A 56,746-nucleotide genomic window follows, 5' to 3' on the forward strand; every position below is an offset into this window, starting at 1 on the left:
GGCGCAGGGGGTGCCTCCGGCTCCGCGACCTGTTCGGGCGCTGCGGGTTCCGGCTCGGGCTCAGGCTCGGGCGCGGCGGCAGCGGGCCTGGGTGCCTCGACCGGCTTCTCGGGCCTGCTGGAGGCGGACAGCGTGCCGACCAGGCGGCCGCCGGCGTCGATCGCCAGCGCGCCGTAGGCGATCTCGCCCTCGACGTCGCCGGTGGCACGGACTGCGAGCTGGCCGGCGACGGTCAGGACGCCGCGGACGGTGCCGTGGATCTCCGCCGTCTCGGCGTGCGCGGTTCCGGTCAGCGTGCCGCCGCTGCCGACGACGAGATGCCCGGCGGCGAGGTCGCCCTCGAAACGGCCGTCGACCTGCGCGGTGCCCTCAACGCGGGTGCGCGCGTTCTCGACGGCGGTTTCCACTCCGACCAGAAACTGGATTGTGTCGCGGGGTGCCATGCCTTCATCCTATGAGCCAGTGGAATCGCCTTCAAGACGCGCTTCCAAGCGTGGTTAAGCCGAAATCACGGTGCGGTCGGCCGCCGCACCCGGTCGCCCGCCGCAGCATCGCACGCCTGGCGCGATTGTTCATGGCAGGTTCAGGATGAGCACGGTACTTCCAGTCCCATGAAGCGGTTTCGAGCCTTCCTCATTGCCCTGACCCTGTCGATCGCCGCGGTGCAAGCGGCCGACGCGGCCTGCCTGTCGCCGGGCGAGCAGCGCGACGCCGTGCAGAGCGGCGCCGCGGTGCGCCCCGCCGCCGTCCAGGGCCAGGTGCAGGGCGAGCTGGTGCGGCTCGACCTGTGCCAGGACGGCGGGCGCCTCGTCTACGTTGCCACGGTCCTGATGCCGGGCGGACAGGTCGACCGGGTCGTGTTCGACGCCCGCTCCGGCGCCAGGCAGTAGGGACGTCGTCATGCGCATACTCGTCGTCGAAGACGATCAGGATCTGTCGCGCCAGCTCAAGCAGGCCCTCAGCGACGCCGGCTACGTGGTCGATCTCGCCCACGATGGCGAGGACGGCCACTTCCTGGGCGACACCGAACCCTACGACGCGGTGGTGCTCGACATCGGCCTGCCGGTGATGGACGGCATCTCGGTGCTGGAGCGCTGGCGGCGGGACGGGCGGACCATGCCCGTGCTGGTGCTGACGGCGCGCGACCGCTGGAGCGACAAGGTGGCCGGCATCGACGCCGGCGCCGACGACTACGTGGCCAAGCCGTTCCACATGGAGGAGGTGCTGGCGCGCCTTCGCGCGCTGGTGCGCCGCTCCGCCGGACACGCCAGCAACGTGGTGACCTGCGGGCCGGTGGAGATCGACACCCGCTCGGGGCGCGTCGCGGTCGACGGCCAGAGCATCAAGCTGACCTCCCACGAATACCGCCTGCTCGCCTACCTGATGATGCACAAGGACCGGGTCGTCTCGCGCACCGAGCTGATCGAGCACCTGTACGACCAGGATTTCGATCGGGACTCGAACACCATCGAGGTGTTCGTCGGCCGGCTGCGCAAGAAGATCCCGGCGCCGATCATCGAGACCATCCGCGGGCTCGGCTACCGGATCGCCGAGCCGGGCGAAGGCGAAGGGGCGGATGCGGCCGGCTCCTAATTCCCTCGCCAGACGCCTCTTCTTCATTTCGGCGGTCTGGAGCGTCGCCGCGATCCTGATCGCCGGCGTCATCCTGGTCGCGCTCTACCGGCAGTCGGTGGAGCGCGCCTTCGACGAACGGCTGGACGTCTACCTGAAGACCGTGGTGGGCGAACTGGCCGCCGACCAGCAGGCGGGCGAGGGCGCGCCCACGGCGATCTCAGTAGGCGGCCTCGGCGAACCGCGCTTCGCGCTGCCGCTCTCCGGCTGGTACTGGACCGTCGCCGACGCCAAGTCGGGCACGGTGCTGGCGGCCTCGCCATCGCTGGCGGGCGACCGCCTGGCGCTGCCGGCGGATCAGGAGCAGCCGCAGGACTGGCGGCAGCCGATGACTGCCTCGATCACCGGGCCGGACCGCGAGCCGCTGCGCGTCGTCAGCCGCAACATCCGCCTTCCCGGCGGCACCCGCTATCTCGTTTCCATCGCCGGCGACACGACCGAGGTCCGCAAGGATGTGGTCTCGTTCGGGACGCGCGTGGCGGCGACCCTGTTCGCGATGGCGGCGGGGCTGGTGCTGGCGATCGTGCTGCAGGTGCGGATCGGCCTCAAGCCGCTCGACCGGATCAGGGCCTCGCTGCAGGCCATCCGGGTCGGCGAACGGGAACGGCTGGAGGGGGATTTTCCCCGCGAGATCGCGCCGCTCGCCAGCGAACTCAACGCGCTTCTCGACAGCCACCAGGAGGTGGTGGAGCGGTCGCGGACCCACGTCGGCAACCTCGCCCACGCCCTGAAGACCCCGCTGAGCGTGATCCTGAACGAGGCGCGCGAGGCCGACGGCCCGTTCGCCCACAAGGTGGCCGAACAGGCGGGCGCCATGCAGACCCACATCGCCCACCATCTCGACCGGGCCCAGATCGCAGCACAACGCCGAGTGATCGGCGTGGTCACGCCGGTGGAGCCGGTGCTCGAATCGGTCGTGCGCGCCATGCGCCGGCTCTACGAGGAAAAGGGCATCTCGATCGAGGTGGCCGACGGCACCGGCTTCCGATTCCGCGGCGAGAAGCAGGACCTGCTCGAGGTGCTCGGAAACCTCCTCGACAACGGCTGCAAGTGGGCCGAGCGCGAGGTGCGGGTGCTCGTGCGGCCGTCGCCGGACACCTCCGGCGCGCTGCCGTTCTTCGACATCGTCGTGGAGGACGACGGGCCCGGCCTGCCGCCGGAAGAGCGGCTGCGGGTGATCGAGCGCGGCCGGCGGCTGGACGAGACCAAGCCGGGAAGCGGGCTCGGCCTGTCGATCGTGTCGGAACTGGTGCGGCTTTACGGCGGCGAACTCACGCTGGCCGCCTCCGCGGAGGGCGGCCTGCGGGCGGTCGTGCGCCTGCCAAGGATTTGATGGGGATCGTTTCGGTTCCTGCGTCGTTTTGGTGTACACGATGTCGAAACGCAATTCGGCCACCAAACCATGCCAACGACCCTTCGTCCCGCTCGTCCGTCCCTCGATTTCAAGTTTCCGGAACCCGAAATGAACCGCCCCTCCCGGCGTGCCCTCCGCGCTTCCGTGTTCCGCCTCGCCCCGGTGCTCGTGCTGGCGAGCGTCGTGGCCGCCTGCGTCTCGACGAACGGCGGCGGGACCACCGCCGCCGATGCCGCGGGGCGGGTGGAAGGATCGCAGATCTCGCGCAGCGACGCGCTGGGCCTCACACGCGAGGATCAGTCGGTGGCGCTCAAGGCGGAGTTCCGGGCGCTGGAGATGACGCCGGCCGGCGCCGCCGTCTCGTGGCGCAATCCCGCCACCGGCCACGCCGGCGACGTGCTGCCCGGGCCCGCCTATCAGGTGAACGCGCAGAGCTGCCGCGACTACACCCACAACGTGACCGCCGCCGACGCGGTGAGCTTCCAGGCGACCGCATGTCGCGGCGTCGACGGGGTGTGGCAGGTGGTGACCTGACGCCGGTCCTGCTAGAGCAGTCCGAGTTCAGTTCGCCTGTCCCCGCGCGCCGTGAAGGGGCGCGGGCACCCTGGCTCGATCCGAGCGAAGGGTGCTTGACGGGGCGGGCGTGCCACCCCCTTTTTCCCGGCGGGTCAATCAAGGGCCGTTTCCCGAGACGGGGAGATGGGCCGCGCGGGCTGCGGATGGAGACGGACGTCTCGTGATGGTGTTCTGGGTTTCGGTGGCGATCCTGACCGGGATGGCGGTGCTGGCGGTGCTGTGGCCGCTGTCGCGCCGGCAACCGGGTCCGGACGACGCCCCGCACGACGTCGCCGTCTACCGGGACCAGCTGGGCGAGGTCGACCGCGACGTGGAGCGCGGGCTGATCGCCCCCGGCGAGGCGGAAGCCGCCCGCGCCGAAATCGCCCGCCGCCTGCTGCGCGCCGACCGCGAGGCCGGCGCGGCCTCCACCACCAGCCGCAACCGGCGCAGGGTCGTGGCGCTGGCGGCGATCGTGGCGGTCCCGCTGATCTCGCTCCTCGTCTACGGCACGCTCGGCCGGCCCACCTATCCCGACCAGCCGCGCGCCGCGCGCCTGCAGGCGCCGGCCGGCGACGAGACGCTCTCGACGCTTGTCGCCCGCGTCGAGGACCACCTGTCCAAGAACCCCGACGACGGCCGCGGCTGGGACGTGCTCGGCCCGGTCTACCTGCGCCTCGGCCGTCCCGCCGACGCCAGCGCCGCCTTCACCAACGCCATCCGCCTGCAGGGCCAGAGCGCGGAGCGGCTGGCGGGCCTCGGCGAGGCGATCGTGCAGGCGAACGGCGGCGTGGTCACCGACGATGCGACGGCGGCGTTCCAGGCGGCGAACGATCTCGATCCGACGGCGGCCAATCCGCGCTTCTTCCTGGCGCTCGGCCTGAGCCAGGAGGGCAAGACCGAGGAGGCCATCGCGGCCTGGAACGCGCTGATCGCGTCGGCCTCCGGCGGCGAGCCGTGGCTCCCCGTCGCGCGGCGGCAGGTGGCGGCGCTGGGCGGCGAGCCGGCGGAGGCGCCGGCCGCGATGCCCGGACCGGGCCGCGCCGACGTCGAGGCGGCGGCCGGCATGACCGACGAAGACCGGCAGGCGATGATCGAGGGGATGGTCTCGCAGCTGGCGACGCGCCTCGATTCGAGCGGCGGCAGCGTCGACGAATGGCTGCGGCTGATCCGCGCCTACCAGGTGCTCGGTCGCACCGACGAAGCGAAGGCGGCGGCCGCGCGGGCGACCGAGGCCTTCTCCGAGGACCCTGAGGCACAAGCGCGCATCCGGTCCATCGAGGACGAAATTGGTCTAAATCAATAATCGTTCTATGTGAGCGAACTAGAAGATGCTGGCCGGTGGTCGCGGACGACGCGAACCGGATGGCACGGCAACCGGAGTGACGGGTCTTGCGGCGATGACGCGGAAACAGCGGCGTCTCACTTTCATCGGCGTGGTCGGTGGCGTGCTCGCGTGCGCCGTCGGGCTGGTGTTCGCGGCGATGGGCGACAAGGTGACCTTCTTCAAGACGCCGACCGAGCTTGCCGCGATGGCGCCGGTCGCCGGCCAGCGCATCCGGCTGGGCGGCCTCGTCGAGGACGGATCGCTGGACCGCGGCGCCGGCACCACGGTGACCTTCCGCGTCACCGACATGAACGACGAAGTGACCGTTTCCTACACCGGCATCCTTCCCGACCTGTTCCGCGAGGGGCAGGGGGTCGTCGCCGAGGGCACGCTTGCGCCGGACGGCACCTTCCGCGCCGACACCGTGCTCGCCCGCCACGACGAGAGCTACATGCCGAAGGAAGTCGCCGACGCGCTCAAGGAGCAGAACCACTATTTCGAAACGGAAACCCGCACCCAGTAGGGTCGGGCCTTCGCCACAACCGAACCGGCAGCGGCGGGAACGGCCTTCATGTTGAACGAGCTTGGACACTATGCGCTGGTGCTGGCCCTGGCGCTGGCGCTCGTCCAGTCCATCGTGCCGCTCTACGGGGCCCGGACCCGCGACAGCCAACTGATGCGCATCGCCGAGCCGGTGGCCGGCATGCTGTTCCTGCTGATCGGGCTGGCCTTCGCGATCCTGATGATCGCCTACGTGCGCTCCGACTTCTCGGTGCTCAACGTCTTCGAGAACTCGCACTCCGCCAAGCCGATGATCTTCAAGGTCTCCGGCGTCTGGGGAAACCACGAGGGCTCGATGCTGCTGTGGATCCTGATCCTGGCGCTGTTCAGCGGCCTCGTCGCGGCGTTCGGCGGGGCGCTGACCCGGTCGCTGAAGGCGACCGTGCTGTCGGTGCAGGCGTGGATCCTGAGCGCCTTCCTGCTGTTCATCCTGGCGACCTCGAACCCGTTCATCCGGCTGTCGCCGGCGCCGCTGGAGGGCCAGGACCTCAACCCGATCCTCCAGGACATCGGGCTCGCGATCCATCCGCCGCTGCTCTACGTCGGCTACGTCGGCTTCTCCATCGCCTTCTCGTTCGCGGTGGCGGCGCTGATCGAGGGGCGCATCGACGCCGCCTGGGCGCGCTGGGTCCGGCCTTGGACGCTGCTCGCCTGGCTGTTCCTCACGCTCGGCATCGCGATGGGCTCCTACTGGGCCTACTACGAGCTCGGCTGGGGCGGCTGGTGGTTCTGGGACCCGGTGGAGAACGCCTCGTTCATGCCGTGGCTCGCCGGCACCGCGCTGCTGCATTCGGCCATCGTCATGGAGAAGCGCGACGCGCTGAAGATCTGGACGGTGCTGCTGGCGATCCTGACCTTCTCGCTGTCGCTGCTCGGGACGTTCCTGGTGCGCTCGGGCGTGCTCACCTCGGTGCACGCGTTCGCCACCGACCCGACCCGCGGCGTGTTCATCCTGGCGATCCTGATCCTGTTCATCGGCGGATCGTTCGCGCTCTATGCGTGGCGCGCCCAGCGGCTGCGGCCCGGCGGCGTGTTCGCGCCGATCAGCCGAGAAGGGGCGCTGGTGCTCAACAACCTGTTCCTGACGGCGGCGTGCGCGACGGTGTTCGTGGGCACGCTCTATCCGCTGGTGCTGGAGGCGCTAACCGGCCAGAAGATCTCCGTCGGCGCGCCGTTCTTCAACCTGACCTTCGGCCCGCTGATGCTGCCGCTGCTGGTCGCCGTTCCGTTCGGGCCGATGCTCGCCTGGAAGCGCGGCGACTTCTTCGCGGTGGCGCAGCGGCTGTGGATGGCGATGGTCGCCGCGGTGGTGGCGATCGCGGTGGTCGCCTGGCTCGCCGGCAACCTCTACCTCCTCACCGCCCTCGGCATCGGGCTTGCGGTGTGGCTGATGGCGGGCTCGCTCACCGAGATCCTGATGCGCGCCAAGGTGGGCCGCGAACGGGTCGGCACCTCGATGCGGCGGCTGGTCGGCCTGCCGCGCTCGGCCTTCGGCACCACGCTCGGCCATTTCGCGCTGGGCGTGATGCTGCTCGGCATCGTCGCGAGCTCGGCGTTCCAGAGCGAGCGGATCCTGGTGATGGCGCCCGGCGACAGCGTCGAGATCGCCGGCTACACGCTCACCTTCAACGGCATGGAGCCGGAGCTCGGACCCAACTACCGCCAGGACGTGGCGCTGATGGAGGCCGCGCGGGGCGGCCGCGTGAGCAACCTGCGCCCGGCCAAGCGCCTCTACACGGCCCGCCAGATGCCGACGACGGAGGCGGCGATCCACACCAGCGGCCTGTCGCAGCTCTACGTGTCGCTGGGCGACCTGAAGGACGACGGCGCCATCGTCGTGCGCGCCTACAACAAGCCGCTGGTGCTGCTGATCTGGCTCGGTCCGGTGATGATGGCGCTGGGCGGGCTGGTGTCGCTGTCGGACCGACGCCTGCGGGTCGGCGCGCCGGCACCGACGGCCAAGCGCGCCCGCAAGGCCTCGGCGGCATGACCCGGCTGGCGCGCCTCGTCGCTGTCATGGCATTGGCGATCGGTCTGGCCGCGCCGGCGTTCGCGGTGCAGCCGGACGAGGTGCTGGCCGATCCGGTGCTGGAGGCCCGCGCCCGCGACCTGTCGGCGGAACTGCGCTGCATGGTCTGCCAGAACGAATCCATCGACGCCTCCAACGCGCCGCTTGCCCGCGACATCCGCCTTTTGCTGCGCGAACGGCTGCAGAAGGGCGACAGCGACCGGCAGGTGCTCGACTATCTGGTGTCGCGCTACGGCGAGTTCGTGCTGCTGAAGCCGCGCCTCAGCGCCCATACGCTGCTGTTGTGGCTGACGCCGCTCTTGGTGCTGCTGGCCGGCGGATGGATGGTGGTGAGCGGACTGCGCCGGCGGCGGCAGCCGGACACGGCGCCGCTGAGCGCCGCCGAGGAAGCCGAACTGCAGAAGGTATTGTCGGACGACGCGCGATCCTGATTGGCGGTTCGGCGCGAAGCCGCAGGGAGGGACCATGCGCAAGACCATCGAGAAGATCGAGTTCGAGGGCGGCTTCGGCGCCCGGCTGGCGGCCCGTCTCGACCGGCCCGCCGGCAAGCCCCGCGCCTACGCGCTGTTCGCTCACTGCTTCACCTGTTCCAAGGACATCATCGCCGCCCGGGAGATCGCTGGCGCGCTCGCCAGCGCGGGGATCGCGGTGGTGCGCTTCGACTTCACCGGGCTGGGGTCGTCGGAGGGAGAGTTCGCCTCGACGAACTTCTCCTCCAACGTCGCCGATCTCCTGAAGGCGGTCGAGTACATGCGCGCCAACCTGGAGGCGCCGCAGCTGCTGGTCGGCCATTCGCTGGGCGGGGCGGCGGTGCTGGCGGCGGCCGGCGACGTGCCGGAGGCGACGGCGGTGGCGGTGATCGCGGCGCCGGCGGAGGCCACCCACGTGGTGCACGCGTTCGCCGCCGACGTCGACAGGATCGAGGCGGACGGTGCGGCGGACGTGTCGCTGGCGGGCCGAAAGTTCACCATCCGGAAGCAGTTCCTGGACGATCTCAAGGACCACGCTCTGGTCGACCGGGTGGCGACCATGGGCAAGGCGCTCCTGGTGCTGCAGTCGCCGACGGACCAGACGGTGGGGATCGACAACGCCAGCCGGATCTTCGCGGCGGCCAAGCATCCGAAGAGCTTCGTCTCGCTGGACGACGCCGACCACCTGCTGTCGGACCCGCGCGACGCCACCTACGCGGCGCGGGTGATCGCGGCCTGGGCCGAGCGCTTCCTCTCCGTGGAGGACGAGGGCCGCGAACCTCCGGAGCCGTACGGCGTGCGGGTGGAGGAGACGGGCGAGGGGACGTTCCAGAACCGCGTCGTGGCCGGTCCGCACCGGCTGCTCGCCGACGAGCCGCTGGCGGTGGGCGGCACCGCGACCGGACCCTCGCCCTACGACTATCTCGCTATCGCCCTTGGCGCCTGCACCACCATGACGCTCAGGCTCTACGCCGACCACAAGGGCATCGCCGTCGACCAGTTCGCGGTCGAGGTGTCCCACGACAAGGTGCACGCCGCCGACTGCGAGGGATGCGCCGACGAGATTGCGAGCCGCGCCGGCAAGGTGGACCGCTTCGAACGCCGCGTGACGATCCGTGGCGACGTCGACGACGCGACGCGGGCGAGGCTCCTGGAGATCGCCGACAAGTGCCCCGTCCACCGGACGCTGAGCGAGGGCGCCGCGGTGGTGACCGTGGCGGTTCCGCCGTCCGGCGAAGCGCGCTGAAGGCGGCGGCTCGGCGCGGAAACGCGCCGATCAGGGCCGAAGCGGCCCAACATTACGAATTCGTCACGTAGCGGACAGAACCCTGTAAGGCGCGATCCATCACAAAGGGGGCCAGCGAAGGCGGCGATTCCTGCTGTCGCCTCGCCTTTACGCAATCTCTTCACGGAGAAGCCTTTCATGATGAAAGCCCCCAATTCAGCACGCGACACCGGCAAGAGCGCGTTTGCCAAGCGCCGCAAGGCGCTTGCCGCCGGCACCATCGCGCTCGGCGTCGCCGGCCTCCTCGCAACCGAGGCCTTCGTCGTCACGCCCACCCCGGCCAACGCGGAGAACCTCTCCGCCGGCGTGTCGCAGCACCAGGCCCCCGGCTTCGCCGACATCGTCGAGCAGGTCAGCCCGGCGGTGGTGTCGATCCGCGTCAAGTCCGACTCCGGCCCGGAACTCTCGTCCTTCCAGGGCATGCCGGAAGGAAGCCCGTTCGAGCGCTTCTTCAAGCAGTTCCAGGACCAGTTCGGCGACCAGCAGATGCCCCAGGGGCGCGGTGGCCCTGACGGCGGCGGCAAGCAGCCCCATCACTTCTCCATGGGGCTCGGTTCGGGCTTCATCATTTCGTCCGACGGCTACGTCGTGACCAACAACCACGTCGTCGACCACGCCGAGGAAGTCACCGTCGTCATGAGCGACGGCAAGACCTACGACGCCAAGGTCATCGGCGTCGACGAGAAGACCGACCTGGCGCTCGTCAAGATCGACGGCGAGGACAGCTTCCCGTTCGTCTCCTTCACCGACGGTGACGTGCGCGTCGGCGACTGGGTGGTCGCGGTGGGCAACCCGTTCGGCCTCGGCGGCAGCGTGACCGCCGGCATCGTGTCGGCCCGCGGCCGCGAGATCGGTGCCGGTCCGTACGACGACTTCCTGCAGATCGACGCGCCCATCAACAAGGGCAACTCGGGCGGCCCGACGTTCAACCTCGACGGCAAGGTTGTCGGCGTGAACACCGCCATCTACTCGCCCTCGGGGGGCTCGGTCGGCATCGGCTTCGCCATTCCGGCGTCGATCGCCCGCCAGGTCATCGAGGACCTGAAGGACGACGGCAAGGTCACGCGCGGCTGGCTCGGCGTGCAGATCCAGCCGATCACGCCGGACATCGCCGACTCCCTCGGTCTCGATGCCATCAAGGGTGCGCTCGTCGCGCAGCCGCAGGATGACAGCCCGGCCGCGAAGGCGGGCATCAAGGCCGGCGACGCCATCATCGCCATCGACGGCGAGACCATGGACAACCCGCGCGACGTCGCGCGCACCGTTGCCTCCAAGGCTCCCGGTTCGTCGGTGACGCTGACGCTCTGGCGCGACGGGAAGAAGGAAGACGTCAAGGTCGACCTCGGCACCCTCGATCCGAACCAGCAGGCCAGCATGACGCCGGGCGTCGAGCCGGGCACGGACATGTCGTTCGGGATGCGCCTGGCTCCGGCCAAGGAGATGGGCGTCGACGAGACGGGTGTCGCCGTGGTCGAACTCGATCCCGACAGCATCGCCGCCGAGAAGGGCCTCAAGGTCGGCGACGTGATCCTGAATGCCGGCGGCGCGGACGTTGCCACGCCCGCCGACATCAAGAAGAGCATCGAAGTCGCCGAGAACGAGGGCCGCAAGGCCGTCCTGTTCCGGGTCCGCTCCGGCGACCAGATCCGCTTCGTGGCCCTGCCCGTCGAGAAGGGCTGACCAGCCCGTCCCGACGCCAACTGCCGGGGCCGCCCTCGCGGCCCCGGATCGCCCGCCGCACCCGTCGGACCCTTCGGCGCCGGTCCGGGCACTCCGCCGGGCACCGCCCCTGGCGCTCCCGTTTCGATCACGGTCCCGGTCGTCCGACATCCGTCGATGCCGCCCGTGATCCACCTGATCGGTGTCGTCGTTGGCTTCCGTCGCCCCCGCCGACTCGGCACCGTCGGACGGCAGATCACCCAGCGTGGTCTGCCGTCCACCTCATTCGGCTTCCGCCAGCTTCCAGTTCATGCAAGATCAACCGGACTCTGCAAGATGACGGATGCCATGCGAATCCTTTTGATCGAAGACGACAGCGACGCGGCGGGCTTCCTGTCCCGGGGGCTGAAGGAAGCCGGCCATGTGGTCGACCTCGCCCGCGACGGGGTGGAGGGGGCCGATCTGGCCCAGGCGAGCGACTACGATGTGCTCCTGATCGACCGGATGCTGCCGCTGCGCGACGGCCTCTCCATCGTCGAGGAGCGCCGCGAGGCGGGCGACACCACCCCGATCCTGATACTGTCGGCGCTTGGCCAGGTCGACGACCGGGTGAAGGGGCTGCGCGCCGGCGGCGACGACTATCTCGCCAAGCCCTACGCCTTCTCCGAACTGCTCGCCCGGGTGGAGGCGCTGGGCCGCCGCCAGAAGCCGATCCAGGCCGAGACGGTCTACACCGTCGCCGACCTCGAGCTCGACCGCCTGTCCCACTCGGTGACCCGGGGCGGACGCTCCATTCCGCTGCAGCCGCGCGAATTCCGCCTGCTGGAGTACCTGATGCAGCACGCCGGCCAGGTGGTGACCCGGACGATGCTGCTGGAGAACGTCTGGGACTACCACTTCGACCCGCAGACCAACGTGATCGACGTGCACGTGTCGCGGCTCCGGGCGAAAATCGACAAGGACTTCGACCGGCCGCTTCTCCATACCGTGCGCGGAGCCGGCTATGTCGTTCGTGACGACGCTCGGTAGGCTCTTCCGCACCACAGCCGTCAAGCTGACCCTCGTCTACCTCGCGGTCTTCACGGCGCTGCTGGTCGGGCTGATCGTCTACATCTTCACGATGACGGACGATCTCCTCGACCGTCAGCTGCGCGACACCATCGACGCGGAGATCCGCGGCCTGTCCGACCAGTACCGGGTGCGCGGGCTGACCGGCCTCGTCAACGCGGTGGAACGGCGGTCGGTGGCGCCGGGCGCGAGCCTCTATCTCATCACCGATTTCGCAGGCAACCGCATCGCCGGCAACATCGACAGCCTGACCCAGTCGCTGCTGTCGAGCGCCGACGGCGAGGCGCGGCCGGTGTTCTATCAGCGGCTCGGACCGTCCGGCGCCGACGAGTCTCGTGCGCGCCGCGCGCTGGTGCGGGTGTTCGTGCTGCCGGGCGGGTTCCGTCTGCTGGTCGGACGCGACCTGGAGGAGCGCACCGAGTTCCGGGCGATCATCGGCCAGGCCGCCCAGTGGGCGCTGCTGGTGGCCATCGTGTTCGGCCTCGTCAGCTTCCTGGTGGTCTCGCGACGGGTGCTCCGACGCGTCGATGCGATCGCGGCAACCGGCAACCGGATCGTCGACGGCGATCTCACCCAGCGGCTGCCGGTGACCGGGACAGGCGACGAGTTCGATCGCCTGTCGGCCAGCCTGAACACCATGCTCGACCGCATCGTCGACCTGCACGAGGGGCTGCACCGGGTCTCCGACAACATCGCCCACGACCTGAAGACGCCGCTGACCCGCCTCCGGATGCAGGCGGAGGCGGCGCTGCGCCAGGCGCGCTCGGAGGAGGCGCTGCGCGACGCGCTGCAGGCGACGATCGAGGAGTCCGAGGCGCTGATCCGCACCTTCGACGCGCTGCTGATGATCGCCCGCAGCGAGGCCGGATCGGCGGTGGTGGCGCTGGCGCCGGTGGACCTCGCGCAGATCGCCCGCGACGTGGCGGAGCTCTACGAGCCGGTCGCCGAGGAAGCGGGCGTGAACCTCACCGTCGATGTGCCCGAGACGGTGGTGGTGGAGGCGAATCGCGAACTGGTCGGGCAGGCGCTCGCCAATCTCATCGACAACGCCATCAAGCACGGCGGGCTCGACGCCGAGGCGCCGGAGGTTTCGGTCACCCTGATCGTGTCGCAGATCGGCGCGCAGCTCAGCGTGGCGGACAACGGAGCCGGCATTTCGCCCGCCGATCGCAACCGGGTGACGGGCCGGTTCGTGCGGCTCGAGGCGAGCCGGTCGACGCCGGGCTCGGGTCTGGGGTTGAGCCTGGTCGAGGCGATCGCCAATGTGCACCGGGGCCAGTTCGTGCTCGGCGACGCCGAGCCGGGCCTGAAGGCCACGCTGGTCTTCCCGCATGACCTGAAGCACGCGCCACAAGACCGGAGCTGATGACCGCCACCGACGCCCGACCGCTCTATCGCCGGATCGACCGGACGATCCCGTCCGATCCCGCCCGCAAGGATGCGCTGGCCGACGATCTCGCCCGGCTGGCCGAGGCGGAGGGCGGCGCGGCGCTGCGCGAGCTCCTCGACGCGGAAGCGGGCCTCGCGCCGTTTCTCGTCGGGGTCTTCTCCAACAGCCCGTTCCTGCGCGACCTCGGCCTGCGCGACGCCGGCCGTCTGGCGCGCATCCTGTCCGCCGCGCCGGAGGCGGGGATCGCCGACCTGATCGCGCGGGTGTCCGCCTTCGTTCCCGACGAGGCGACCCTGATGCGGGTGCTGCGCGAGGGCAAGCAGGAGGCGGCGCTGCTGATCGCGCTCGCCGACCTCTCGGGAACCTGGGAGCTGGAAGCCGTCACCGGCGCGCTGACGGCGTTCGCCGACGCGGCGCTGCAGGCCGCCGTTTGCCATCTGCTGCGCGACCTCCACGCGCGCGGCAAGCTGGCGCTGCCCGATCCGGAACACCCGCAGGCGGGCTCCGGCTACATCGTGCTGGGCATGGGCAAGTACGGCGCGGCGGAGCTCAACTACTCCAGCGACATCGACCTGATCGTGTACTTCGATCCCGACCGCGCGCCGACGGCCGATCCCGACGAGGCGTCGACGCTGTTCGTGCGGATGACGCGCCGGCTCGTGCAGATCATGCAGGAGCGCACCGGCGACGGCTACGTGTTCCGGACCGACCTCAGGCTGCGGCCGGACCCGGGGGCGACGGCGGTGGCGCTGTCGGTGCCGGCGGCGCTCCACTACTACGAGGCGCTTGGCCAGAACTGGGAGCGGGCGGCGCTGATCAAGGCGCGGCCGGTGGCGGGCGACCCGGAGGCAGGTGCGGCGCTGCTCGCCGACATCGCCCCGTTCATCTGGCGCCGCTCCTTCGACTACGCGACCATCGCCGACGTGCATTCCATCAAGCGCCAGATCCACGCCGTGAAGGGCCACGGACGGATCGCCGTCGCCGGCCACAACATCAAGCTTGGCCGCGGCGGCATCCGCGAGGTGGAGTTCTTCGTCCAGACCCAGCAGCTGATCGCCGGCGGACGCAATCCGGGGCTGCGCGGCATCCGCACGCTGCCGATGCTCGAAGCGCTGGTGGAGGCCGGCTGGATCGACCAGGCCGCCCGCGACGAACTCGACGCGGCGTACCGGTTCCTGCGCTTCGTCGAGCACCGGCTGCAGATGATCGCCGACGAACAGACCCATACGCTGCCGAAGAGCGACGAGGGGCTGGCGGCGGTGGCGCGGCTGTGCGGCTACCCGGCGTTCGACGGGTTCGCCAACGACCTGCGCGGGCATCTGGAGCGCGTGCAGGGGCATTACGCCCAGCTGTTCGAGGATGCGCCGAGCCTGTCGACCGATCTCGGCAGCCTGGTCTTCACCGGTGACGAGGACGACCCGGAGACGCTGGAGACCCTTTTCGGCCTCGGCTTCGAGCGACCCAAGGACGTCACCCGCGCGGTGCGGGCCTGGCATTTCGGGCGCTACGCCGCGACGCGGTCGTCGCGCTCGCGGCAACTGCTGACCGAGCTGCTGCCGGTGCTGCTCGACGCCTTCGCCCACACCCGCAACGCCGACGTCGCCTTCGCCGCCTTCGACCGGTTCGTGTCGCAGCTTCCGGCCGGCGTGCAGCTGTTCTCGCTGTTGAAGTCGAACCCCGGGCTGCTGCAGCTCCTCGCCACCATCATGGGGGCCGCGCCGAAGGTCGCCCTGACCCTGACCCGGCGCCCGCGGGTGCTGGACGCGGTGCTCGACCCGGAATTCTTCGGGTTGCTGCCGGAGGCCGAGGATTTGCGACGCCTCCTCGACCGCTCGCTGGAGGAGGCGCGCACCTACGAGGAGGCCCTCGACCGCGCCCGGATCTTCGGCCAGGAGCAGGTGTTCCTGGTCAGCGTCCGCGTCATGTCCGGCACCGTCTCCGCCGCCGATGCAGGCCATGCCTACGCCCGGATCGCGGACGTGCTGGTCGACCGGCTTCTCGACCGGGTGCGGGCCGAGTTCGCCATCGCCCACGGCCACATCCCCGGCGGGGCGGTCACGGTGCTGGCGCTCGGCAAGCTCGGCGGCGGCGAGATGACGGCCGCCTCGGATCTCGACGTCATCCTGCTTTACGATCACGACGCCGACGTCGAGGGCTCTGACGGCGCCAAGTCGCTCGCGCCCAGCCAGTATTTCGCCCGGCTCACCCAGCGACTGGTCGCCGCGCTGTCCGCGCCGACGGCCGAGGGCATGCTCTACGAGGTGGACTTCCGCCTGCGCCCGTCCGGCAACTCCGGGCCGCTGGCGACCCGGCTGACCTCGTTCGAGGCCTATCAGGCCGACCAGGCCCAGAGCTGGGAGCACATGGCGCTGACGCGGGCGCGCGTCATCGGCGGCGATCTCGACCTGGGGGCGCGGGTGAACGGCATCGTCCACGCCGTGCTCGCCCGGCCGCGCGACATCGATGCGATCCGCAAGGACGTCCTCGACATGCGCCGCCGCATCGAGAAGGAGAAGGGCACCAAGGACATCTGGGAGCTGAAGCAGGTGGCGGGCGGGCTCGTCGACCTGGAGTTCGTCGCCCAGTTCCTCCAGCTCGCCCACGCCGAGGCGCACCCGGAGATCCTGTCCACCAACACGGAAACCGCCCTGCAGGCGGCGGCCGCCGCGGGCGTGCTCGACACGGGCGACGCGGAGGTCCTCGTACCGGCGGCCAAGCTCTACCAGGCGCTGACGCAGATCCTGCGGCTCTCCCTCGACGGCCCGTTCAAGGCCGAGACGGCGCCCATGGGCGTGCGCGATCTGCTGACCCGGGCCGGGGACGCACCCGATTTCGCCCGCCTGGAGGCCGACCTGGCGGAGACCCAGGCGACCGTCCGGCGCACCTTCGAGGCCATCGTGGGCAGGATGGACGAAAGCCCCGAGACGGCCTGACGCGCGCCGCCCCGCCACTCCTCTCGGTTTCGTGATCGCCCGTCCGTGTCGGGCGCGGCCCCCGTGCGTAGGCCGGCCCCCTTGGCTCCGTTGAACTCGGTAAGCCGGCCGGAAGGGACGTGGATCCCGGGCCGGTCCGCCAAGACCGCGATGCGGTCGCGGCGGCAGTCGAAACGACATCCGAGGAGCACACACCATGGCATTTCACAAAGTTCCGAGCCTCGCGGTTGCCGCGTTGCTCGCCTTCACGTCGGTGCCGGCGACGCTCGCCTTCGCGCAGGACAGCGGCACGCCCGCCGCACAGGCCCCCGACGGTCCGCCGCCCGGCGGCCCCATGGGTCCGCGTCCGGGCGGCCCGCGCGGCAAGGGCGGCGCCTTCCTGATCGAGCGGCTCGACAAGGACGGTGACGGCAAGCTGTCGATCGAGGAGTTCGCGGTGATGAGCGAGCGTCCGATGGACCGGTTCGATGCCGACGATGACGGCTCGATCACCTCCGACGAGATCGACGCCGCGATCCTCGAGCGCATGGTCGAGCGCCGCCGCCAGCGGATCCTCGATCGCTTCGACCTCGACGGTGACGGCACCATCACGGCGGAGGAGATCCAGGGTCAGCGGGAGAAGATCTTTGCGCTCATGGACCGCAACGACGACGGCACCATCGACGCCAAGGAGATGCGGATGTTCCGCAAGCTCGTCCGCGAGATGGGCGGCCCGGCCATGCACAGGGGCATGGGACCCGGCGGGCCGGGTGGCGGCCACCACATGGGTATGATGGGTCCGAAGGGGCCGGACGGCGGCCGGCATGGCTTCCGCGGCGGTGACGACTGCGGCCCGCGCCGCGGTCACCACGGCTGGCGCGGCGACGGGCCGGACGGTCCGCGTTGGGGCGGCCGGGGTCCCGGCTGGCAGGGCCAGATGCAGGACGACGGTCCGGACGGCGACGAGGACGACAGCGCCCAGTAAGGCCCTTTCGTCCGGACTTGCCTGACCTGAAAGACAAAAACGGCCGGGGGTGGCTTGCCCCCGGCCGTTTGCATGTTCGGGTCTTCAAGACCGGTGCGTCAGGAGACGCGGGCCTGAGGTTCGCGCGGCAGGTGGACGGTGACCACTGTGCCCTCGCCGACCTCCGACTGGATGTCCATGGTGCCGGAGTGCATCTCGACCAGCGAGCGGGCGATGGCGAGGCCGAGGCCCGAGCCCTGGTGGGTCTTGGTGAACTGGTTCTCCACCTGCACGAACGGCTGGCCCAGGCGTTCCACCTCGCGCTTGGGAATGCCGATGCCGGTGTCCTCGACCGAGACGATGATGGCGTGCTGCTCGAGGCGGGCGCGGACCGTCACCCGGCCGTTGTCCGGGGTGAACTTGACCGCGTTGGACATGAGGTTCAGCAGGATCTGCTTCATCGCCCGGCGGTCGACGTTGATGCGCATCTGCGGGGCGATCGACGAGGCGAGGACGATGTCCTTCTCGCGCGCCGTCGGGGTCATGATGCGGGTCGCCTCGCTGACCAGCTCTTCCAGCTCGACCGCCTCCACCGACAGGTCCACCTGGCCGGCCTCGATCCGCGACATGTCGAGAATGTCGTTGATGACGCCAAGCAGGTACGTGCCGGAGTGGTGGATGTCGTTGCAGTATTCCTCGTACTTCACGGAGCCGAGCGAGCCGAACATGCCCTGCTGCATGATCTCGGAGAAGCCGATGATGGCGTTCAGCGGGGTGCGCAGCTCGTGGGAGATGTTCGCCAGGAACTCCGATTTCGCCTTGTTGGCCTCCTCGGCCCGGGTCTTCTCCTCGGCGTACTTCTCGGCGAGCTCGACGAGCTGGCGGGCCTGGCTTTCCAGCTTCTGGCGCGACTGGCGCAGATCGACGACGGTGGCGCGCAGCTGCCGCTCGCTCTCCATGAGGCGTTCTTCGTGGCGCTTGAGCGCCGAAATGTCGGTGCCAACCGAGACGAAGCCGCCGTCCTTGGTGCGGCGTTCGTTGATCTGCAGCCAGCGGCCGTCGCCGAGCTCGGCCTCGTAGGAGCGGGCGCCTTCCTCGGTCTCGATCATCTCCGGCGGGGTCTGGCTGGAGACGATCGGCTGGCGGGCGGCCTGCATCACCACCTGATAGGGCGCGCCCGGGCGGATCGCCTCCTCGGGCAGGTTGTGCAGCTGCTGGTACTTGGAGTTGCACATCACCAGGCGGTTTTCGGCGTCCCAGAGCACGAAGGCCTCGGAGACGGTCTCGATGGCGTCGCGCAGGCGCAGGTCGGCGGTCGCCGAGCGCTCGGCGATCATCTTCTGCTCGGTGATGTCGAGGGCGATGCCGATGAGGTGCGGCGTGCCGTGCGGGCCGTCGGTGACGAGCTCGGCGCGGAAGCGCTGCCAGACCCAGCGGCCGTCGGTGTGGCGCATCCGGAAGGCCCGGTCGAGCACGGTGGTGTCGGTGGCGAGCATGGTCTCGGCGATGGCGTAGAGGTCGCCGTCGTCGGGATGGATCAGGGCGGCGAACTCGCGGAAGCCGAGAAGCTCGTCTCGCGGTGGCAGGCCCAGCACCTGATACATGGAGGCGGACCAGAACATCCGGCCGCGCGCCAGGTCCCAGTCGAACAGGCCGCAGCGGCCGCGGGTCAGCGCCGTGTCGATCCGGACGCGGGTGGACTCGTAGATCTGGTCGGCGCCGCGGGCACGGGTGGACTGGGCGTAGAAGGCGTAGACCAGCACCAGGATCACGCCGCTGGTGCAGACGAACAGGGTGACGTTGGCCGACAGATCGCGCCGCCAGCGCAGGAACACCGACTCCACCGGCTGGGTCAGCGCCACCATGCCGACGTCGCCACGGAGGTGGTGCACCGTGGCGTACATGTGGTCGTCGCGGCCGTTCGGCGTGATGTCGAGGACGCCGGCGCGGGCGCCGAAGGTCGTCAGCGGCTGGTTCGCGCCGAGGATGGTGGAGAGCGGCTTGCCGATCAGCTCTGGGCGGTAGGGCGCGGTGGCGAGGATCGTCTCGGCTTCGTCGGCGACGAGGATCTGGCGGTCGAGCCGGGTCGCGCCGGCGGGCAGGGCCTCTGCGAGCGCCGCGGCGACGCGGCCGCGCTCGGCCGGGCCGACGGTCGGGTCGACGGACTGCGACAGCTCCGAGGAGAGCGCGCTCGCCATCAGCGCGAGATCGGACTTCGCGGCTTCGTCGGTCGCCTCGTAGTCGGCGACGATCACGGCGGTGCGGTAGGCCGCGATGACCAGCACGAAGATGATCGTCAGGAAGGGGATGGCGCGCCGGAACAGCGGCTCGGTGTCGAGGAGCTGCCGGTAGCCGGGTGCGGCGAGGAGGCGGACGTGTCCGCTGAGACGATCCGACGGGGCATCTGCTTCCCGCGGCTCAGCGGTCGACAGGAACTTCTGCAGCCGCTCTTGGACCGCAGTCGTCAGCCATGAGATAGATGCGCGACGTCGAATGGTCGCGTGGGCAGCCCCCGCGCGCGCCATGGCAATATCCCCTGGAAACCGCTTGATTGCGTTGTTGAAACGCGCCGTTCAGCGCCGAATCATTTGCATTTGAATCGACGCGAATCCTGTTGTCTAGGGTTTTGATTAATTTTCCGTAACCTGCGAATCGGACAGGCATTTTCGAGCCGACTCCGGGGCGGAATCCGCTCGTTCGGCCGGCCGGAGCGATCCAGCGCCAAGTGATTTGCGGGGTGGGAGGTGGCGAGCGCGTCGGCGGGGGCGTCGCCGAGCCGGCACCGATGTGGTCGCGGCGACGATCGTCGGCGGCCCGTCGAGGTCTCCGCCGACCTCAAATCCAGTCGATCGCGGCCGCATCGGAGGCCGGACCCATCCGGATCCGGCCTCCCGCAATGCCCTCTGTGGAGGCCTGGCTACTAGCCGAGGATACGGGTGACGATGTCGGAGGTGTCGGTCGACAGGCCGGCGGACTCCGCCACCCGCTCCAGTTCGGCCTTGGCGAGAGCCTGCCGTTCGGTCTCCAGCGCGCGCCAGGAGCGGAACGCGGCGAGCAGCCGGGCGGCGACCTGGGGATTGCGGGTGTCGAGTTCGACCACCACGCTCGCCAGGAAGTGGTAGCCGGTGCCGTCCGGATTGTGGAACGCGACCGGGTTGCCGGTGGCGAACGCCCCGATCAGGGCGCGCACGCGGTTTGGATTGGAGAACGAGAAGGCCGGGTGGTCCATGAGCTTGCGGACCCGGTCGAGGTTGTCGGTCTCCGGGATCATCGCCTGCAGCGAGAGCCACTTGTCCATGGCCAGCGCGTCGCCGGCGAACATCTCCGCATAGGTTGCGAAGGCCGCTTCCGCCGAGGGAAGCCGGTTCATGGCGAGGGTGGTGAGCGCCGCCAGCCGGTCGGTCATGTTGCGGGCGTTCTCGAAGTGGGCGAGGGCGCGTGCCTCCCACCCGTCGATGCCGGCGGTGACGAGATAGTCGAGGGCGACGTTGCGCAGCGAGCGGCGGCCCGTCGAGGTGGCGTCGGGGGTGTAGGGCGCATCGTCGGCCAGCTCCGCGTAGAGCGCCGCGAAGGTGTCGGCGAGACCCTTGCCGATCTCCACCTTCAGGGCGTGCCGCGCCACCGCGATGGCGGCCGGATCGACGTCCGACCCGATCTCCCGGAAGATGTCGGACTCGGCCGGAAGTTGCAGGGCGAGGGCGCGATAGGCGGGCTCCAGGCCGTCGTCCGCGGCGATGGTGCCGAGGCCGCGCACGAACTGCGGATCGCCGGCCGGCGTGCCGCCGGAGCGCGCCGCCTCGGTGCCGCGCTTCAGGAGGTCGATGGCGATCGCCTGGGCGGCCTCCCAGCGGTTGAACGGATCGCTGTCGTGGGCGAGCAGGAACATGCGGTCGTCCCCGTCGGCGTTGGAGAGGAGCCGCACGGGCGCGGAGAAGTTCCGCAGGAGCGAGGGTACCGGACGCGCCCCGATGCCGTGGAAGACCACCGTCTGGGCGGCCTCGGTCAGGAGCAGCACGTCGTCGGCGACGTCGGCGCCCTCGATCCGCTCGATGTCCATGTCCTCGCCGTTCGGGCCCACCAGGCCGAAGCGGATCGGGATCGGCATCGGCTTCTTGTCGCGCTGGCCAGGGGTGGGCGGCACCGTCTGGCTCAGCTCCAGCGTGAAGGTGTGGCCCTCAGCGTCGTAGGCGCCGTTGGCGGTGACCGTCGGGGTGCCGGCCTGCTCGTACCAGATGAGCATCGCGTCGAGATCGGTGCCGGTCGCCTCGGCGAAGCAGGCGATGAAGTCCTCGATGGTCGCGGCGTCGCCGTCATGGCGCTCGAAATAGAGGTCCATGCCGGCGCGGAAGCCGGCCTCGCCGAGGCGGGTCGCCAGCATCCGCACGACCTCGGCACCCTTCTCGTAGACGGTCGCCGTGTAGAAGTTGTTGATCTCGCGGTAGGTGTGTGGCCGCACGGGATGGGCCAGCGGCCCGGCATCCTCGGGGAACTGGTGGGCCTTGAGGGTGCGGACGTCGGAGATGCGCTTCACCGGACGGGAGCGCTCGTCGGAGGTGAACTCCTGGTCGCGGTAGACCGTCAGGCCTTCCTTCAGGCAGAGCTGGAACCAGTCGCGGCAGGTGATGCGGTCGCCGGTCCAGTTGTGGAAGTACTCGTGGGCGATGACGCTCTCGATGCCGGCGTAGTCGACGTCGGTGGCCGTGCTCGGGTCGGCCAGGATGTACTTGTCGTTGAAGATGTTGAGGCCCTTGTTCTCCATGGCCCCCATGTTGAAGTCGGACACCGCGACGATCATGAAGATGTCCAGGTCGTACTCGCGGCCGAAGCGGACCTCGTCCCAGCGCATCGAGCGCTTGAGGCTGTCCATCGCCCAGTCGCAGCGGTCCTCCTTGCCCTTCTCCACATAGATCCTGAGATCCACGGTACGCCCGGAGGCGGTGACGAAGGTGTCGGAGACGCACGCAAGGTCGCCGGCGACGGCGGCGAACAGATAGCTCGGCTTGCGGAAGGGGTCGTGCCAGACGACGAAATGGCGGCCGCCCTCGAGCTCGCCTTCCTCGATCGGGTTACCGTTCGACAGCAGCACCGGCACCTGGTCGCGCGGGCCTTCCAGGCGGGTGGTGTAGACCGACAGCACGTCGGGGCGGTCCAGGAAGTAGGTGATCCGGCGGAAGCCTTCCGGCTCGCACTGGGAGCAGTAGGTGCCGCTGGAGCGGAACAGCCCCATCAGCTCCGAATTGCCCTCCGGATTGATCTCGGTCTCGATGGTCAGGCTGAACGGGCCGGCCGGGGGATGCTTCAGGCTGAAGGAGTCCGGCGAGACGATGTAGGCGTCCTCGGAGAGCGGCTCGCCGTCGACGGAGGCGGACACGAAGGCGAGGGCGTCGCCGGCCAGTTCCAGCGCGGTGCCGGGGGCGGTGCCGTCGCGCGGCTCGATGGCGAGCGTGGAGGTCACCTTCGTCGCCGTGGGGTCGAGGCGGAAATCGAGCGCGACCGTGTCGATCGCGTAGGGCGTCGGTCGGTAGTCCTCAAGGCGAACGCTCTGGCCGGTCGGGGTCTTCATCGAGCCTGTCCCAAATTCGTGACGTGGTGAGTATCGACGGTGATGGCCGTCACGGAGAAGCGGAAGTGCGGGGCGCCCGCCCGCCACCGTCATAACGCCCATGACGGGCATCGCGCTAGGCCGCGCTTGCCGGGTGGTGGCCCGCTTCTATAGAGTGCCGCCAAACGCGAAAGCTTCATTAGGAGACACACGGCATGACTGCTGCGGCCGATTCCGCGCCCACCCGGACGTCCTCGTCCTTCGCCTGGTCCGATCCGTTCCTGCTCGAAGACCAGCTCTCGGAAGAAGAGCGGATGATCCGCGACACGGCCGCCCAGTACGCGCAGGACAAGCTGCAGCCGCGGGTGATCGAGGCGTATCGCGAGGAGAAGACCGACCGCGCCATCTTCAACGAGATGGGCGAGCTGGGCCTTCTGGGCGTGACCATCCCCGAGGAGTACGGCGGCGTCGGCGCCGGATACGTCTCCTACGGCCTGGTGGCGCGCGAAGTGGAGCGGGTCGATTCCGGCTACCGCTCGATGATGAGCGTGCAGTCCTCGCTGGTCATGTATCCGATCTACGCCTACGGCGACGAAAACCAGCGCAAGAAGTACCTGCCGAAGCTGGCGTCCGGCGAGTTCGTCGGCTGCTTCGGCCTGACCGAGCCCGACGCCGGATCCGATCCGGGCGGCATGAAGACCCGCGCCGACAAGGTCGACGGCGGCTACAAGCTGACCGGCTCCAAGACCTGGATCTCCAACTCGCCGATCGCCGACGTGTTCGTCGTGTGGGCGAAGTCGTCGGCCCACGACGGCCAGATCCGCGGTTTCATCCTGGACAAGGGGATGGCCGGGCTCTCCGCGCCGAAGATCCAGGGCAAGCTGTCGCTGCGCGCGTCCGTCACCGGCGAGATCGTCATGGACGGCGTGGTGGTGCCGGAGGAGAACCTGCTGCCGAACGTCGCCGGACTGAAGGGGCCGTTCGGCTGCCTCAACCGGGCGCGCTACGGCATCGCCTGGGGCGCGATGGGAGCGGCCGAGTTCTGCTGGCACGCCGCGCGCCAGTACACGCTCGACCGCAAGCAGTTCGGCCGGCCGCTCGCCGCGACCCAGCTGGTGCAGCTGAAGCTCGCCAACATGCAGACCGAGATCGCCCTTGGCCTGCAGGCGGCGCTTCAGGTCGGCCGTCTCTTCGACGACGGCAAGATGGCCCCGGAGATGATCTCGCTGATCAAGCGCAACAACTGCGGCAAGGCCCTCGACATCGCGCGCGTCGCCCGTGACATGCACGGCGGCAACGGCATCTCGGAGGAATACCAGGTGATCCGTCACATGACGAACCTGGAGACCGTCAACACCTACGAGGGCACCCACGACGTCCATGCCCTGATCCTGGGCCGCGCCCAGACCGGCATCCAGGCGTTCTCGTAGGGCGTTTCCCGAGCCCGGCTCCGGTGACGCGCGTTCCCGTCTCCTTCCCGTGCAGAGCGGAAGGGGCGGTGCGCGTCTCCGGGGGCGGCAGGGCCCGGGAAGAGATGCGGGGAGCGGTCAGCGGTGTGGAAGCGTAGGAAGCACGCCGCAAAGCGCGATCTTGCCACGGTGAGCGGTTCCGCGCCCGATGGCGCGGACACCACGGTGCCCGTGCCGCGGCCGAAGCCGGTGCCCGGCGCCGGCCGGCACGCCGGTGCCGCGGCCGGGTCGCGGCGCAACCGGCTGTGGCCGAAGGTGTCGCTGGCCGCCTTCCTCGCGGGCACCTCGGGCCTGCTCGTCGGCATCGCGATCCTCAGCGTGCTGCTTCTGACGGTCACCGCGAACTTCCAGAACACCTTCACGCTGCTCAACGACAAGGCCGTCCTGGTGATGGAGACGCTCGTCGAGCGCATCACCGACCGGGTCGCCACCGTGCAGCCGACGGTGAAGGCGCTGACGCGGGCCTATCAGGAGGGCAAGATCGATCTCGCCACGAGCCCGACGCGCGAGGCCTTCCTGTCCGGGATCCTGTCGGGAGCGCCGGTGATCCGGGCGATCCTCTTCTACGATCGGGATTTCGTCGCTTCGGGGCTCTACCGGGCGGACGACGGGACGTTTGTGCCGACACCGGTGCAGACGTCGATTTCGCCGGAAATCCGCAATGCCCTGTCGGGCATCAGGCCGGGTGACCCGCCCATCTGGGGGCCGCCGGTCAACGTGGGCAGCGGGACGTTCATGAACGTCGCGGCGCCGCTGATGCGCAAGGGCCGGCTCGACGGCTATATCGTGGCGGCGGTCGGCATCGACGGCTTCACGTCGGTGGTCGAGGAGGTCGGGCGCGAGAACGACGGGGCGGTCGCGCTGTTCTACGGCGAGGACACGGTGTTCGCCCACACCACCCTTGCCGGCAAGCTGGTCCCGCTCGATTTCACCAGCACCGATCCGACCGTGCCGCTCGCCCAGCTCGAGGATCCCGTCCTCAGGCATTTCCCCGAACGCACCGAACTGGAGGGGTTCGCGCGGGCGCGGCAGGCGGGTGTCTCCGTCAGCGGGATCACGGCCAACGACGAGCAGTACGTCGTCATCACCAAGTCGATCCCGCGGCACGGTCCGAAGCCGTGGATCGCGGTGCTGTACCAGCCCGAATACCAGGTCTCGGACGAGCTACGCCGGCTGCGTGGCTCGTTTGTTCTCGGCCTCGGGCTGCTGGTCCTGGCGGTGATCACCGCGATCTTCACGGGGCGCTCCATCGCCCGGGCCGTCGGTCGGATCGCGCCGGAGGCCGAGCGCATCGCCCGCTTCGAGTTCGAACAGGTCGGCCGGCTGCCGGAAAGCCGGATCTTCGAGGTCGATACGGAGGCCCGCGCCTTCAACTCGATGGTCCAGGGCCTTCGCACCTTCTCCCTCTACGTGCCGCGCCAGCTGGTGCACCGCCTCCTGCAGCGCGGCTTCGAGGAGGCGACGCGCAGCCGGTCCCAGCAGGCGACCGTGCTGTTCACCGACATCGTGGGCTTCACCGCCCTGTCGGAGCGCATGACGGCCGAGGAAGCGGCCCGAGTCCTCAACGCGCACTTCGCCGGGCTGGTGGCGTGCGTGGAGGAGGAATTCGGGATCATCGACAAGTTCATGGGCGACGGGATGATGGCGTTCTGGGCCGAGCTGGACGTTCCGGATCACGCCGACCGCGCCATCCGGGCGGCGCTCTCCATCAAGCGCCACGCCGAGGCGTGCGCGGCCCAGTCGCGCCTGAACGGCGACCCGCCGCTCCGGATCCGCATCGGCGTGCATTCGGGCTCGGTCATCGTCGGCAATCTCGGCTCGCCCGACCGGGTGAACTACACGATCGTCGGCGACACGGTAAACGTGGCGGCGCGGCTGGAATCGTTCGGCCGCAACATCGATGCCTCCGCGGATGCGATCATCCTGGCCAGCGAGGCGACCGTCGACCGGCTGAGTTTCCCGGTCGTCCGCGAGCCGGTCGGGGCCGTCCATCTCACCGGACGCGAGGCGCTTGTGGACATCTGGCGCATCGTGGACCGCGAAATGCCGGCCGCGCTCACCGGTCCGCAGGAGCCGAACGCAGGCTAGTCCGGCGGAGGCTGGAAGCCCCTGGCGATCCAACCCGCGCTTTCGGAACGGGTGGCTTGTGTCTCATTTCCGTCCCCCCGTAGACTAATTCCATCAATGGACGGGTTTTCGGGCGGTTCGGTGATTCCCCTCAACTCCAAAATGCTCTAGTGGGTCGGCATCCGCCGCTGGGAAAAGGGGCCCTGCGGCCGCGCAGATTGCTTGATCGGGAGGGCGAGTGAGCGTCGTATCCATACGGGATCTCTGCATCGAGTATCACTCGGACAGCGGCGTCGTGCGCGCGGTCGACGGGGTCTCGTTCGACATTCCGCATGCCAAGACGATCGCGCTGGTGGGCGAGTCGGGATGCGGTAAGTCGACGATTTCCCAGGCCGTGATGGGATTGCTGCCGCCCGCCGCCGAGGTCGCCTCCGGACAGATCCTGTTCACCGATCCCGCCGGGGGTGTGGATCCCGTCGATATCGCCGCGCTCGAGCGCAACGGTCCGATGATGCGGGAGATCCGTGGCAACCGCATCGCCATGATCTTCCAGGAGCCGATGACCTCGCTGTCGCCGCTGCACACGATCGGCGACCAGATCGGCGAGGCGGCGCGCCTGCATCAGAACATGTCGCGCGAGGAGGCCCGCGAGGCGACCCGCGACATGCTGCGCCTCGTGCAGTTTCCCGATCCGGACCGCGCTCTCGATACCTACCCGTTCGAGCTTTCCGGCGGCCTGCGCCAGCGCGCGATGATCGCGATGGCGCTGATCTGTCGGCCGGCGCTGCTGGTTGCCGACGAACCGACCACTGCGCTGGACGTGACCATCCAGGCGGAAATCCTCAAGCTGATCCGGGACGTGCAGCAGGAGCTGCAGATGTCCGTGCTGCTGATCACCCATGATTTCGGCGTGGTGGCCAACATGGCCGACGCCGTGGTCGTGGTCTACCAGGGCCGGGTGATGGAGGCGGGGCCGGTGGAGACCGTGTTCCGCGCGCCGGAGCATCCCTACCTGAAGGCGCTGCTCAACGCGGTGCCGACCTTCCACATGGGCGCCGACGAGCGGCTGGAGCCGATCCGGCCGATCGCCCCGAAGATCGGCGGGTTCCTGTCCAGCAAGCAGGAGGGCCCGGCGGGGGCCGGCGGCAAGGACGGCAAGCCGCTGCTGGTGGTCGACCGGATCAGCAAGTCCTTCTCGCTGCGCCAGAGCGGGTTCTTCTCCAAGGGCAAGGCCAGCGCGCTGAAGGCGCTCGACGGCGTGTCGCTGCAGATCCATCGCGGCGAGTGCCTCGGGCTCGTCGGCGAATCCGGCTCCGGCAAGACCACCACGGCGATGGCTGTGATGCGGGCCCTGACGCCCGACAGCGGCAGCGTGAAGTTCGACGCCGGCAAGGGCCTGACGGATATTGCGAGCCTGCGCGGCGCCGACCTGATGGACTACCGCCGCCGCGTCCAGATGATCTTCCAGGACCCGTTCTCGTCGCTCAATCCGCGGATGTCGCTGAACGAGATCCTGATGGAGCCGATGGTCATCCACAACATCGGCACGCCGGCGGAACGCGCCGACTGGGTGCGCGAACTGATGGCGCTCGTCGGCCTCGACCAGCGCTACCTGCGCCGCTACCCGCACTCCCTGTCCGGCGGCCAGCGCCAGCGCATCGGCATCGCCCGGGCGCTCGCGCTGAAACCCGACCTGGTGGTGTGCGACGAGCCGGTCTCCGCCCTCGACGTGTCGGTGCAGGCGCAGATCCTTAACCTCCTGCAGGACCTCAAGTCGGAGCTGGGCCTGACCTACCTGTTCGTCAGCCACAACCTGGCGGTCGTCGACTACCTGTCGGAGCGCGTGGCGGTGATGTGCAAGGGGCGGCTCGTCGAGATGGGCCCGACGGCATCGGTCGTCAACGACGCGCAGCATCCCTACACCCAGGCGCTTCTGGCCGCCGTTCCGGAAGCGAGCCTCGATCACCCGCTCGACTTCGCTCACCTGTCCCAGACCCGGGCCTCCCAGCCCTCGGCCTGGCCGGAGCCCTACCGGCTCGACGACACGACCGAACCGGTGCTGGTGGAAGTGTCTCCGAACCACTTCGTCTGTGCACCCGGTCTCGCAAGCCCGTCCCTGAAGGAAGCCGTGTGATGTTGCCCCGTCTCTTTCTTGCCGCCCTTGGATTCCTCATCGTCGGCACCGGCGCTCACGCCGAGGGCCTTCCTCCGCTGAAGGAGACGCCGACGCTCTCCCGCACCCATCCGGAGGGGCTGCCGCCGATCGCCGAGCGCATCCCGGAGGATCCGCTGATCGTCGACCTGCCGAAGGACGGCCGCGAGACCGGCATCGCCGGGGGCGACATCGAGACGCTGATCGGGCGCAGCAAGGACGTGCGGCTGATCAACGTGTGGGGCTACGCGCGGCTGGTCGGTTACACGGAGGATCTCGACCTCGTTCCCGACATTCTCGCGGACGTCGACGTCGAGGACGGCTCCTCGTTCACGCTGCACCTGCGCAAGGGGCACAAGTGGTCGGACGGCAAGCCGTTCACCTCCGAGGACTTCCGCTACTACTGGGAAGACATCATCAACAACAAGGAACTGACGCCGTCCGGTCCGCCGCCGTTCATGCTGGTCAACGGCGTGCCGCCGGTGTTCGAGGTGCTGGACGAGACGACCGTCCGCTACACCTGGCCGGAGCCGAACCCGCAGTTCCTTCCGACGCTTGCCGAGGCGGCGCCGCCGTTCATCTACCGTCCGGCCCACTACCTGAAGACCTTCCACGTCAAGTACGGCGATCCGCAGATCATCCAGAAGGAGGTCGAGGACACGAAGGTCCGCAACTGGGCGCAGCTGCACAACCAGAAGGACGAGATGTACGACGCGACGAACCCGGACATGCCGTCGCTGCAGCCGTGGGTTCCGTCGCAGGAGGGCACCGACCGCCGGGCCATCATGATCCGCAATCCCTACTATCACCGGATCGATTCCACCGGCCAGCAGCTGCCCTACATCGACCGCGTCGTCATGAACGTGTCCGAGGGCAGCCTGATCGCCGCCAAGACCCAGGCGGGCGAGGTGGACCTGCAGGCCCGCGGTCTGGGCTTCTCCGACATCACCGTGCTGAAGCGCGGCGAGGAGAACGAGAACTACAAGACGCGCCTGTGGCCGATCGCCAAGGCGAACCAGATCACCATCTACCCGAACCTGACGACCAAGGACCCGGAATGGCGGAAGCTGTTCCGCGACGTCCGCTTCCGGCGCGCGCTGTCCCTGGCCATCGACCGCGACGCCATCAACCGGGTCCTCTATTTCGGCCTGGCGCGCCCGAGCAACAACGCCGTCCTGGACGCGAGCCCGCTCTACAAGGAAGAATTCCAGAAGCTGTGGACCGACTTCGACATCAAGAAGGCCGACGCGCTGCTGGATGAACTCGGCCTCGACACGCGCCGCTCCGACGGCACCCGGCTGATGGCAGACGGCCGGCCGCTGGAGATCATCATCGAGACCTCGGGCGAGAGCCGCGAGGAGATCGATGCGCTGGAGCTCATCAAGGACACCTGGGCGGAAGCGGGCATCGGCCTCTACATCCGGCCGAGCCAGCGCGACATCCTGCGCAACCGGGCGTTCTCGGGCGACTTGATGATGCTGGTGTGGTCGGGCTTCGACAACGGCATCCCCACCGCCGAGATGGCGCCGCACCAGCGGGTGCCGCTGGACACCACCTTCTACGTGGGACCCGCCTGGGGCGCCTACGTGATGAGCAAGGGCGAGAGCGGCGAGCAGATCGATTACGAGCCGATCCAGGAGCTTTACCAGGCCTACCAGGACTGGCTGCTCGCCACCGACGAGGAGGAAATGGCGGAGAAATGGCAGGAGATCCTGCACATCCACGCCGACCAGCAGCTGACCATCGGAACCGTGGCGGGCGTCCGCCAGCCGGTGGTGGTGAAGAACAACCTCAAGAACGTGCCGGAGAAGGCCGTCTATGGGTGGGATCCGGGCGCGCAGTTCGGTATCTATCGGATGGACGAGTTCTTCTTCAATCCGGCCAAGTAGGCTAACCGGCAGGGTGTCGGTCGCGCTTCCGGTTCCGGCGGCGCGGCAGACGGCCGGCGGCGGAAGCCGCCACCGACGATCAATCCCACCGGCCGGTGCTCCATTCCCGGGGACGGCCGAGCGACAGCGAGATCATGGGCGTCTACATCCTCAAACGGCTGCTGACGATGATTCCGACGCTGTTCGTCATCAGCTTCCTGATATTCACCATCATCGAGCTGCCGCCGGGCGACTATCTGTCGAACCAGATCGACCAGCTGCGCATGCAGGGCGAATCCGCGTCGATCGCCCGCGTCGAATTCCTGCGCGACCAGTTCGCCCTCGATAAGCCGTTCGTCGAGCGCTACGGCATCTGGGTGGGCATCTGGCCGGGGCCCAACGGCTTCGACGGGCTGCTGCAAGGCAACTGGGGCTGGTCGTTCGAGTTCCAGAAGCCGGTGGAGGAGGTGGTGTCCGGGACACTCCTGCTCACGGTGATCCTGAACTTCGCCACCGTCCTGTTCGTCTACATCGTCTCGTTCCCGATCGGCATCTACTCGGCCACGCGCCAGTACAGCTGGGGGGACTACGGCTTCACCTTCCTCGGCTATCTGGGGCTGGCGACGCCGAACTTCCTGCTCGGGCTGATCCTGCTGTTCCTGGCCAACCGGTGGTTCGACCTGTCCATCGGCGGGCTGATGGATCCGCAATATGTCGACCAGTCCATGAGCATGGCGAAGCTCGGCTCGATCCTCGGCCACCTGATCGTCCCGACCATTGTGATCGGGACGTCGGGCACGGCGGCGATGATCCGCCGCCTGCGCGCCAACCTTCTCGACGAGCTGCACCGCCAGTACGTCACCACGGCGCGCGCCAAGGGTCTGAAGGAGAACAAGCTGCTCCTGAAATATCCCCTGCGCATGGCGCTGAACCCGTTCATCGCCGACATCGGCAACCTGATCCCGTCGCTGGTCTCCGGCTCGGTGATCGTGTCGGTGGTGCTCAACCTTCCGACCGTTGGGCCCATCCTGCTTTCCGCGCTGCAGTCCCAGGATCAGTTCCTGTCGGGCTTCATCCTGCTGTTCGTCGCGGTTCTCACGCTGATCGGCATGCTGGTCTCCGACATTCTGCTCGCGCTGCTCGACCCGCGGATCCGGCTTGGAGGCCAGGCGTCGAAATGAGCCACCTGACCCCGATGACCGACCATTACGTCGACCGCGAGCCGTTCGATCCGCAGGAGGCGGAGACGCTTACGCCGGAGCAGGAGAGCTTCTATCAGGCCTCCCAGTGGCAGATCATCTGGTGGCGCTTCAAGCGCCACAAGCTGGCGCTGTGGTCCGGCGTGATCCTGATCCTGTTCTATCTCTGCGTTCCGTTCGCCGAGGTGATCGCGCCGTACGATCCGAACACCCGCGACAACAGCCACCTCTACACCCCGCCGCAGCTGCCGCGCCTGTTCAACGACGGCCGCTTCGTCGGGCCGTTCGTCTATGGCTACGAGTCGACCGTGAACCTCGACACGCTGCAGTGGGAGTACACGACGAACCGCAAGGACGTGCAGCCGCTGCGCTTCTTCTGCATCGGCGACGAGTACATGTTCTGGGGCCTCTGGGAGGCGCGGTTCCACCTTGTCTGTCCGGCGAAGGGCGGCACGTTCTTCCTGCTCGGCACCGACCGGCTCGGCCGCGACGTGCTTTCCGGCCTCGTCTACGGGGCGCGGCTGTCGCTCACCATCGGCCTGGTCGGCGTCGCCATCTCGATCTTCCTGGGGATGTTCTTCGGCGGGCTCGCCGGCTATCTGGGCGGCATCGTCGATTCCGCGATCATGCGGCTGATCGAGATCCTGCGCTCGCTGCCCGAACTGCCGCTGTGGATGGCGCTGTCGGCGGCGATCCCGGTGACCTGGAGCCAGGTCTGGGTCTATTTCGGCATCACCGTCATCCTCGGCCTGCTCGACTGGCCGGGGCTGGCGCGCGCCGTGCGCTCGAAGCTGCTGTCGCTGCGCGAGGAGGAGTATGCCCGCGCGGCCGTCCTCATGGGCGCGCCTCCGGGGCGGGTGATCCGCAAGCACCTGCTGCCGGGCTTCACCAGCCACATCATCGCGTCCGCGACGCTGTCGATCCCGACGATGATCCTCGGCGAGACGGCGCTGTCGTTCCTGAACCTCGGCCTGCAGCGCCCGGCGGTGTCGTGGGGCGTGCTCCTCAACGAGGCCCAGAACATCACCGTGGTGACGGTCTATCCGTGGCTGATGGCGCCGGTGATCCCGGTGATCATCGTGGTGCTCGCCTTCAACTTCCTGGGCGACGGCCTGCGCGACGCGGCGGACCCGTACAAGCACTGACCGCGGGCGCATGGCGCTGGAAGCGGTTTCCCGGCCCTCCGGGTTCGGAATTCGGCCGCCCGTCGCGCTGGCGGCCGATTGCTGGTCCCGCTGCCGTTGCCCCGCCGCGCGGGCCGGTGCTATCAAGCGGCGAACCCGCGCCGCTTCCGGCGCGCTCGCAATGACACGGCATCGGAGACCGGGACATGTCGGTGGATTCTGGCACGGTGAAGCACGTCGCCTCGCTCGCGCGGCTCGCGGTGACGCCCGAGGAGACGGAGCGGCTGACCGCCGAGCTCAATGGCATCCTCGCCTTCGTCGACGAACTGGCCGAGGTGGACGTGACCGACGTGCCGCCGATGACGGCCGTCGTCGCCACGGCCATGAAGATGCGTGACGACAAGGTGACCGACGGCGACTGCCTGGAAGCCGTGATGTCCAACGCGCCCGACAGCGAGGACGGCTACTATCTCGTGCCCAAGGTGGTCGAATAGGCGGCCGCCGGAGCGGAATGCGGTGACGGCCCGGTCGTCCATCCGCATGACCCTGGAAAACCTGTGAAGTTTGACGATTTCGCCCGTCCGCGCGCCCGGCGCGGGGCGGGCGCTCTGGAAAGGATCTTCCCGTGACGGATCTGACGGCGCTTTCGCTGTGCGACGCCCGCGACGGCCTGGCCGCCGGCGACTTCACCTCGAGCGAGCTGACCGAGGCCTACATCGCGGCCATCGAGGCAGCGCGCGGGCTGAACGCCTTCATCCTGGAGACGCCGGATGCGGCGCGCGAGATGGCGGCCGCCTCCGACAAGCGCCGGGCCGACGGCAAAGCCGGGGCGCTCGAGGGCATCCCGTTCGGCGTGAAGGACCTGTTCTGCACCCGCGGCATCGCCTCGACCGCCGGATCCAAGATCCTCGGCAACTTCGTGCCGCCCTACGAATCGACCGTCACCGACAACCTCTGGAAGGCCGGCGCGGTCCTGCTGGGCAAGCTCAACCTCGACGAATTCGCCATGGGGTCCTCGAACGAGAACTCCGCCTTCGGCAATGTGGTCAATCCCTGGCGCGCCACCGGTGACGACACGCCGCGCACGCCGGGCGGCTCGTCGGGCGGGTCGGCCGCCGCGGTCGCGGCACATCTCTGCGCCGCCGCGCTCGGAACCGACACCGGCGGCTCGATCCGGCAGCCGGCTGCGCTGACCGCCACCGTCGGGCTGAAGCCCACCTACGGCCGCTGCTCGCGCTACGGCATCGTCGCCTACGCCTCGTCCCTCGACCAGGCCGGGCCGGTCGCCCGCACGGTCCGCGACGCCGCCGCCATCCTCAAGGTGATCGCCAGCGTCGACGACAAGGACACCACCTCCGTCGACATGCCCGTCGAGGACTACGAGGCCGCGGTGGACGGGCCGATGAAGGGCCTGAAGATCGGCATCCCGCGCGAATATCGCGTCGACGGGATGCCCGCCGAGATCGAGGACGTCTGGCAGAAGGGCGCCGACTGGCTGCGCGCCGCCGGCGCCGAGGTGGTCGAGATCTCGCTGCCGCACACGAAGTATGCGCTGCCGGCCTACTACATCGTGGCGCTGGCCGAGGCGTCGTCCAATCTCGCCCGCTACGACGGCGTCCGCTACGGCGTGCGCGTGCCGGCCGACGAGATCACCGACATGTACGAGAAGACCCGCGCCGCCGGCTTCGGCGACGAGGTCAAGCGCCGCATCCTGCTCGGCACCTACGTGCTGTCGGCCGGCTACTACGATGCCTACTACCTGAAGGCCCAGAAGGTGCGCACGCTGATCAAGCGCGACTTCGAGACGGTGTTCGCCGAGGGCGTCGACGCGGTGCTGGCACCGACGACGCCGGGCGCGGCGTTCCCGCTCGGCGCCAAGACCAGCGACCCGGTGGAAATGTACCTGAGCGACGTGTTCACCGTGCCGGTCAACATGGCCGGACTGCCGTCGATCGCGGTTCCGGCGGGCCTGTCGGCGGAAGGGCTGCCGCTCGGCCTCCAGCTGATCGGCCAGCCGTTCAGGGAAGCCGGCCTGTTCGCTCCGGCGCGCGCGCTGGAGGAGGCCGCGGGCTCCTTCACGCCGTCGAAGTGGTGGGCGTAGATCCTACTCCGTTCGGATCCGTCTGATCCGAACGGAAGGAACTGCTCACGTCTGGGGCGCGGTCAGGCGAGGTACTTGCCGCCGTTGATCGGCAGCGTGGCGCCGGTGATGAAGCCGGCCTCGTCCTCGACCAGGAACAGCACGCCCCGGGCGATCTCGTCGACCGTGGCAAGCCGGCCGACCGGTACGCCCTCGACGATGCCGTCCAGGACCTTCTGCGGCATCGCCTCGACCATCGCGGTTGCGGTGTAGCCGGGGGCAACCGCGTTCACCGTGATGTTGCGCCGGGCGCCTTCCAGCGCCAGCGCCTTGGTGAAGCCGATCATGCCGGCCTTGGCCGCGGAGTAGTTCGTCTGGCCGAACTGGCCGGACTGGCCGTTGACCGACGAGATGTTGACGATCCGCCCGAACCGGCGCTCGCGCATCCCCTCGATGACCGCGCGGCACATGTTGAAACAGCCGCCGAGGTCGACCTCGATCACGCTCTTCCACTGCTCCTGCGTCATCTTGTGGAGCGTTGCGTCGCGGGTGATGCCGGCGTTGTTGACCAGCACGTCGATGGGGCCGAGCTCGGCCGCGATCGCGGCGACCTCGGTCTGGCAGGCGTCGAAATCGGCGACGTTCCAGGCGCGGACCGGGATGCCGGTCTCCTCGGCGAAGGCGTTGGCGTCTTCGTCGTTGCCGAAATAGTTGGCGACGACGGTATAGCCCTTGGCCTTGAGGAGCTTGGAAATGGCGGCGCCGATACCGGTGACGCCACCGGTGATGAGTGCTGTGCGTGACATGGGGGTGCACCTGGCTTGCTGGGAGCGGGCGAACCTCACCTGTGGACCGACGTGCCGGCCGCCCGAAGGCGATCGACCGCGGCCATCTTTCACGACATCAGCCGTGTTGGATCCGGCGGGACCGGATCAATTCCCATTTGGGGGCGGGGGAGGCGCTGGCCAGAGGGTGTGGCATCGTGTCCGGCCAGGCGGGTCCGGAGCCATTGCCAGGCGGGTGGACCCGCCTGACGATCAAAATGGCCCCGGCATCGTAGCCTTGCGCGGTTCCCGGTCGTCCGAACCGCTTCGATCCGGACGGGAAGCTTGCGGGTTCAGACCGCTTCGCGAACCGGGATGCCGTGCTGCTTGAAGTGGGCCTGCAGCTCGCCGGCCTGGAACATCTCGCGGATGATGTCGCAGCCGCCGACGAACTCGCCCTTCACGTAGAGCTGCGGGATGGTCGGCCAGTTCGAATAGTCCTTGATGCCCTGGCGGAGCTCGGCCGACTCCAGCACGTTCACGCCCTGATAGGGCACGCCGAGATAGTCCATGATCTGGACGACCTGGCCGGAGAATCCGCACTGCGGGAAGGTCGGGGTGCCCTTCATGAAGAGAACCACGTCGGTGTCCTTCACGGTGTCGGCAATCCAGGTGTTCACATCGCTCATTCTGCAATCTCCGTATCCGGCCGGGGTCAAGGCCCGGCGGTTGAAGCGTCTCTCAGGCCTCCGGCGCCGAGGTCTGGAGCGCCAGTGCGTGTAGCTGGCCGCCCATCTGGCCCTGCAGCGCATTGTAGACCATCTGGTGCTGCTGGACGCGGGTCTTTCCCTTGAATTCCGCAGAGACCACGACGGCCGCGTAATGGTCGCCGTCGCCGGCAAGGTCGCGGATCTCGACGGTCGCGTCGGGAAGGGCGGTCTTGATCAGTTTCTCGATCTCGCTGGCATCCATTGCCATGGTGCGGGTGTGTCCTTTCGCCTCGAAGCTCTCGCGCAGTCGGTCAGTTGGCGCCCATGTAGGTCGGGAACCAATCCTCGTGCGCCTCGACGAGGGATGCAACGGATATGGAGAGCGCACCCTCCACCGTCAATTCGCTGCCCCCCACTTCGCCGATGTCGACGAGCTCGACGCCCGCCTGAGCGGCGGCCTCGACGAGGCGTGCGGCAAGCTCCCCCGGCGCCGACACAACGTAGCGCGCCTGATCCTCGGAAAACAGGGCGACGTGCGGCGCGCCGGGCACCGACACCGTGCAACCCAGTCCGGAGGCCATCGCCATCTCGGCGAGCGCCAGCCCGAGCCCGCCCGACGAGATGTCGTGGCAGGAGCGCAGGCCCATCTCGCGGATCGCGCGGCGGACGAAGTCGCCGTTGGCGCGCTCGCGCGCCAGGTCGACGTGCGGGGGAGGGCCGTCGGAGCGGCCCAGGACGTCGCGCAGGTAGATCGACTGGCCCATCTCGGTGCCATGGCCGCCGACCAGCAGGACGCGCTCCGCGGGGGCTCCGAAGGCCGCCACGGCGGTCTTGCGGTAGTCGTCCAGCAACCCGACGCCACCGATGGTGGGGGTCGGCAGGATCGCCTCGTCGCCGGTGGCGTTGTAGAGCGACACGTTGCCGGAGACGACGGGGAAGTCGAGCGCGGTGCAGGCCTCGCCGATGCCTTTGATGCAGCCGACGAACTGGCCCATGATCTCCGGCCGCTCGGGGTTGCCGAAGTTCAGGTTGTCGGTGACGGCCAGCGGCTCGGCGCCGATGGCGGAGAGATTGCGCCACGCCTCGGCCACGGCCTGCTTGCCGCCTTCGAACGGATCGGCGGCGCAGTAGCGCGGCGTCACGTCGACGGTCATCGCCAGGCCCTGGGTGGATTCGTCGATCCGCACCAGCGCCGCGTCGCCGCCGGGGCCGGCAACGGTCTCGCCGAGGATCAGGTTGTCGTACTGTTCCCACACCCAGCGCCGGGACGACTGGTTCGGCGAGCCGACGAGCGACAGCAGCGTCGGGCCGAGGTCGGCGGGGCCGGGCACATCTTTCGCCGCGAGCGCCTTCGGCCGGGCCGGCTCGCCCCACGGGCGGTCGTATTCGGGCGCCTCGTCGCCGAGCTCCTTGATCGGCAGGTTGGCGACTTCCTCGCCCTGGTGCCAGACGGAGAACCGCAGATCGTCGGTGGTCTCGCCGACCACCGCGAAATCGAGGCCCCATTTCACGAAGATCGCCTCGGCCTGGGCCCGCAGGTCCGGCCGCAGCACCATGAGCATGCGCTCCTGGCTTTCCGACAGCATCATCTCGTAGGCCGACATGGCCTCCTCGCGGACGGGCACCTGATCGAGGTCGAGGCGCACGCCCAGGTCGCCCTTGGCGCCCATTTCCACCGCCGAGCAAGTGAGGCCGGCGGCGCCCATGTCCTGGATCGCGATGACCGCGCCGGTCGCCATGAGTTCCAGGCACGCTTCCAGGAGCAGCTTCTCGGAGAACGGATCGCCCACCTGGACGGTCGGGCGCTTCTCCTCGATCGTGTCGTCGAACGCGGCCGAGGCCATCGTCGCGCCACCGACGCCGTCCCGCCCGGTCTTGGAGCCGAGATAGACGATCGGCATGCCGACGCCTTCGGCCTTCGACAGGAAGATCTTGTCGGTGTCGGCGAGGCCCACGGCCATGGCGTTGACCAGGCAGTTGCCGTCGTAGGAGGGATCGAACTCGACCTCGCCGCCCACCGTAGGCACGCCGAAGGAGTTGCCGTAGCCGCCGACGCCGGCGACGACGCCGGACACCAGATGGCGCGTGCGCGGATGCTCGGGCGCCCCGAATCGCAGCGCGTTCAGCGCCGCGATCGGACGCGCGCCCATGGTGAACACGTCGCGCAGGATGCCGCCCACGCCCGTCGTCGCGCCCTGGTAGGGCTCGATGTAGGAGGGGTGGTTGTGGCTCTCCATCTTGAAGACCACCGCGCGCCCGTTGCCGATGTCGACGACGCCGGCGTTCTCGCCAGGACCCTGGAGCACGCGGGGCCCCTTGGTCGGCAGCGTGCGCAGCCACTTCTTGGACGACTTGTACGAGCAGTGCTCGTTCCACATGGCGGAGACGATGCCGAGCTCGGTGATCGTGGGCTCGCGGCCGATCAGGCCGACGAAGCGATCGTACTCGTCGGGCGTCAGCCCATGCTCGGCGATGAGCTCGGGGGTGATTTCGATGGCGTTCGGGATCGACATGGGGCGGGCGTCGGGCCTTTCGGTGAATGTCCCTCGCGGATAGGCGTGTGCGCGGCGCGCGTCAATCGACTGGCGGGCGATTGGCCGGGCGAATTGCCGCCCGCGCTTGACGCCATGCTGGTTTTCCAACGCATTATCTTGCACACCCGGGGAGATGGCGAAACGCCGTCGGCGTGAACTTGGGGGCCTGTGATGCTGAATGGTTGGGGATGCGGTCTTCGCGCCGCGCTGGGTGCGGTGCTGCTGGCGGCGGTCCTGTCGCTCGGGTCGCTTGCCGGAGCGGCGCCCGTGCACGCGCAGGCGGCGGCGCTGCTGGCGGCCAAGAACGCCGGCAAGTCCTCCGAGACATCTTCCGCCGAAACCTCCGTCGACGGGCTGTCGTCGGGGCTCCAGGCTGTCGTCAAGCAGGCCGAGAAGGCCGGCGCCCAGGTGATCGTGATCGCGCCGGCAGGGGTTGCGAGCGAGCCGGCCGAGACGCCGACCGAGAGCGCGGGACGCCTCAAACAGCGCCTCGTCGCGATCACCATCAGGGTGGAGGCGAAGGTCAAGGAACTGGCGGGCAAGTTCCACCTGCTGCCCGCGCACGTCGATCGCACCCTTCGCGCCGCCTCGCCCGACAACTCGCTGACCTGGCTCGGCATGGCCGCGCTGCTGGTCGGGATCACGGTGCTTGCCGGCGCGCTGGTCTACCGGCTGGTGATCGGCTGGTTCCGCGAGCACCTGCTGCGCCTCTATCCGGCCGTGCCGGAGACCCGCGGCGAGAAGATCGGCTACCTCCTGTCGCGCGGGGTGATGATGCTGATCGCGGTGGCGTGCTTCGCCTTCGTGGGGCTCGTCGTCGGCGTGTCGGTCACCAACACCGGCGGGCCCGTCCGCATCACCAACATGGTGGTGATCTCGGCCTTCGCCGTCGGCCTGGTCGCCCGCACGATCTTCAAGACGCTTCTGTGTCCTGACAATGCCGCCTACCGCCCCTTCCGCTTCGACGACCACACCGCGGCCACCCTGTTCTCGCGGCTGATGGCCGGCCTGTGGGTCTCGCTTGCCGTGCTGGCGCTTGCCGAGTGGATGCGCGGCATGGGCATGGACATCGACGCCTTCAAGCTCGTCTACATCCTCTCCGGCCTGATCGCCGTGATCATCCTGTCGCTGATCACGCTCGCCTATCGCAGGGAGGTGGGGGCCGCGATCCTGGCGCACGAGCCGGGACGCCCGCTGTCCGGCATGCGGCGCGTCATCGCCCAGACCTGGTACGTGGTGGTGCTGCTGTATCTGTGGGCCGCGTGGATCGTCGAGTCGGTCCGGCGGCTGCTGGACATCGCCGGGGGCGGCGCGCTCATCGCCGGGCCCCTCCTGGCGATCGTGCTGTCGCTCGTCCTCTATTCCATCCTGCTGATCGTCATCGACCACATGTTCCCGCTGCCGGAGAAGAGCGAGCGCCTGGTGGTCGCGGACGAGGCTCCGCCGGTGCAGGCCCATTCGCTGGGCGCGGCCGTCGCCGGGCCCGAGACCTACGTTCCGTTCGATGGGGACGACGACTATTCCGACACGGCGCCCCTGAAGGTCCGGATGGTCGGCAAGCCGGCCTTCAAGCGCCTCTTCGAGCACGGGGCGGCGATCGTTTCGTTCGTCGTCTGCGCCGTCCTGATCCTGCACCTGTGGGGGCTGCCGATCGCGGCGGAGGGCAACATCGTCGCCCGCTCGCTGGGCACCTTCGTCGTGCTGTTCCTCGCCTACATGGCCTACGAGGCGGTGAAGCTCTGGGTCGACGGAAAGATCGCCGCGGAACAGGCCCAGTACCAGGTGCACGGCGACGGCGAATCGGAGATGGGACACGGCGGTGCCAGCCGCCTCGCCACCCTGCTGCCGCTGTTCCGCAACTTCCTGCTGATCACCATCGCCACCATGGCGATCATGGTCGCGCTGGCCGGGCTTGGGGTGAACATCGCGCCGCTGTTCGCCGGTGCCGGCGTCGTCGGCCTCGCCGTCGGCTTCGGGTCCCAGGCGCTGATCAAGGACATCTTCTCCGGCGCCTTCTTCCTGATCGACGACGCCTTCCGCAAGGGCGAGTACATCGACCTTGGCGGGGTGAAGGGGGTGGTCGAGAAGATCTCGATCCGCTCCTTCCAGCTGCGCCATCAGAATGGGCCGCTGTGCACGGTGCCGTTCGGCGAGATCAAGCAGCTGACCAACTACTCGCGCGACTGGGTGATCATGAAGCTGCCGCTGCGGCTCACCTACGACACCGATCCGGAAAAGGTGCGCAAGCTGATCAAGAAGGTCGGCCAGGAGCTGCTCGCCGATCCCGACATCGGCCACATGTTCCTGGATCCGCTGAAGTCGCAGGGCGTCTACCAGATGGAAGACTCCGCGATGATCATCCGGGTGAAGTTCATGACCAAGCCCGGCGACCAGTTCCTCGTGCGCAAGCGCGTCTACGCCGAGATCCGCGACCTGTTCGCCCGCGAGGACATCCACTTCGCCCATCGCGAGGTGACCGTGCGCATCGTCGATCAGGACGGCAACGAGATCGATGACGACGACGAGAACGACCAGCGCCGCAAGCACGCGGCCGGCGCCGCGGCGCGCCGGCTCCTCGACGAGGAGGCGGAAGCCAAGGGCAAGAAGCCGGGCGGCGACGCCGCCTCGGATCGATAGGGATCGCCCGGCAGATGACGCGCAGCGAAAAGGACAAGATGCTGGCTGGCGAGTTCTATGTCGCCGAAGGCCCCGAGCTTGCCGCCGACAAGGCCCGCGCCGCGCAGTGGATGGACGTCTACAACGCCGCCCAGGCCCGCCCGGCGGAGGAGCGGCACGCTTTGCTGAAGGAGCTGTTCGCGGCGGTTGGCGACGGCAGCGAGGTGCGCCCGCCGTTTCACTGCGACTACGGCTACAACATCAGCCTGGGGGCGGGCGTCTTCCTGAACTTCAACTGCATCATCCTCGACGTGGTCGAGGTGTGGATCGGCGACGGCACGCAGATCGGCCCGGGGGTGCAGATCCTGACCGCCGACCACCCCCGCGAGCCGTCGAGACGGGCCCAGCGGATCGAGTTCGGCCGTCCCGTGACGATCGGCTGCAATGTCTGGATCGGGGGAGGGGCGCTGATCCTGCCCGGCGTGACCATCGGCGACCACGCCCGCATCGGAGCGGGCAGCGTCGTCACCCGGGATGTGCCGGGCTACGGCGTCGCCTTCGGCAATCCGGCGCGGCTGAGGCCCTGACGCGGGCTCAGGCGGGCTCGGTCATCGCGGAGGCGAGACTCGCGAAGAGGCCGACGCCGTCGGTGCCGCCCTGGTGCGCGGTGATCAGGTTTTCCGGATGCGGCATCATGCCGAGGATGCGGCCGGTGTCGTCGAGGATGCCGGCGATGTCGTTGACCGAGCCGTTCGGATTGGTGCCGGCGGCATAGCGGAACACGACCTGGCCGTTGTCCTCCAGCCGGGCGAGGGTGTCGGCATCGGCGAAATAGTTGCCGTCGTGGTGCGCGACGGGGCAGGAGATGACCTGACCCTCGTCATAGGCGCTGGTGAAGGCGGTACCGGTCCGCTCGACGGAGAGCTTCACCGTCCGGCAGACGAACCGCAGGTCGGCGTTGCGCATGAGCGCGCCCGGCAGCAGCCCGGCCTCGGTGAGGATCTGGAAGCCGTTGCAGATGCCCAGCACATAGCCGCCGCGGCGGTGGTGCTCGGCGAGCGCCGGCATGATGCCCGCCCGTGCGGCGATGGCGCCGCAGCGCAGATAGTCGCCGTAGGAGAAGCCACCGGGAAGCACCACCAGATCGACGTCGGGAAGGGACGTGTCGGCGTGCCAGACGAAGACCGGATCGCTCCCGGTCGTGGCGGAAATCGCCTTGGCGACGTCGCGGTCCCGATTGGACCCGGGAAAGACGATGACGGCTGACTTCACGGGAATATCTCCGGCGGCGAGATCTAGACCAGCTCGATCGCGTAGGATTCGATGACGGTGTTGGCGAGCAGCGCCTCGCACATGGCGGAGACCTCGGCGCGCGCGCGCTCCGGATCCGTCTCGGCCAGGTCGAGGTCGATCACCTTGCCCTGCCGGGCCGCGTTGACGCCGCCGAAGCCGAGGCCCCTGAGGGCGCCTTCGATGGCCTTGCCCTGCGGATCGAGAACGCCCTGCTTCAAGGTCACGGTCACACGCGCACGCATCGTCTTGTCCAAATCCGCTTCAATCATCTGAGGCGCCCGAGCCGTTCGGGCGGTATCGGAAACCGCAGGCGGGGGCGGTGCGTGACCGCATCGCCCCGTGCCCGCTATTTGACGAGGACGGGGCCGGTGCCCTGCGGACGCTCGACCTCGTTGAGGATGCCGAGGCGCCGCGCCACTTCCTGGTAGGCTTCGAGAAGCCCGCCGAGGTCGCGACGGAACCGGTCCTTGTCCAGCTTCTCGTCGGTGGCGATGTCCCACAGACGGCAGGAGTCGGGCGAGATCTCGTCGGCGACGACCATGCGCATCATGTCGCCTTCCCAGAGGCGGCCGCATTCCATCTTGAAGTCGACGAGACGGATGCCGACGCCCAGGAACAGGCCGGACAGGAAGTCGTTGACCCGCACGGCCAGCGCCATGATGTCGTCGATCTCCTGGGGGGTTGCCCAGCCGAAGGCGGTGATGTGCTCTTCGGTGACCATCGGGTCGTTCAGTTCGTCGTTCTTGTAATAGAACTCGATGATCGAGCGCGGCAGCTGGGTGCCTTCCTCGAGCCCGAGACGCTTGGACAGCGAGCCGGCCGCGACGTTGCGGACGACGACCTCGAGCGGCACGATCTCGACTTCGCGGATCAGCTGCTCGCGCATGTTCAGGCGCCGAATGAAATGGGTCGGGATGCCCATGTCGTTCAGGTGGCCGAAGATGTACTCCGAGATCCGGTTGTTGAGCACACCCTTGCCGTCGACGATCTCGTGCTTCTTCGCGTTGAACGCGGTGGCGTCGTCCTTGAAGTGCTGGATCAGGGTGCCCGGTTCCGGACCCTCATAGAGGATCTTGGCCTTGCCTTCGTAAATTCGGCGACGACGGTTCATCGGCACATACCGTGTGTGATTGTGAAAATCCATGAAGCTGGTGGCTCTCCGAGATTGCGGGGCGCGAACCAGCCACTGTCGTTTTGTGGCTGAACGTATCACGAGTCGCTGCGCAGCCACCGCGGCCGCACCCTACTCGATCGCGAAACCGTGGACAATCCACACCCTCGGACGCAGCGGCGGCGATGGGGCCGGCCTTCCGGGCCTGCCAGGCGCGCATGCACGTACTGCAACGCTAGATGGGATTTCCGAGCGGTTTCAACAAGATGGTTTCTCGCGGGCAGGGGCGGGCGCCCGGGATCACGGCGATGTGGGTCTGCGGACGAGAGGAAGCCCTTGGCGTCGACGCCGATTGTTCCCATTTTGGTGCGCAGGGGCGGCCTTCGGAGGCCAGCGCGCGTTGCACCGCGTTGATTCCGTGATGATGCGCCGTTATTGAGGCAGCGACGGACCACGAGGTTGCATCACAGCGGCCGGCAGTGTGTCACTTTTGGGAGGCTCTCATGACCACGTTCGAAGGCCGCAAGGAAGCTCACGAGGGCAAGTTCGCTCACGACGAGGAGCTGCGCTTCAAGGCCACCGCGCGCCGCAACAAGCTGCTTGGCCTGTGGGCCGCCGACAAGCTCGGCTACACCGGGGACCAGGCGGAGAACTACGCCAAGGAAGTCGTTCGGGCCGATTTCGACGAGCCGGGCGACGAGGACGTGTTCCGCAAGGTGCGGGGCGATTTCGATGCCGCCGGCGTCGAGCAGAGCGATCACCAGATTCGCCGCACGATGGAAGAGCTGATGGCCGTCGCCGTCGGTCAGATCCGTCAGTCCTGACAAACCTGCTCTAAACGCATTCGAGGCGGGCGTGGGCGCCCGCCTCGTTTGGTATTGATACGCGTGCTCGCGACGGTTTTGCGCGAGCGGCCGTGTCAGTCGGTAGACTTCCCCGCCCTCAGGACGGCGGCGACGCCGGTTCGGACTGCGCGGGCGCCTCTCCGTTGGTCGCCGGCGACAGCGCCTGATCCGATTCGGCCATCAGGTAGAACCACGCCAGAAATCCGAAGATCGCGAACGCCGCGATACCCAGGCCGAGCACCCACTTCATCGGCCAGGTGTTCTCGCCCTGGCGGGCGCGTTCCTTGCCGACGCGGAGCTCGTCGTCGTGGGTTTCCTTGAGCATGGCGGTACACCTTTCCATCACGTACGCGCGCCAGCCGGCTACCCGCAGGGCGGATAATCCGGGGCGCAGCTTCCATGCGAACCAACGCGGAGGATCCGCGCGCGGTTCCTGGCCGTCGCCCGTTGCGGCGGACACGTCCGTTCACGGTATGATGATGGCGAACGCGGGCCGGCCCGGGAGGGAACCGCGCATGGCATCACCGCGTTTTCTCTCCGACAGGCAGATCCTTCGGGTCTGCTCACGGCCCGGCCCGACCGGCCAGCGAACGCGAGGAAGACCATGAGCGACGGCAAGAAGAAAGACGAACACGCCGAAGACAAGGACAAGCGGACCAAGCAGGAGAAGTCGGACGACCTCGACGAGGCGCTCGACGAGACGTTCCCGGCAAGCGACCCCGCGGTGTCCCCTTCCATCACCGGACGGGACTGACGCGCGCAGCCTTCAGGCGTCACCGAATTTGAACCGATCAGCGCTCCGGCAAGCCTCGCTTGCCGGAGTTTTTGCGTCCGGTCGTCAGAACACCGACAGGTCGGCGTCACGCGCCAGCCGTTCCAGCGCCGCGAACCCCGCCACCGAGTTGCCCAGCGCATCGAGCTCGGGCGACCAGACGGCGATCGCCATCCGGTTCGGAACCACCGCAACGATCCCCCCGCCGACGCCGCTCTTGGCGGGCAGCCCGACGCGATAGGCGAAGTCGCCGGCCGCATCGTAGAGCCCGCACGTGAGCATCAGCGAGTTGACCCGCCGGGACCGTCCCGGGGGCAGCAGCTGGGCCCCCGACTTCGCATCGCGCCCGTCGTTGGCCAGCGGCAGCGCCGCCTTCGCCAGTTCCACGCAGGTCATCGAGGCGGCGCAGAAGTGGGTGTAGGCGGACACCACCGCCCGTGGGTCGCCCCTGAGGTTGCCGTATTCCTTGAGCAGCGCCGCGGCGGCGTAGTTGCGGAAGGCGGTGGAGAGTTCGCTCTTCGCCACCTCGTAGTCGCAGCTCACCCGCTGGGAATGGGCAAGCTTGCGCAGGAAGCCGATCAGGGTGTGGACGGGCGTTGCGGCCCGCTCGATCAGGCAATCGGCCACCACCAGCGCGCCGGGATTGACGAACGGATTCATCGGCCGCCCCTGTTCCTGCTCGATGCGGGTCAGGGAGTTGAACCGCTGGCCGGACGGGTTGCGCCCCACGCGCGTCCACAGATCCGCCTCCATGTAGTCGAGCGCCAGGCAGAGGCTGAAGACCTTCGAGATCGACTGGATCGAGAAGGGGACGTTGGCGGCGCCGGCGGTGGCGATCCCGCCGTCGAGCGTCGCGACCGCGATCCCGAACTGCTTCGGGTTCACCTCGGCGAGCCGCGGGATCGAGCCGTTGACCTTGCCCTGGCCGAAGTAGACCGGCGCGTCTTCGGCGATGCTGGTGAGCAGGGGCGCGAGCTCGGCGGCTGCAGTCGTCATTGGCGGTCCTCCCAGACCCAGACCCGTTGTCATTCGTCAGGCGATACCGCCCGGAGCTCTCGCCGATCAGGCGGGATCGTTCGATCCGTCACACCCCGAAGTCGTGCAGGGCGGTCAGGTTTCCGCGCGAAGCTCGGCTTCGATCGTCTCGGTGTAAACCCGCAGCGCGTCGCTGACCTCGACCTCGTAGGCGGGCACGGCGCGGGCGAGCGCGCGCAGATGGTCCGGCAGACATGCCACCTCCCGGAGGGTCGTGGCACGGATCTCGTCGAGGCTGCGGCGGCCCGCTTCGGTGCGGACGCCGTTGGCCATCACCGTCTCCATGAGCGGCCGGCCCGGTCCGTCCTCGTCGGCGCGACGGACAACGTCCTTCCGGGCCTTGCCGTCGGCCTCGATCCGGCTCACCTGCTTCGCGCCGGGCAGGTTCTTGCGCAGCGGCGCGAGCTTCATGCGTCCCTGGCCGTCGTAGGCAGCGAGCTTGTAGGCGATGTCGAGCTCGGCGGCGTCGGAGGAGGTCGTCAGCCGCGTGCCCACCCCGTAGCCGTCGATGGGGGCGCCGGCGGCGGCGAGCTCGGCGATCCGGTGCTCGTCGAGGCCGCCCGAGGCGATGATCTGCACGCGCTCCAGGCCGGCCGCGTCGAAGCGCCGGCGGACTTCCTTGGAGAGGTCCGCCAGGTCGCCGGAATCGAGCCGGACCGCGCGGACGTGGAAGTCGTCGCCGAGCTCGCGGGACAGCGCGATGACGTTGTCGGCGCCCCGGATCGGGTCGTAGGTGTCGATCAGCAGCACGGTATCCGGATAGAGCGCGGTGAAGGCACGGAAGGCCGAGAGCTCGTCCTTCCAGGCCTCCACGTAGGAGTGTGCCATGGTGCCGGCGATGGGCAGGTCGTAGAGCTTGCCGGCCAGCACGTTCGCGGTGCCCACGCAGCCGGCGATGTAGGCCGAACGCGCCGCCTTGTTGCCCGCGTCGAAGCCATGGGCGCGACGGGTGCCGAAGTCGATCACCGGGGTGCCCCGGGCCGCCTCGACGATGCGGATCGCCTTCGAGGCGAGGATCGTCGAGATGGTGATCTGGTTGATCAGCAGCGTCTCGATGAGCTGCCCCTCGGCGATCGGCGCCTCGACCTCGAGGATCGGGGCATGCGGAAAGATCGGCGTTCCCTCCGCGACCGCGCGCACGGATCCGGTGAACCGGAAACCCTTCAGATACTCCAGGAACTCGGACGAAAAGCGGCCGGTCGAGGCGAGATAGGTCAGGCTGTCATCGGAAAAATGCAGGTTTTCCAGATATTCCAGCACCGGGTCGAGGCCGGCGGCCAGCATGAAGTTGCGCGCCTCGGGCAGCTTGCGGAAGAACAGCGAGAACACCGCCTGGCCGCGCATTTCCTCCCGGTGGTAGGACTGCAGCATCGACAGCTGGTAGAGGTCGGTGAAGATCGCGGCGTCGTCGTAGGGGATGCCGAGCGGCGGAAGGGCCATCGTGCGCCTCGTCAGCGGAGGGAAGGGGGCGTGCGAACCGGTTGCCCGCTGCCTTTGAGGCCGTCCGGACGCGCCGTGTCAACATGACTTCGCACCCCCGGTGCGAACCGTGACCGGAAATCAGGATCGGGAGAACTCAGGATGCGCATCGTTTCGGCAGAAGACATCGACCGTGCGCTGTCGTGGCGATCGCTCGTCGATGCCCTGAAAGCCGCACACAAGGCTGAAAGCGTCGACCTGGGCGATACGCTGCTGTCGTCGGAGGGCCGCAAGCTGCTGGTGCGCTCGGCCTGGATCGGCGGCCTCGGGGCCGGCGTGAAGGCGGTCACCGTCTATCCGGACAATCCGACGGCAGAGCCGCCCCGCCGCTCCGTCCAGGGCGCCATGCTGGTGTTCGACGAGGAGACCGGCGCGCCGGCGGCCCTCGTCGACGGCGTCGCGCTGACCGCGTGGAAGACGGCGGCCGATTCGGCGCTCGGATCCGATTTCCTGTCCCGCTCCGACATCGCCTCAATGCTGATGGTGGGGGCGGGCAGCATGGCCGAGCCGCTGATCCGCGCGCATCTCGCCGTGCGTCCGTCGCTTACCCGGATCACCCTCTACAACCGCACACGTGCCCGGGCCGAGGCGCTGGCGGCGCGCCTGTCGGACCTGCCCGCCGAGCTGGTGGTCAGCGACGATCTCGACGCCGTGCTTCCAGAGGCGGATCTCGTCACCACCGCGACGATGTCGGAAACGCCGGTCCTGAAGGGGGCGCTGTTGAAGTCCGGCTGCCATGTCGATCTCATAGGCGCGTTCACCCCCACCATGCGCGAGGCCGACGATGCCGTTCTCACGCGCGGTCGGCTGTTCGTCGATTGCCGGCACACCACCATCGGCGAGATCGGCGAACTGATCGATCCGATGGAGCGCGGGGTGATTTCGGCGGAGGACGTGCGGGCCGACTATTTCGACCTCGCCACGGGAGCGGAAGGCCGCACCGCAGACGACCAGATCACGGTCTGCAAGAACGGCGGCGGTGCGCATCTCGACCTGATGGTCGCGCGCCACGTGCTCGATCAGGGCGTCGGCCGGGACGTCTGAGCCCGGCTGACCGTTCAGCTGGTCTCGCGCACCTCGAACGGCGTGTTGATGGTGTGGGAGTATTCCTGGACGCTGACGGAGGTGACGTTCGAGCCAGGCGGTCCCTTGCGGCATTCGGCGATCATCTCCGCCACGACCTCGCTCGGTCCGGAGAACACGGCCTCGATCTCTCCGGTCATGCGGTCGCGGACCCAGCCACCCAGCTCGTAGCTGTCGGCGATCTGCGCCAGCCAGGAGCGGTAGCCGACCCCCTGCAACATGCCGGCAATGACGACGTGAACGCTGCGATCGCTCATGGCGATGTCCTTTCGCGCTATCCCGGCCGCAGCCAGGACTCCAGTTCACATAGATGGGTCGGCGGCAGGCCCCACGCACGGGCCGCGGGCAGGACGATCTTGTCGAGATAGCCTCTGCGCGGGCGGCCCGAAGTCTGCGAGCGGCCGACATAAACGAGCGCGCGAACCGGTCCCTTTGTTCCGCGGACCGGCAAATGAGTCTTGCGATAGAGGCCGCTCGCCACCTCCTCGTAGGCATCGAGGGCCGCTTCGTCCTTCGCGGAGATCTGCCAGAGCACCCCGTGCACGGTGGAGCCGAGCCGCGGCGCGACCGAGGCATAGCCGTCGATGGTGATCCGGAAATGCCAGTTTTCCAGGCTCGCGTGGCCGAGCGGCTTGGCCGACGGGCAGCGCTGGCGCATGCCTGCGGGGTCGAGATTGGCACCGTAGGCGAACGTCAGGCGCATCGGCGCGACACTCCGCGAATGGGGTACTGGAAGGGTGGTCGGAGGGGACCTTACTCGAACTCCATGATGATCGCATCAACGGCAAGGCTGTCGCCTTTCGCGGCGTTGACCGATTTCACGGTGACGAGGCGCTCGGCCCGCAGGACGTTTTCCATCTTCATGGCCTCGACGATAGCCAGTGTCTCGCCGGGCTGGACCTCCTGGCCCTCGGCGACCTCGATGGAGACCACCAGCCCCGGCATCGGGCACAGCAGGAACTTCGAGGTGTCCGCCGCGATCTTCTCCGGCATCAGCGCGTCCAGCTCGGCGATGCGCGGCCGCAGCACACGCACCTCGGTGGAGACCCCGTGCCATGTCGCCTGGTAGCCGTTGAGGGCCGACTGAAGCTGCACCGACACCGACAGGTTGCCCACCATGCCCGTCCACAGCAGATCGCCCGGACGCCAGTCCGACGTGACGGTGACCGGCTCGGCATCGTCGCCGATCACCAGCCCGAGCGAGATCGGCAGTCCGGGTGTGCCCTCGGTCACGCGCACCGGGAGCTGCTCGCCGGCGATGTCGACGGTCCACTCGGTGTTGAGCGGTGCGGGGACACGGCGCATCTGGTCGGGGAGGCGACGGTAGCGCTCGGCCCTGGCCAGCTCGGCGGAAACCGCGGCGGCGCACAGCACCCGCCTCGCGGTGGCGTCCAGCTCGCCGCCGGCGAAGCCCTCCGGGAATTCCTCGTCGATGAAGTTCGTCGACAGTTCGCCGGAGCGCCAGCGCGGATGCGCCATCAGCGCCGACAGGAACGGGATGTTGTGGCGGATGCCCTCGATGATCGTGCGGTCCAGCGCCTCTCCCATGGCGTCGATCGCGCCCAGCCGGGTGGGGGCGTGGGTGACCATCTTGGCGATCATCGGGTCGTAGAAGAGGGTGATTTCCGAGCCCTCGACGACGCCGGTGTCGACGCGCACCTTGGAATCGCCGAGCACCTCGCCGGCGGGGGTGCGATAGGTTGTGAGCCGGCCGGTGGAGGGCAGGAAGCCGCGGAACGGGTCTTCGGCGTAGAGGCGCGTCTCGATGGCCCAGCCGTCCAGCTTCACGTCCTCCTGGGCGATCGACAGCGTCTCGCCGGCGGCGACGCGGATCATCTGCTCGACGAGGTCGATGCCGGTGACCAGCTCGGTGACCGGGTGCTCCACCTGCAGGCGGGTGTTCATTTCCAGGAAGTAGAAGCTCTTGTCCTGGCCGGCGACGAACTCGACCGTGCCGGCGGAATCGTAGCCGACGGCCCTGGCCAGCGCGACCGCCTGGGCGCCCATCTGGGTCCGCACCGGATCGTCCTTGTCGAACAGCGGCGAGGGGGCTTCCTCGACGACCTTCTGGTTGCGGCGCTGAATGGAGCATTCGCGCTCGCCCAGGAAGATCGCGTTGCCGTGCTTGTCGCCCAGCACCTGGATCTCGATGTGGCGCGGGTTGACGATGAACTTCTCGATGAAGACGCGGTCGTCGCCGAAGGAGGAGGCGGCCTCGGAGCGGGCGCGGGCGAAACCGTCGGCCACCTCGTCGACCGTCTTGGCGACGCGCATGCCCTTGCCGCCACCGCCGGCCGACGCCTTGATCATGACCGGGAAACCGATCTCGCGGGCGACCTCGACGGCCTCCTCGGGCGTGGCGATGATGCCGGCGGAGCCGGGAACGGTGGAGACGCCGGCTTCCTTCGCCTTGATCTTCGAGGTGATCTTGTCGCCCATCGCGTCGATCGCGTCGGCATGCGGCCCGATGAACACGATCCCGGCGGCCTGGAGCGCCTGCGGGAAGGCGGAGCGCTCGGATAGGAAGCCGTAGCCCGGATGGACGGCCTGGGCGCCCGTCTGGCGGCAGGCGTCGACGATCTTGTCGATCAGCAGATAGGACTGGGAGGCGGCAGGCGGACCGATCAGCACGAACTCGTCGGCCATCTCCACGTGTAGCGCGTCGCGGTCGGCTTCCGAGCAGACCGCCACCGTCTTGATGCCGAGGCGCTGGCAGGTGCGGATGATGCGACAGGCGATCTCGCCCCGGTTGGCGATCAGGATTTTGTCGAACATCGGCAGGCCATCCCCCTCTGGCAGCGTCCAGCACATCGTGCGCAGATCTTGCGGACGGATCGAGTCTCCGGCCTTGATCTCTGTGGGCTCGATGTCGCCTATACCAATCCGCTGATCCGGACAACGCGGTCAACCGGCCCCGGTGTCAAGATGAGGGCGGCTTTGGGCAAGACATGACGAACAGATGATCAACGCACTCGCCATCCTGCTCGTCTGCCAGCTGGCGGGCGAAATCGCCGTACGCCTGATCGGCGCGCCGGTGCCGGGCCCCGTCGTCGGTGCGGCATTGCTGGCGCTGGCGCTTTCGGTTCGCGGCATCCCTTCCTTCCTGCCGCCCGTCGCCCACGGCATCCTGCGCAACCTGTCGCTGCTGTTTGTTCCGGCGGCCGTCGGCGTCGTGCAGTACGGGCCGCTGCTGGCCGAACACGGGGTCGCGCTGGCGGTGATCCTCGTCGTCTCCACGGCGCTCGCGATGGCGGTCACCGCGCTGGTGTTCCGGCTGGTCGGCGGACGGGTGGGAGACGACGAGCGATGACGCCGGTGGAAAGCCTCTGGGTCTACCTCGCCGAAAAGCCGCTCCTCTGGCTCACCGTCACCCTGGTCGCCTATCTGCTCGCCGACCGGATCGCCGCGCGGTTCGGCTACGCGCCCCTCGCCAACCCCGTGGTGATGGCGACGGCGCTGGTGGTGATCTGCCTGCGGCTGTCCGGCACGGCCTATCCCGTCTACTTCGAGGGCGCGCAGTTCGTGCATTTCCTGCTGGGGCCGGCCACCGTCGCGCTCGCCATCCCGTTCGTGGAAAACATCCGGCACGTGCGGCGCGCGCTCCTGCCGCTGCTGGTGGCGCTCGCCGCCGGGTCCGTCACGGCGGTCGGATCGGCGCTGGCGCTCGGCTACGCCTTCGGGCTGCCGCACGACGTGCTCGTCTCGCTGGCGCCGAAGTCGGTGACCACGCCCATCGCCATGGGCATCGCCGAGCGCCTGGGCGGCATCGCCAGCCTTGCGGCCGTGCTGGTCATCTGCACCGGCGTGATCGGGGCGATCCTGCTTACCCCGCTGATGGGCCTCCTGAAGATTCGCGACGAGGGCGCGAAGGGGCTTGCGGCTGGCGTCGCCGCGCACGGCATCGGCACGGCCCGGGCGTTTCAGCTGTCGCCGCTGGCGGGCACCTTCGCGGGGCTCGGAATGGGCCTGAACGGCTTCCTGACAGCCTTGCTGGTCCCGCTGCTGCTGTTGCTGCTGGGCTGAGCGAGGTGCGTCGGGAGCCATGCCGATGGTTGCCTTCCGCGTCGCCTTGATGCCATCGTCCGCCGCGCTGCGGTCCGCGGCGCCATCCCAGATTATCCCGACCGCGCCGGTCTCCCGGCCGGGCGACCTTTTCCCGCCCGAATTTGTGTGACAGACCGATCCCCTGCCCAGCGCGCCCGCATCTTTGGCGCACGGGGGGACGGCGAACGATGGAGCGACGGTGATCATGGCCAAGGCGGAGCGAGTGCTGGTCGTCGGTGCTGGTCCGGTGGGTCTCTCAGCGGCGCTGGCGCTCGGCAGGTCCGGTTTCGACGTGCGCATCGTCGACCAGTCGGCCGAGCCGTCGAGCGAGTCGCGCGCGGCGGTGGTCAACGCCCGTACCCTCGAACTGCTCGACTACCTCGGCGTCGCCGCCGACCTGATCGACGCCGGCGTGCGCCTGGACGGGCTGAAGCTGGTCGCGGGCTACTCCACCCTTGCGACCGTCGACATGACGCGGCTCCGGCATCCCTTCAACTTCATCCTCGGCATTCCCCAGAGCGAGACCGAGGCGATCCTCGACGACCATCTGGCCTTCGAGGGGATCTCGGTCGAGCGCGGCACCCGGGTGAGCGAGCTCTACCAGGACGCGGCCCGGGTGCACGTCACCACGACGCATGGCTACGACCGGCACGAGGAAAGCTACGACTGGGTGCTCGGCGCCGATGGCGCCCATTCCACCGTCCGCAAGGCGCTGTCGCTCGATTTCGCCGGCGAGGCCTATCCGTTCCAGTGGTCGCTCGCCGATATCGACATCCATGACGGGGCGTCGATGGAGTGGGGCGAACTGCGCCTCGATCCGGGCCGGCCGATGCTGCTACGCGTGCCGATCGCGAGCGGCCGTCACCGGCTGATCTCCAACGTGCCGAACGTGCTGGATCTGGCGCCGCCGGCCTGGCAGCTGGGCGCGCTGCACTGGAGCGCGGAGTTCGCCGTCAGCCATCGCCACGTCGCCACCCAGGGCAAGGGGCGCGTCTGGCTGGCCGGCGATGCGGCGCACATCCATTCGCCGGCCGGCGGGCGCGGCATGAATCTCGGCATCGAGGATGCGGTCACTTTCGCGCGCTTCCTGAGCGCCGGCCGTGTCGCCGAATGGGCGACGTGGCGCTGGCGCAAGGCGGCCACGGTGCTCAAGGAAAGCGATCGCATGCAGCGTTTCGCCACCAGCGAAGGCGGGGTGATGCGCAGGCTCGGCCCCAAGGCGATGGGGGTGGCCCTGAAGCTGCCGGCGCTGCACCGGCGGCTCGTCACCCGCACGGCCGGGCTGTTCGATCTCAAGCCGTGATCGGGGCCGGCCGCACCAGGGTCCAGGCTTCGGCGAAAGGGCCAGACGGGCAGGAGGGCAGATGACCGGGCGCGATCCTTCCGCAGGCAATCCGGCCCTTCCGTCGGGGGCGGTCATCCCGTTCGGCGCGGCCCGGCTGTCCGCCGATCCCCACACCGCCGGTCGTTGCTTTCGGGCGGAGCCCGGCCACGGACCGCTCCGCCTTTCCAGCGGCGTGGTCGGGATCGACGGCGCACCAGGGGTCCTCTCTGCCGACGATCAGGCGGAGGCGCTGCGGGCGCGTCTAGCGGCGCTGTCCGATCCCTGGTCGCGGTCCATGCGTGCCTTCGTCGACGGCTATTTCGCCTTCGTGATGGACGAGATCGCCCGGTCGCGGGACGCGATCGCGGCCGAGCTCGCCGGCTTCCACGGCCTCTACCGGCCCGAGGATCTGCGTTTCGCGGCCTGGCTGCCGCTGCCCCTCGCGCACCTGCCGACCGCCGGCGGGCATCGGCTGGTGCCGTTCGCGTTCTGGACGGGCGCGGCGGTGCTGGCGGTGGAGCTTGGCGACCACGGCAGCCCGCTCGACGTCGGCGCAATCCGGTTTCCGACCCAGATTGCCCGCATCGACGGCCGCGATCTCGCGCGCGATCCCATCGCGACGCTGCGTGCCACTCTGCCGGCGGAGGCCATCGCCTTCTGGGCCGGTTCGGGCTTGCCGGCCGCACCGGCGCGCACTGCGGCGACGCTGGCGCTGCCCCTCTGACTCCGAGGAGGGCCAGAGAGAGGCCGCGGGTCGCCGGGAACTAGAAGTCGGCTTCCATGCAGTAGAGGCCCCCGGTGAAGCGCTCGGCGCCGTAGACGATCCGGCGCTCGTCCACGTAGACGTCGTTCATCTGCGAACACCCCACCGGCGAGCCTTCCGGCGCCGGCGGCACGCAGAAGCCGATTTCCTTCGGCTGCAGCGGATCGGCGATGTCGTAGATGCGGATGCCGCCGTTGAAGATCGCCGCGAAGATGATCGTCTCCGAGCGGAAGCTGTACGGCCCCGGCTGGTTTTCATGGACGTTGTGGGAGCCGAAGCGGCCGCCGCGATGGCCGAAGTCCGCCAGCGGCGGCAGCGGCATGGTGGATATCGGCACGAGATTGGTTTCCACCCGCGCGTCCACCACCCAGGTCATCTTCGGCCAGTCGGCGGCCTCGTTCTTGATGGACTCGTCGGTGACGATCAGCAGTTCGCGGTCGATCAGCGGCAGCACCGTGTGCATGAAGCCGTTGTACGGCGGATGCGGGTTCCAGTGGCTGATCTCCTTCGGGTTGGCGGGATCGGAGATGTCGAGGATGAACATCCCGCCGTCGAGATAGGAGACGTAGGCCCGGTCCGGCCGGTCCGGATAGACGTTGGTGTTGTGGGCCCGGAACGCCGTGTCGAAGCGGGGATGGCGGGCCGGCGGCGGGGCGCTGTCGCCCTCGCGCACGCCCGGATACCACCAGCGCCCGATCTCCACCGGCTTGGACGGGTTGCGCACGTCGATGGATCGGTAGAACTGGCAGTCGCGCCGGTCGCGCGGCTTGAAGTCCGGCGCGCCACCGGAGAAGTGGATCGTCTCGCCGTCGACGAACCAGAGCTGGTGGACGCCCATCGAGTGCGGCCCCGAACAGTCGTAGAAGGCGACCCGCTTCGGCGTCTCCGGCACCGACACGTCGAACAGCTCGATGCCGGCCGGCGTCATGTCGAGGCCGGGATCGCCGAGGCCCTTCTCTCCGAGCGTCTGGTAGGCGACGGCGAGCAGATCGCCGACCACGTCGAGGGAGTTGGAGCGCATCCGGTTGTGGGCGAGGTCGGTCTGCACGACCACCTTCGGGTCGCGCGGATCGCTGACGTCGACGCCGGTGAAGTTCTTCGGCGGCCCCTCGTGCGCCAGCCACATGATGCGGCGTCCGTCCCTGGTCATCTGGATCGACATGCCTTCGCCCAGCCCGCCGTAGCCGCCCAGGCGGTTGTGGCCTATGATGCGCATGTTGCTTGCTTCAAGCGATGCCATGGGTGGTCGTCTCCTCCCTGAGAGCATGATGCGGCGGGGCCGGCGGCGGACAGGCGCGGGCGAGGCTCGCCTCGATCCCGGGCCGCAGGTCCGCGTCGAGCCCGGATGCGATGAACACGAGCCGGGTCGCCGGGCGTTCGTCCGGCCAGCGCGGCAGCCGGGCCGGCGGGGCGAGCCGGTGATGGACGGCCTGGACCAGGATGGGCCGGTCGGTCTCGCGCACCCAGGCGAGCCCCTTCACGCGCAGGATCGTGTCGCCGCGCAGCGACAGCACGCTGGCCAGCCAGTCGGCAAGCGGGGGCCACGGCAGCCTGTCGGTGCGCTCCAGCACGACGGTGCGCGCGCCGTGCGCGTGCGCAGCCGAAACGCTGCGTTCGATGCGCGTTTCTGCGCGCGCGGGCGCCAGAAGCGCAGCGGCGAGGTCGG

Annotated in this window: 49 protein-coding genes (2 of these 49 running past the window's edge); 31 read left to right on the plus strand and 18 right to left on the minus strand. The window is 68.8% G+C overall.

What is annotated here, in order from left to right; translation table 11 throughout:
- Positions 1 to 443 carry the 5' portion of a bactofilin family protein gene (locus AB7M35_RS20590; RefSeq protein ID WP_453962351.1) on the minus strand. It extends 259 nt beyond the left edge of the window, so only the first 443 of its 702 coding nucleotides appear in the window; it begins with the start codon at positions 441 to 443; the stop codon falls past the left edge of the window.
- Positions 444 to 611: 168 nt separating this feature from the next.
- Between AB7M35_RS20590 and AB7M35_RS20595 the strand changes: the two genes are divergently transcribed.
- The 14 genes from AB7M35_RS20595 to AB7M35_RS20660 all read left to right on the plus strand — a co-directional run bounded on the left by AB7M35_RS20595 (position 612) and on the right by AB7M35_RS20660 (position 17,227).
- On the plus strand, positions 612 to 890 hold the full coding sequence (locus AB7M35_RS20595) for a PepSY domain-containing protein (RefSeq protein ID WP_453962352.1): 279 nt from the start codon (positions 612 to 614) through the stop codon (positions 888 to 890).
- A gap of 10 nt (positions 891 to 900) precedes the next feature.
- Complete coding sequence (locus tag AB7M35_RS20600) at positions 901 to 1,593, plus strand: response regulator transcription factor (RefSeq protein WP_453962353.1); 693 nt, start codon at positions 901 to 903, stop codon at positions 1,591 to 1,593.
- Complete coding sequence (locus AB7M35_RS20605; protein WP_453962354.1) at positions 1,577 to 2,965, plus strand: ATP-binding protein; 1,389 nt, start codon at positions 1,577 to 1,579, stop codon at positions 2,963 to 2,965. Before AB7M35_RS20600 ends, AB7M35_RS20605 begins: the two co-directional genes overlap by 17 nt.
- A gap of 129 nt (positions 2,966 to 3,094) precedes the next feature.
- Entirely contained in the window at positions 3,095 to 3,520 is a 426-nt protein-coding gene (locus AB7M35_RS20610) for an RT0821/Lpp0805 family surface protein (RefSeq protein ID WP_453962356.1), read from the plus strand.
- 205 nt (positions 3,521 to 3,725) lie between these two features.
- The gene (gene ccmI / locus AB7M35_RS20615) at positions 3,726 to 4,847 is read left to right on the plus strand and encodes a c-type cytochrome biogenesis protein CcmI (RefSeq protein ID WP_453962357.1); all 1,122 of its coding nucleotides are present in this window, start codon (positions 3,726 to 3,728) and stop codon (positions 4,845 to 4,847) included.
- A 94-nt stretch (positions 4,848 to 4,941) separates the two neighbouring features.
- A complete protein-coding gene (gene ccmE / locus AB7M35_RS20620; RefSeq protein WP_453962358.1) occupies positions 4,942 to 5,391 on the plus strand; it encodes a cytochrome c maturation protein CcmE in 450 nt (149 codons plus the stop codon).
- Positions 5,392 to 5,439: 48 nt separating this feature from the next.
- Positions 5,440 to 7,419: a heme lyase CcmF/NrfE family subunit gene (locus AB7M35_RS20625; RefSeq protein ID WP_453962360.1), complete on the plus strand. Its 1,980-nt coding sequence runs from the start codon at positions 5,440 to 5,442 to the stop codon at positions 7,417 to 7,419.
- Positions 7,416 to 7,889, plus strand: coding sequence for a cytochrome c-type biogenesis protein (locus AB7M35_RS20630; protein ID WP_453962362.1), 474 nt, complete (start codon positions 7,416 to 7,418; stop codon positions 7,887 to 7,889). Before AB7M35_RS20625 ends, AB7M35_RS20630 begins: the two co-directional genes overlap by 4 nt.
- 34 nt (positions 7,890 to 7,923) lie before the next feature.
- Positions 7,924 to 9,174: a bifunctional alpha/beta hydrolase/OsmC family protein gene (locus tag AB7M35_RS20635; RefSeq protein ID WP_453962364.1), complete on the plus strand. Its 1,251-nt coding sequence runs from the start codon at positions 7,924 to 7,926 to the stop codon at positions 9,172 to 9,174.
- Between the two features lie 177 nt (positions 9,175 to 9,351).
- The gene (locus AB7M35_RS20640) at positions 9,352 to 10,893 is read left to right on the plus strand and encodes a Do family serine endopeptidase (protein WP_453962366.1); all 1,542 of its coding nucleotides are present in this window, start codon (positions 9,352 to 9,354) and stop codon (positions 10,891 to 10,893) included.
- 327 nt (positions 10,894 to 11,220) lie between these two features.
- A complete protein-coding gene (locus tag AB7M35_RS20645) occupies positions 11,221 to 11,901 on the plus strand; it encodes a winged helix-turn-helix domain-containing protein (RefSeq protein ID WP_453962368.1) in 681 nt (226 codons plus the stop codon).
- Positions 11,876 to 13,306 (plus strand): sensor histidine kinase, encoded by a 1,431-nt coding sequence (locus AB7M35_RS20650; protein WP_453962369.1) that lies wholly within the window; start codon positions 11,876 to 11,878, stop codon positions 13,304 to 13,306. The genes AB7M35_RS20645 and AB7M35_RS20650 overlap by 26 nt, the downstream gene beginning before the upstream one ends.
- On the plus strand, positions 13,306 to 16,263 hold the full coding sequence (locus AB7M35_RS20655) for a bifunctional [glutamine synthetase] adenylyltransferase/[glutamine synthetase]-adenylyl-L-tyrosine phosphorylase (protein WP_453962371.1): 2,958 nt from the start codon (positions 13,306 to 13,308) through the stop codon (positions 16,261 to 16,263). Before AB7M35_RS20650 ends, AB7M35_RS20655 begins: the two co-directional genes overlap by 1 nt.
- 196 nt (positions 16,264 to 16,459) lie before the next feature.
- Positions 16,460 to 17,227, plus strand: coding sequence for an EF-hand domain-containing protein (locus AB7M35_RS20660; protein WP_453962373.1), 768 nt, complete (start codon positions 16,460 to 16,462; stop codon positions 17,225 to 17,227).
- 98 nt (positions 17,228 to 17,325) lie between these two features.
- On the opposite strand, the gene AB7M35_RS20665 is transcribed toward AB7M35_RS20660, so the two are convergent.
- Both AB7M35_RS20665 and pepN read right to left on the minus strand, forming a co-directional pair.
- Positions 17,326 to 19,731, minus strand: coding sequence for an ATP-binding protein (locus AB7M35_RS20665; protein WP_453962375.1), 2,406 nt, complete (start codon positions 19,729 to 19,731; stop codon positions 17,326 to 17,328).
- Between the two features lie 395 nt (positions 19,732 to 20,126).
- The gene (pepN, locus tag AB7M35_RS20670) at positions 20,127 to 22,769 is read right to left on the minus strand and encodes an aminopeptidase N (protein WP_453962376.1); all 2,643 of its coding nucleotides are present in this window, start codon (positions 22,767 to 22,769) and stop codon (positions 20,127 to 20,129) included.
- Positions 22,770 to 22,963: 194 nt separating this feature from the next.
- On the opposite strand from pepN, the gene AB7M35_RS20675 reads away from it, so the two are divergent.
- From AB7M35_RS20675 to gatA, 8 genes are all read left to right on the plus strand, one after another.
- Positions 22,964 to 24,178, plus strand: coding sequence for an acyl-CoA dehydrogenase (locus AB7M35_RS20675; protein WP_453962378.1), 1,215 nt, complete (start codon positions 22,964 to 22,966; stop codon positions 24,176 to 24,178).
- A gap of 168 nt (positions 24,179 to 24,346) precedes the next feature.
- On the plus strand, positions 24,347 to 26,305 hold the full coding sequence (locus tag AB7M35_RS20680; protein ID WP_453962379.1) for an adenylate/guanylate cyclase domain-containing protein: 1,959 nt from the start codon (positions 24,347 to 24,349) through the stop codon (positions 26,303 to 26,305).
- Positions 26,306 to 26,522: 217 nt separating this feature from the next.
- A complete protein-coding gene (locus AB7M35_RS20685; RefSeq protein ID WP_453962381.1) occupies positions 26,523 to 28,418 on the plus strand; it encodes an ABC transporter ATP-binding protein in 1,896 nt (631 codons plus the stop codon).
- Complete coding sequence (locus tag AB7M35_RS20690) at positions 28,418 to 30,325, plus strand: ABC transporter substrate-binding protein (protein ID WP_453962383.1); 1,908 nt, start codon at positions 28,418 to 28,420, stop codon at positions 30,323 to 30,325. The genes AB7M35_RS20685 and AB7M35_RS20690 overlap by 1 nt, the downstream gene beginning before the upstream one ends.
- Before the next feature lie 134 nt (positions 30,326 to 30,459).
- Positions 30,460 to 31,485, plus strand: coding sequence for an ABC transporter permease (locus tag AB7M35_RS20695; RefSeq protein WP_453962385.1), 1,026 nt, complete (start codon positions 30,460 to 30,462; stop codon positions 31,483 to 31,485).
- Complete coding sequence (locus tag AB7M35_RS20700) at positions 31,482 to 32,648, plus strand: ABC transporter permease (protein WP_453962386.1); 1,167 nt, start codon at positions 31,482 to 31,484, stop codon at positions 32,646 to 32,648. The genes AB7M35_RS20695 and AB7M35_RS20700 overlap by 4 nt, the downstream gene beginning before the upstream one ends.
- Before the next feature lie 185 nt (positions 32,649 to 32,833).
- Positions 32,834 to 33,121, plus strand: a complete 288-nt coding sequence (gatC, locus tag AB7M35_RS20705) for an Asp-tRNA(Asn)/Glu-tRNA(Gln) amidotransferase subunit GatC (protein WP_453962387.1) — start codon at positions 32,834 to 32,836, stop codon at positions 33,119 to 33,121.
- A 131-nt stretch (positions 33,122 to 33,252) separates the two neighbouring features.
- Entirely contained in the window at positions 33,253 to 34,728 is a 1,476-nt protein-coding gene (gatA, locus tag AB7M35_RS20710) for an Asp-tRNA(Asn)/Glu-tRNA(Gln) amidotransferase subunit GatA (RefSeq protein WP_453962388.1), read from the plus strand.
- A 62-nt stretch (positions 34,729 to 34,790) separates the two neighbouring features.
- Here the strand turns inward: gatA and phbB are convergent, their stop codons facing one another.
- From phbB to purL, 4 genes are all read right to left on the minus strand, one after another.
- Positions 34,791 to 35,513 (minus strand): acetoacetyl-CoA reductase, encoded by a 723-nt coding sequence (phbB, locus tag AB7M35_RS20715; RefSeq protein ID WP_453962389.1) that lies wholly within the window; start codon positions 35,511 to 35,513, stop codon positions 34,791 to 34,793.
- A gap of 311 nt (positions 35,514 to 35,824) precedes the next feature.
- Positions 35,825 to 36,160, minus strand: coding sequence for a Grx4 family monothiol glutaredoxin (gene grxD, locus AB7M35_RS20720; protein ID WP_453962390.1), 336 nt, complete (start codon positions 36,158 to 36,160; stop codon positions 35,825 to 35,827).
- 52 nt (positions 36,161 to 36,212) lie between these two features.
- Positions 36,213 to 36,449, minus strand: coding sequence for a BolA family protein (locus tag AB7M35_RS20725; RefSeq protein ID WP_453962391.1), 237 nt, complete (start codon positions 36,447 to 36,449; stop codon positions 36,213 to 36,215).
- A 43-nt stretch (positions 36,450 to 36,492) separates the two neighbouring features.
- Positions 36,493 to 38,694, minus strand: a complete 2,202-nt coding sequence (gene purL, locus AB7M35_RS20730; protein WP_453962392.1) for a phosphoribosylformylglycinamidine synthase subunit PurL — start codon at positions 38,692 to 38,694, stop codon at positions 36,493 to 36,495.
- Positions 38,695 to 38,886: 192 nt separating this feature from the next.
- On the opposite strand from purL, the gene AB7M35_RS20735 reads away from it, so the two are divergent.
- Both AB7M35_RS20735 and AB7M35_RS20740 read left to right on the plus strand, forming a co-directional pair.
- Positions 38,887 to 41,352, plus strand: coding sequence for a mechanosensitive ion channel family protein (locus AB7M35_RS20735; RefSeq protein ID WP_453962393.1), 2,466 nt, complete (start codon positions 38,887 to 38,889; stop codon positions 41,350 to 41,352).
- Between the two features lie 14 nt (positions 41,353 to 41,366).
- A complete protein-coding gene (locus AB7M35_RS20740) occupies positions 41,367 to 41,918 on the plus strand; it encodes a sugar O-acetyltransferase (protein ID WP_453962394.1) in 552 nt (183 codons plus the stop codon).
- Positions 41,919 to 41,925: 7 nt separating this feature from the next.
- On the opposite strand, the gene purQ is transcribed toward AB7M35_RS20740, so the two are convergent.
- From purQ to purC, 3 genes are all read right to left on the minus strand, one after another.
- A complete protein-coding gene (purQ, locus tag AB7M35_RS20745; protein WP_453962395.1) occupies positions 41,926 to 42,603 on the minus strand; it encodes a phosphoribosylformylglycinamidine synthase subunit PurQ in 678 nt (225 codons plus the stop codon).
- Positions 42,604 to 42,626: 23 nt separating this feature from the next.
- The gene (gene purS, locus AB7M35_RS20750) at positions 42,627 to 42,866 is read right to left on the minus strand and encodes a phosphoribosylformylglycinamidine synthase subunit PurS (RefSeq protein ID WP_453962396.1); all 240 of its coding nucleotides are present in this window, start codon (positions 42,864 to 42,866) and stop codon (positions 42,627 to 42,629) included.
- Positions 42,867 to 42,970: 104 nt separating this feature from the next.
- Positions 42,971 to 43,735, minus strand: coding sequence for a phosphoribosylaminoimidazolesuccinocarboxamide synthase (gene purC, locus AB7M35_RS20755; protein ID WP_453962397.1), 765 nt, complete (start codon positions 43,733 to 43,735; stop codon positions 42,971 to 42,973).
- Positions 43,736 to 44,238: 503 nt separating this feature from the next.
- Here purC and AB7M35_RS20760 point away from each other — a divergent pair.
- Positions 44,239 to 44,559: a DUF1476 domain-containing protein gene (locus AB7M35_RS20760; protein ID WP_453962398.1), complete on the plus strand. Its 321-nt coding sequence runs from the start codon at positions 44,239 to 44,241 to the stop codon at positions 44,557 to 44,559.
- Positions 44,560 to 44,677: 118 nt separating this feature from the next.
- Here the strand turns inward: AB7M35_RS20760 and AB7M35_RS20765 are convergent, their stop codons facing one another.
- The gene (locus AB7M35_RS20765; RefSeq protein ID WP_453962399.1) at positions 44,678 to 45,040 is read right to left on the minus strand and encodes a hypothetical protein; all 363 of its coding nucleotides are present in this window, start codon (positions 45,038 to 45,040) and stop codon (positions 44,678 to 44,680) included.
- Between the two features lie 144 nt (positions 45,041 to 45,184).
- Between AB7M35_RS20765 and AB7M35_RS20770 the strand changes: the two genes are divergently transcribed.
- Positions 45,185 to 45,334 (plus strand): hypothetical protein, encoded by a 150-nt coding sequence (locus tag AB7M35_RS20770; protein ID WP_453962400.1) that lies wholly within the window; start codon positions 45,185 to 45,187, stop codon positions 45,332 to 45,334.
- Positions 45,335 to 45,418: 84 nt separating this feature from the next.
- On the opposite strand, the gene AB7M35_RS20775 is transcribed toward AB7M35_RS20770, so the two are convergent.
- On the minus strand, positions 45,419 to 46,348 hold the full coding sequence (locus AB7M35_RS20775) for a glutaminase (RefSeq protein WP_453962401.1): 930 nt from the start codon (positions 46,346 to 46,348) through the stop codon (positions 45,419 to 45,421).
- 114 nt (positions 46,349 to 46,462) lie between these two features.
- The gene (locus AB7M35_RS20780; RefSeq protein ID WP_453962402.1) at positions 46,463 to 47,827 is read right to left on the minus strand and encodes a nicotinate phosphoribosyltransferase; all 1,365 of its coding nucleotides are present in this window, start codon (positions 47,825 to 47,827) and stop codon (positions 46,463 to 46,465) included.
- Between the two features lie 141 nt (positions 47,828 to 47,968).
- Here AB7M35_RS20780 and AB7M35_RS20785 point away from each other — a divergent pair, with 141 nt between their 5' ends.
- Entirely contained in the window at positions 47,969 to 48,910 is a 942-nt protein-coding gene (locus AB7M35_RS20785) for an ornithine cyclodeaminase family protein (protein ID WP_453962403.1), read from the plus strand.
- A gap of 14 nt (positions 48,911 to 48,924) precedes the next feature.
- Here the strand turns inward: AB7M35_RS20785 and AB7M35_RS20790 are convergent, their stop codons facing one another.
- From AB7M35_RS20790 to AB7M35_RS20800, 3 genes are read right to left on the minus strand one after another with little or no spacing between them, the layout of a single operon-like run.
- On the minus strand, positions 48,925 to 49,206 hold the full coding sequence (locus AB7M35_RS20790; protein ID WP_453962404.1) for an acylphosphatase: 282 nt from the start codon (positions 49,204 to 49,206) through the stop codon (positions 48,925 to 48,927).
- Between the two features lie 17 nt (positions 49,207 to 49,223).
- On the minus strand, positions 49,224 to 49,652 hold the full coding sequence (locus AB7M35_RS20795) for a gamma-glutamylcyclotransferase family protein (protein ID WP_453962405.1): 429 nt from the start codon (positions 49,650 to 49,652) through the stop codon (positions 49,224 to 49,226).
- Positions 49,653 to 49,702: 50 nt separating this feature from the next.
- Complete coding sequence (locus AB7M35_RS20800) at positions 49,703 to 51,724, minus strand: acetyl-CoA carboxylase biotin carboxylase subunit (protein WP_453962406.1); 2,022 nt, start codon at positions 51,722 to 51,724, stop codon at positions 49,703 to 49,705.
- A 184-nt stretch (positions 51,725 to 51,908) separates the two neighbouring features.
- Between AB7M35_RS20800 and AB7M35_RS20805 the strand changes: the two genes are divergently transcribed.
- The 4 genes from AB7M35_RS20805 (at position 51,909) to AB7M35_RS20820 (ending at position 55,041) form a co-directional block, all read left to right on the plus strand.
- Positions 51,909 to 52,259, plus strand: coding sequence for a CidA/LrgA family protein (locus AB7M35_RS20805; protein WP_453962407.1), 351 nt, complete (start codon positions 51,909 to 51,911; stop codon positions 52,257 to 52,259).
- Entirely contained in the window at positions 52,256 to 52,972 is a 717-nt protein-coding gene (locus AB7M35_RS20810; RefSeq protein ID WP_453962408.1) for an LrgB family protein, read from the plus strand. Before AB7M35_RS20805 ends, AB7M35_RS20810 begins: the two co-directional genes overlap by 4 nt.
- Positions 52,973 to 53,198: 226 nt before the next feature.
- Positions 53,199 to 54,296, plus strand: a complete 1,098-nt coding sequence (locus AB7M35_RS20815) for an FAD-dependent oxidoreductase (RefSeq protein ID WP_453962409.1) — start codon at positions 53,199 to 53,201, stop codon at positions 54,294 to 54,296.
- Between the two features lie 61 nt (positions 54,297 to 54,357).
- On the plus strand, positions 54,358 to 55,041 hold the full coding sequence (locus AB7M35_RS20820; protein WP_453962410.1) for a hypothetical protein: 684 nt from the start codon (positions 54,358 to 54,360) through the stop codon (positions 55,039 to 55,041).
- A gap of 40 nt (positions 55,042 to 55,081) precedes the next feature.
- Here the strand turns inward: AB7M35_RS20820 and AB7M35_RS20825 are convergent, their stop codons facing one another.
- Together AB7M35_RS20825 and AB7M35_RS20830 are read right to left on the minus strand one after the other, a co-directional pair.
- Positions 55,082 to 56,320 (minus strand): LVIVD repeat-containing protein, encoded by a 1,239-nt coding sequence (locus tag AB7M35_RS20825; protein ID WP_453962411.1) that lies wholly within the window; start codon positions 56,318 to 56,320, stop codon positions 55,082 to 55,084.
- Positions 56,307 to 56,746, minus strand: partial view of a CobW family GTP-binding protein gene (locus AB7M35_RS20830; protein ID WP_453962412.1) — the final stretch only. It continues 607 nt past the right edge of the window; 440 of the gene's 1,047 nt are visible here — the last part of the coding sequence; its start codon lies off the right edge, out of view — the gene reads right to left on this strand; the stop codon is at positions 56,307 to 56,309. Before AB7M35_RS20830 ends, AB7M35_RS20825 begins: the two co-directional genes overlap by 14 nt.

This window comes from Amorphus suaedae (genome assembly GCF_053629675.1).

Bases quoted from the DNA above. Each gene is read 5' to 3' on its own strand.
- AB7M35_RS20805 (WP_453962407.1), top strand. From the start codon at position 51,909: ATGATCAACGCACTCGCCATCCTGCTCGTCTGCCAGCTGGCGGGCGAA.
- AB7M35_RS20675 (WP_453962378.1), top strand. From the start codon at position 22,964: ATGACTGCTGCGGCCGATTCCGCGCCCACCCGGACGTCCTCGTCCTTC.
- AB7M35_RS20600 (WP_453962353.1), top strand. From the start codon at position 901: ATGCGCATACTCGTCGTCGAAGACGATCAGGATCTGTCGCGCCAGCTC.
- AB7M35_RS20810 (WP_453962408.1), top strand. From the start codon at position 52,256: ATGACGCCGGTGGAAAGCCTCTGGGTCTACCTCGCCGAAAAGCCGCTC.
- AB7M35_RS20780 (WP_453962402.1), bottom strand. From the start codon at position 47,827: ATGGCCCTTCCGCCGCTCGGCATCCCCTACGACGACGCCGCGATCTTC.
- AB7M35_RS20795 (WP_453962405.1), bottom strand. From the start codon at position 49,652: ATGCGCCTGACGTTCGCCTACGGTGCCAATCTCGACCCCGCAGGCATG.
- AB7M35_RS20630 (WP_453962362.1), top strand. From the start codon at position 7,416: ATGACCCGGCTGGCGCGCCTCGTCGCTGTCATGGCATTGGCGATCGGT.
- AB7M35_RS20595 (WP_453962352.1), top strand. From the start codon at position 612: ATGAAGCGGTTTCGAGCCTTCCTCATTGCCCTGACCCTGTCGATCGCC.
- pepN (WP_453962376.1), bottom strand. From the start codon at position 22,769: ATGAAGACCCCGACCGGCCAGAGCGTTCGCCTTGAGGACTACCGACCG.
- AB7M35_RS20605 (WP_453962354.1), top strand. From the start codon at position 1,577: ATGCGGCCGGCTCCTAATTCCCTCGCCAGACGCCTCTTCTTCATTTCG.
- ccmE (WP_453962358.1), top strand. From the start codon at position 4,942: ATGACGCGGAAACAGCGGCGTCTCACTTTCATCGGCGTGGTCGGTGGC.
- AB7M35_RS20690 (WP_453962383.1), top strand. From the start codon at position 28,418: ATGTTGCCCCGTCTCTTTCTTGCCGCCCTTGGATTCCTCATCGTCGGC.
- phbB (WP_453962389.1), bottom strand. From the start codon at position 35,513: ATGTCACGCACAGCACTCATCACCGGTGGCGTCACCGGTATCGGCGCC.
- AB7M35_RS20735 (WP_453962393.1), top strand. From the start codon at position 38,887: ATGCTGAATGGTTGGGGATGCGGTCTTCGCGCCGCGCTGGGTGCGGTG.
- AB7M35_RS20740 (WP_453962394.1), top strand. From the start codon at position 41,367: ATGACGCGCAGCGAAAAGGACAAGATGCTGGCTGGCGAGTTCTATGTC.
- AB7M35_RS20635 (WP_453962364.1), top strand. From the start codon at position 7,924: ATGCGCAAGACCATCGAGAAGATCGAGTTCGAGGGCGGCTTCGGCGCC.
- AB7M35_RS20625 (WP_453962360.1), top strand. From the start codon at position 5,440: ATGTTGAACGAGCTTGGACACTATGCGCTGGTGCTGGCCCTGGCGCTG.
- AB7M35_RS20785 (WP_453962403.1), top strand. From the start codon at position 47,969: ATGCGCATCGTTTCGGCAGAAGACATCGACCGTGCGCTGTCGTGGCGA.
- AB7M35_RS20790 (WP_453962404.1), bottom strand. From the start codon at position 49,206: ATGAGCGATCGCAGCGTTCACGTCGTCATTGCCGGCATGTTGCAGGGG.
- AB7M35_RS20610 (WP_453962356.1), top strand. From the start codon at position 3,095: ATGAACCGCCCCTCCCGGCGTGCCCTCCGCGCTTCCGTGTTCCGCCTC.
- AB7M35_RS20695 (WP_453962385.1), top strand. From the start codon at position 30,460: ATGGGCGTCTACATCCTCAAACGGCTGCTGACGATGATTCCGACGCTG.
- ccmI (WP_453962357.1), top strand. From the start codon at position 3,726: ATGGTGTTCTGGGTTTCGGTGGCGATCCTGACCGGGATGGCGGTGCTG.
- AB7M35_RS20825 (WP_453962411.1), bottom strand. From the start codon at position 56,320: ATGGCATCGCTTGAAGCAAGCAACATGCGCATCATAGGCCACAACCGC.
- AB7M35_RS20655 (WP_453962371.1), top strand. From the start codon at position 13,306: ATGACCGCCACCGACGCCCGACCGCTCTATCGCCGGATCGACCGGACG.
- AB7M35_RS20820 (WP_453962410.1), top strand. From the start codon at position 54,358: ATGACCGGGCGCGATCCTTCCGCAGGCAATCCGGCCCTTCCGTCGGGG.
- purC (WP_453962397.1), bottom strand. From the start codon at position 43,735: ATGAACCGTCGTCGCCGAATTTACGAAGGCAAGGCCAAGATCCTCTAT.
- AB7M35_RS20660 (WP_453962373.1), top strand. From the start codon at position 16,460: ATGGCATTTCACAAAGTTCCGAGCCTCGCGGTTGCCGCGTTGCTCGCC.
- AB7M35_RS20650 (WP_453962369.1), top strand. From the start codon at position 11,876: ATGTCGTTCGTGACGACGCTCGGTAGGCTCTTCCGCACCACAGCCGTC.
- AB7M35_RS20665 (WP_453962375.1), bottom strand. From the start codon at position 19,731: ATGGCGCGCGCGGGGGCTGCCCACGCGACCATTCGACGTCGCGCATCT.
- AB7M35_RS20800 (WP_453962406.1), bottom strand. From the start codon at position 51,724: ATGTTCGACAAAATCCTGATCGCCAACCGGGGCGAGATCGCCTGTCGC.
- AB7M35_RS20700 (WP_453962386.1), top strand. From the start codon at position 31,482: ATGAGCCACCTGACCCCGATGACCGACCATTACGTCGACCGCGAGCCG.
- AB7M35_RS20760 (WP_453962398.1), top strand. From the start codon at position 44,239: ATGACCACGTTCGAAGGCCGCAAGGAAGCTCACGAGGGCAAGTTCGCT.
- purS (WP_453962396.1), bottom strand. From the start codon at position 42,866: ATGCGTGCGCGTGTGACCGTGACCTTGAAGCAGGGCGTTCTCGATCCG.
- AB7M35_RS20770 (WP_453962400.1), top strand. From the start codon at position 45,185: ATGAGCGACGGCAAGAAGAAAGACGAACACGCCGAAGACAAGGACAAG.
- AB7M35_RS20775 (WP_453962401.1), bottom strand. From the start codon at position 46,348: ATGACGACTGCAGCCGCCGAGCTCGCGCCCCTGCTCACCAGCATCGCC.
- AB7M35_RS20815 (WP_453962409.1), top strand. From the start codon at position 53,199: ATGGCCAAGGCGGAGCGAGTGCTGGTCGTCGGTGCTGGTCCGGTGGGT.
- AB7M35_RS20645 (WP_453962368.1), top strand. From the start codon at position 11,221: ATGCGAATCCTTTTGATCGAAGACGACAGCGACGCGGCGGGCTTCCTG.
- AB7M35_RS20640 (WP_453962366.1), top strand. From the start codon at position 9,352: ATGATGAAAGCCCCCAATTCAGCACGCGACACCGGCAAGAGCGCGTTT.
- AB7M35_RS20725 (WP_453962391.1), bottom strand. From the start codon at position 36,449: ATGGCAATGGATGCCAGCGAGATCGAGAAACTGATCAAGACCGCCCTT.
- gatC (WP_453962387.1), top strand. From the start codon at position 32,834: ATGTCGGTGGATTCTGGCACGGTGAAGCACGTCGCCTCGCTCGCGCGG.
- purL (WP_453962392.1), bottom strand. From the start codon at position 38,694: ATGTCGATCCCGAACGCCATCGAAATCACCCCCGAGCTCATCGCCGAG.
- grxD (WP_453962390.1), bottom strand. From the start codon at position 36,160: ATGAGCGATGTGAACACCTGGATTGCCGACACCGTGAAGGACACCGAC.